Raw genomic sequence first — 55,851 nt, forward strand, 5'->3', positions numbered from 1 at the left:
GCCCAATGCCGGCCGGGGTGCGGCTGGAGGTTGAGCGGCCCGAACTCATCCATGCAGAAGATGACTTCGGGCTCGCCTTCCTCGGGTATGACCTCGCCGTCGGCGATCGCGTAGAGGTGTTCGACGCGGGCCTTCTTGGCCGCGTAGTCGGGGTCGCGGGAGGTCTTCCAGGTCTTTATGCGTTGAAACGAGACGCCCTCCTCGCGGAGCAGGATGCGAAGGCCCTCGTGGCTGATGTCGTCGACCACCCCCTCGGCGACCAGGAAGTCGGCCAGCTTGGCCAGGCTCCAGGTCGAGAACGGCAGGCCGTGCTCGGCCGGCTTCGACTTGGCGATCTTCTTGATCTCCCGGCGTTCCGGGAGGGTGAAGGTCTTCGGCCGGCCGCCCTTGTACTTGGGGTAAAGCGAGTCGAAGCCGTCCGCGTTGAAGTTGTGGAGCACGTCGCGAACCCGGTCGTCGCTGGTGAACGTCACCTCGGCGATCTTCGCAACCGGCATGCCCTGCGCGGATAACAACACCATCTGAGCCCGCCGCCAGGTCACCACCGAGCCAGTGCCTCTGCGGATGATCCGCAGCAACCGCCTGCCCTCGTCGTCATCAATCTCCCGGACCCGCACACGTTCAGCCACCTGATCATTCTGGCCGTCCGATACCGCCGGGCGCAGCAACCAGGCAACACGTCACCGCAGGGCGAACGTTGCCTGATACGGCACTAGTTCGGGTCGAGGACGGCCCGGAGGGCCGGGGCGAGGCCGCGTTCGATCTCGTCCGGCGTCAGGGTGGTCACTGCGGGGAGCCGCAGGAGGTAGCGGGTGAGTCCGAGGCCGAGGAGCTGTGCGGAGACCAGGCCGGCCCGGTGTGCCGCGAGTTCCGGGCCGAGGGCGGCGGCCAGGGCGGGGGCGACCTGCGCCGCGAAGATCTCGTGCATCCGTGCCGCGGCCTGTTCGTTGGTGACCGCCGAGCGCATCAGGACCAGCAGTGCGTCGTCGGCCGGGTCGCCCTCCCAGCGTTTGAGGAAGTGCCGCACCAGGGTCTGGGGGAGCTCGTCCGCAGGGACGTCCGTGAGGTCGGGCATTCGCAGGTCGATGGCGAGTGTCGCGTCGAAGAGCTGGGCCTTGTTGCCGAAGTAGCGCATGACCATCGAGGGGTCGATGCCGGCGTCGGAGGCCACGGCCCGGATGGTGGTGCGCTCGTAGCCCTGGGCGGCGAAACGCTCGCGTGCGGCCCGCAGGATCGCGGCCTTGGTGCGGTCCGAACGCCTGTCGGTGCTGGTGATCTCGGTGCCTCGCGTCATGCCAACGACTGTAGGCCAACGTGTGTTGACTTTCCAGCGCGGGAGTGAGCATCATGCCAACAGCTGTTGGCCAACAAGTGTTGGCAAACGGTTGTTGGCTTTGTCTCCGCAGAAGGGAAACCCCGTCATGAACACCACCGCACTCCCGGGCCGCACCGAGGTCGCCATCGTCGGCGGCGGCCCGACCGGGCTCGCGCTCGCCGTCACACTCGCGTCCGCCGGCATCGACTTCGTCGTCCTGGACAAGCTGGCCGAAGGCGCGAACACCTCACGGGCCGCCGTCGTCCACGCCCGCACCCTGGAGGTCCTGGACGAGCTGGGAGCGTCCGAGGACCTGATCGCGCGAGGCGTGCAGGTCACCCGGTTCGCCGTCCGCGACGGTGCCCGGAGGCTGCTGACCGTGCCGTTCGACCAGCTGCCCACGGCGCACCCGTACACGCTGATGGTCCCGCAGTACGAGACCGAGAGCGTGCTGCTGGAGCGGCTGCGCGCGCTCGGTGGCGACGTGCACCGCCCCTACGAGGTCGCCTCCGTCGTCCAGGAAGCAGACGGTGTCACGCTCACCATGACCACCGGCGAGACGCTGCTCGCCGCGTACGCCGTCGGCGCCGACGGTATGCACAGCACCGTGCGCGAGGCCGCGGGCATCGGGTTCTCCGGCAACACCTACGCCGAGTCCTTCGTGCTCGCCGACGTCATGATGGACTGGGCCCCGGGCCCCGAGGAGGTCTCGCTCACGTTCGGCACCGCGGGACTCACCGTCGTAGCGCCGCTGCCCGGGGGGCACTACCGGGTCGTCGCCACCGTGGACGACGCGCCCGCCACACCGGATCTCGCCTTCGTCCAGCGGCTGTTGGACGAACGCGCCCCGCACCAGGCCAGGGTCACCGGCCTGGCCTGGTCGTCACGGTTCCGGGTGCACCACCGGGTCGCCGACCACTACCGTGCCGGCCGTCTGCTGCTGGCCGGCGACGCCGCCCATGTGCACAGCCCCGCCGGCGGCCAGGGGATGAACACCGGCATCCAGGACGGCTACGCCCTGGGCCGGGGCTTCGCGTCCGGGCAGCTCGACGGCTACGAGGCGCGGCGCCGGCCCGTCGCGCAGCGGGTGGTCGCCTTCACCGACCGGATGACCCGCGTCGCCACCACGCGCAACGCGATGGTCCGAGGGGCACGCAACATCGCGCTTCCCCTGCTCGGCCACACGGGCATGCCGAAGAAGCTCGCCACCGAGCTCGCCGAGCTCAACTACCGGTAGTGCAAACGTTGTTCGGGGGCCTCTCAGACGGTCGTCTCCTCGAAGGCCAGCACATGATGGCCGGTGTCCCAGAGCAGGGTCAGCAGGGCGCGTACCGACGCCTGGTCGACGTCCTCGACGATCAGTACGGTGCCGTCCGCGCCTGGTGTCGACACGTGGTCGAACCTGGTCCGGATCATGTCCAGCAAGGTGCGGGAGATCGGTCCGCGCAGCGTCAGCTCATACCGGGGAGGGGCCATGTTCACAGGGAACCCGCCGCCCGGGTGGCAGTGCACCACCCGCCGGGAGAAGCACCCGGGGTGGGGTCAGATCAAGCCGAGTTCGCGTGCCGCTGTGACGGCGTCCTGCCGGGAGGCGACGCCGAGCTTGCGGTACAGGCTCTTGTTGTACGCCTTGACCGTATTGATGGACAGGAACATGGCCGCCCCGATCTCCCGCTGGGTCGCCGACCCCTGCAGTGCCCGCAGGATCGACAACTCGCGGTCGGTCAGTTCCTCCGCGAGAGCACCGGAGCGTACGGCGGTGCGGGCGCCGACGCGGCCCAACCGCGCCTCGCTCTCCTCGAGCCGCCGCTTCGCGTAGGCGCTCACCGGCTCCTCCTCAACCACCTCGCGGGCCCGGGCCAATGCGGCGCGGGCGGCGGGCCGGTCGCCGCAGGCGAGCTCGGCGTCCGCGAGATACAGCAGGCCGAGGAACAGCGTCGTCGGCCGCGGGTGGAGTTCGGCGAGGGTGACGGCGCGGCGCAGCAGGACGGCGGCCGCCTCCATGTCGGCGTTCAGGTAACCGCGCCTGCCGGCGGCGATACGCAGCGCGGCGAGCCCCGGAGTGCTGGCCTCCCTCCCGTCGCGCTCGACGGCGTCGGCTGTCGGAACGGCCTCGCGCAGCACCCGGTCGCAGTCCTCGCCGCGGCCGGCCTCGACAAGGCTGACCGCCAGCATGCCCGCTACAGCCATCACGGTCCACAGTGGCCAGGAGTCGCGGCGGCGCTGCTGCCACACGTCGAGCAGCAGGGTCGCGGCCTCGTCGAAACGGCCGTCTCGAGCCAGCACGCCACCGAGTGTCGCAGGTACGTGTGGGTGCGCGGTGACACCGCCGGCGGTTTCCAGTTCGAGAGCCTGCCGGGCCAGGGCCACGGATTGCGCGGCCTCGGCATCCGACATTCCGAAGCCCGCGCGCACGGTGAGCACGGCACCGCGGAAGCTGTGCCAACCGGGCAGGACGGTGTCTGGGGTCCCGCCCGCCTCGCAGACGTCCAGCCAGCGGTTCACACGGTCCTGGTCGCCGCACAGCGCCGCCGCGAAGGCCAGCGAGTAGGCCAGCTCCGGACCCACCGTCCGCCTGGACAGGCGCTCGCCGAACTGCAGGTACGTCGCCGCGGTGCCACGGGGGAAGAACCAGCTCTCCGCGGTGCGCAGCATCAGCTCGGCGGCCTCTTCGTCGCGGCCGGCCCGCAATAGGTGGTGCACGGCGTCGTCGATGCGGTCCTCGTCGGCGAACCAGGCCGCGGCATGACCCAGGACCTCCCGTGGGTCCGCCGTGGCCTCGCGTCCCAGAACCTCCCGGAGCAGATGATGACACCGATACCACTGCTGCTCGTCGTCCAGGGCGGCCACGAACAGATCAGCCCTGACCAGATCGGACAGCACCTCGGCCGATCCGGTCACCTGCAGCGCGGCGTCGCACAACGGACCGGAAAGGCGTTCGAGCGGCGCGGCCCTGACGAGCAGGTCCCGATGGCGCGGCGCGAGGCCCGGCAGCACCTCGGCCGCGAAGTAGTCCAGCAGATGCCGGTCGTCGGCGTGGGCCTTCGCCGGGTCCGCGCGCAGCGCGAGAGCGGCCAGTTGCAGGCCGGCCGCCCACCCCTCGGTGCGTTCCCATACGGCTGCTGCCACCGCCTCGTCGAGGTCGTGACCCGACACCGCTGCCACCAGGGCCGCCGCCTCGTCCGGCGAGAACCGCAACTGTGCCGCCCGCAGCTCGGTCAGCTCGCCGCGGGCCCGCAGCCGTGCGATCGGGAGCGGCGGGTCGGTGCGCGAGGCGATCACGATCCGCAACGAGGCGGGCATGTATGCCACGAGGTACTCGACCGCCTCGTGGATCCGTTGATCGGCGAGCAGGTGGTAGTCATCGAGGACCAGTACGTGCGGCACCGTGGTCGCCGCCAGTTCGTTCAGCAGCATCGGCAGCGCCAGGTCGACCGGGGAGACGCCGGCCGCGTCCAGTGCCTGCAGCGGGCCCCTGCTGATCGCGTCGCCGGCGTTGTGCAGGGCGGTGAGCACGTAACTCCAGAACCGGACGGGCTCGTCGTCACTGTCGTCGAGCGAGACCCACGCGATACGGCGCTTCTCCTCGGGGTCGGCCGCCCAGCCGCTGAGCAGACTCGTCTTGCCCCAGCCGGCGGGCGCCACCACCACCGTCAGACGGGTCTCGGCCAGACGCAGCTGCCGCCGCAGGCGTTCGCGCGGGACCGCGCCGGCCCGGGCCGGCGGGATCACCTGCTTCACGGCCAGCAGTGGCCGCCTGGGTATGTCCGACGTCACGACGCTCCCGACCTGCGGCCCGGCACCGCAACCCGGCGCCGATTCTGCCAGCTCCACCACCCCGGGTACATTCCGCGGCGGGGTGATGCGCCAGCACCCTGTCCGACGCGAGTCTCCTGGCACCACCCGGGGCCGCGCGACAGGAGAGACGCAATGGCCACGAACACCGTCACAGACGAACCCCCTGAGATCGCCTTCACCCGCAGGGACGCGCTGAAACTGGCCGGCCTGGGCATCGGCTCGGTAGCCACCCTCGGTGTGGGCCTCGGCGGACTCCGGGCCGCCACCAACGGCGCCTTCAGCGCCGGATCGGGCGATCCGTACGACCTCTGGCACGACTGGACCACGATGTCCGGCATCGAGCGGGTGGTCGCCGCCGGCGTCCTCGCGTGCAACCCGCACAACACCCAGCCCTGGCGCATCCGCGTCGACGCAGACACCATCGACGTCCACTCCGACCCCAGTCGGCGGATGCCGCTCAACGACGCCAGTGGCCGCGAACACTTCGCCGGGCTCGGCTGCGCCGTGGAGAACATGGTGATCGCCGCCGGACCGGCCGGATTCACCACGAAGGTCATCCTCTTCCCGGACGGCATCGCCTCGGAGCATGTCGCCCGGATCGTTCTGCGGGACGGCGGCACCGGGCAGGACCGCGACCTCGCCGCCGCGATCCCGCACCGGCACACCAACCGCGGCCCGTACACATCCGCGCCCGTCGACCTCAGCGGGTTCACCCAGCAGAGCTCCCGCATCGACGGGGCGAGCGTGCTCTGGATCAACGACAAGGCGGCGCGTGAGCAGTTGGGCCGGCTCTACGTCGAGGCCACCGAGGCGATCACCGCCGACACCGCCCAGTCCACCGAGGCGTTCACCTGGTTCCGCAGCGCGCGCAGCAGCATCGACCAGCACCGCGACGGGCTCACCCTCGACGGTCAGGGAGTCGGCGCGCTGACCCTGTTCGCCGCGAAACTCCTGCCTGCGCAGTCCCGCAAGGACGGCGACGCCTACTGGGTCAAGGCCACCCGCGAGGTGCACACCGCGACCGCAGCCGCCTACGGCGTCATCGTCGTCGACGACGTCACCGACCGCACCGCGCAGGTCAACGGCGGACGGCTGCTGGCCCGGATGCACCTCACCGCGACCGCCCTCGGCCTCGGCCTGCACCACATGAACCAGATCACCGAACGCATCGACCGCGACACCACGGCCGGCAACCGGGACGTCTTCTCCGCCCGCTGGGCCGCTCTGCTCGGCCGCCCCGCCTCGACCGGCCTGCTGTCCTTCCGCGTCGGCCACCCTGAGCGCACACCGGGCCTCAGCCCGCGCCGCAGCCTCGAAGACGTCGTGACCAGCTGACCCCGGCGGGAGCGGCCGACGCCGAGCGCCGCCCGTCCACCAGTTTCGCCCAGTCCACCAGTCTCGTTCACAGGAGGTTCCCCCATGCCCGCCCCCGTTCCGCACCAGGCCACAGGGCCGGTGCGCGCAGTGCGCACCGGCCCCGTTCTGGCCGTGACCTGCCTGGCCCTGGCGACCGTCGTATCGGCGATGGCATCGCTGAGCGTGGCATTGCCCGACATCGCCCAGGAGACACACGCCAACCAGACCCAGCTGTCGTGGATCATCGACTCCTACAGTCTGATCTTCGCATCGTTCCTGCTGCTCGCAGCGACCCTCGGCGACCGCTTCGGCCGTCGCAGGGCATTGCTCGGCGGTATCGGACTGTTCGCGGGAGTGTCGCTCGCCGCGACCTTCACGACCGAGCCGGACGTCCTGATCGCCCTGCGCGCGGTGCTCGGCGTGGCAGCCGCATTCGTCATGCCCGCCACGCTGTCCACGATCACCAGCACGTTCCCCCGCACCCAGCAGGCGCGTGCCATCAGCATCTGGGCGGCCGTCGCGGGCGCCAGCGCCGCGCTGGGGCTGTTCGCCTCCGGCGCGCTGCTCGAGGTGTGGTCGTGGCGCTCGGTGTTCTGGCTGAACACCGTGATGGCCGGGGTGGCGTTCATCGGCACCCAGGTCTTCGTGCCGGAGTCCGCGCAGCCGGGCAGGCAGCGTGTGGACGTGACCGGAGCGGCTCTCACCGTGGCGGGGCTGGGAGCGCTGGTCTACTCGGTCATCGAGGCGCCCGAGCATGGTTGGGGCAGCACGCGCACCCTGACCGGCATAGCCCTCGGGCTCGCCGTCCTGGTCGCGTTCGTCGTCTGGGAACTGAGGCACCCGCACCCCCTGCTCGACCCGCGGCTGTTCCGCCACAAGGCGTTCGCGGCCGGATCGATCTCCACCACGCTGCAGTTCTTCGCCTTCTTCGGGTTCATCTTCGTCACCATGCAGTACCTCCAGCTGGTGCGCGGTGACAGCGCCCTGATGGCCGCGGTGAGCGTGCTGCCGATGTCCGCGGCGATGATCCCCAGTGCACGCCTCAGCCCGCGCCTGGTTGCCCGGCGAGGCGCTCGCGGCCCATGGACCTTCGGCCTTCTCCTGGTCACCACCGGTCTGGTCGTGCTGGCCCAGCTCGACGCCGGCAGTTCGTACTGGCTGGTCGCCGGCGGGCTCGTGCCGCTCGGTGCGGGCATGGGCCTGGCCACGACGCCGGCCACCGCGGCGATCACCGATGCCCTGCCGCCCCGTCTGCAGAACGTGGGATCCGCCGTGAACGACCTGTCCCGTGAACTCGGCGGCGCCCTGGGCATCGCCGTCCTCGGCAGCCTCATGAGTGCCCAGTACCGAGACGAGCTCGACACCAGCGGGCTCCCCGCACCGATCGCGCACGCGGCACGCTCCTCCCTCGCCGCCGCCAACCACATAGGCCACGCCACGGGCAATCCCGCACTGATCGACCGGGCCCGCGACGCCTTCGCCTCCGGTATGCACCTCGCACTCCTCAGCGGCGCCGCAACCACCGTCCTGGCCGCCGCCGTCGTCACCCTCCTACTGCGCCGGACCGGCAAGCCCGGCACGGTCGCCCTGGAGACGCAGACCGACGGCACGGACCGGGAAACGGCCGCTCCGGCGACGGCGTAGCACCAACCGACTGCCGGACAGATCCACCACGACGGGCGGCGCGAGGGGCCACGATTCGTCCCGCGCGCCGCACCAGGAAGGGAACCGACATGACTCCGTTGCGCACACAGACGGTGCACCAACCCGGCCCCGAGCGGTTGCCGAAGCCACTGGAAGCCCTCACCCGGGCCTTCGCTCTCCTCGGCACACGCGGCACCGGGCTCATCATCACGGCCCTCGCCAAGGGCCCGGCCGACCCCCACCTCATTCACGAGCGCGTCCCCGGCCTCAGCGACGGCCTGCTCACCCGACGCCTCCGTGAGATGACGGCCCTCGGCCTGGTGGCCCGAACCGCCCACCCGGGCACACCCACGAGCACCGTCTACACGCTCGCCTCCCACGGCAAGGCGCTCCTCATACCTCTGACCGCACTGACCGTGTGGGCGGAGGACCACCTCCCTACGAAGGCATCCCAGGGAACGCGGTCCCCGCGCGCGACCGGGCGGGGGCGGACCGGAGTTCCACCGACCCGGTACACCACCGAGGCGGTGGCTCAAGTGGTCGCAGGACGGTCAGGGATGACAGCGCCTGGTCGTAGGCGCCGGGGTGCACGCACCCCGGCGAGCTGACGAATCGTCGACGGTGACACCCCCGTTACGACTGTCGTTTCCCCATCCATATCCACAGAATCGGATTACAGAAAATGAGCGCGCACGAAAACGTGGACCTGGGTCATACGGTGGCCGGCTGGACAGGAACAACCGTCGCAGTGGTCGGCTTCTGCGTCGCAGGTCTCGGAGTCATCGCGGTTTCGGCGGCGTTGGTGATCTCCGGCGTCGCAGTGATCGCCCTGGCCGCCGTCATCACCTGGCTTCTCCACCTGGCGGGCTGGGGGAAGCCCAGCGGCCCCCGCCCAGCCGACCAGTGGGACTGGCGGGTGAAAGACCTTGGCGCCCGGCAGGGGCACCCGGACTGCCTGGGGTGCCGCATGGCCGGAAGGCGAGTCGAGGCGGTGGCGAAGGCCGCAGAGCCGACGCCCCCCGCGGCCACCCTGCCGTCGCCGCGCCAGAACCAGCACAGCTCGGGCATCTCGCCAGCAGGGGCTGCGCAAGAGGGCCGGCCGCTTCTCTAGCGGCTGCGCCGCCAACTGCCCGTCGGGAAGCGTCTTTGGAACAGAAAGCAGGAGGACAGGCCTGCAATGGCTGCTGAAAACAAACCTGAGGGCGTACATGCCCGCGAGGACAGTGTGGCGGCCCGGGACGGCCTCGCGGCCAACCGGGCCCTCTGGAAAGACCTCGCCGAATTCCACGGAACTGACCCTGGAGACCGGTCGTACGACGTGCAGGCATTCCTCGCCGGCGGGCAGACGCTGCGCGGGATCGAGCGAGAACTTGCGGGCGACGTGGCAGGCAAGGACCTACTCCACCTGCAGTGCCACTTCGGTATGGACACCCTGAACTGGGCGCGCCTGGGTGCACGCGTCACCGGTGTGGACTTCTCCTCCAAGGCGATCGCACGCGCCCGGACCTTGGCGGAGCGGGCCGGTCTGGTCGCGGAGTTCGTGGAAGCGGACACCCAGCGTCTCCCCGACGCTCTGGCGGGCAGGTTCGACCTGGTCGTCGCCACCTACGGGGTCCTCTCGTGGATCGGAGACCTCGGCGCCTGGATGGGCGGTGCGGCGACAGCGCTGCGGCCGGGCGGCCGACTGGTTGTCGTGGACCTTCACCCCGTCTTCCAGACGGTGCTCACGTTCGACCCCTTCGTGGCCGACTGGCCCTACGGTGGCGGCACACCGCAGCATGACGCGATGACGGGCACGTACGCCCACGTCGAAGCTCCCGCCGAGCCGAAGAAGTCCTCCCAATACCCGTATTCGGTCGGCGAGATCGTGACGGCGGCCGCTTCGGCGGGCCTGGTCGTGGAGCGCCTCGGCGAGCACACGGAAACCGAGACCGACGGGCGTCACATCCTCCCGCAGGGCCCGGACGGCCTGTATCGGTTCCCGTTCAGCGACACCTACCTGCTCATCCTGTACTCGCTCAGCGCAGCTCTCCCGCCCGCACCCGACGGACACCCGGGGGACCCCGCCTGTGCGGTCGGGCACGGTGCTGCGTGGCAGACGCCTCGTGATGACAGCAAGTCGTGACAGACCGGAGTGTCCGAAACATGTACTACCTGCACGTCGATGTCTTCAGTTCACAGCCCTACAGCGGCAACAGCCTGGCGGTGTTTCCCGACTCCGGGGGGCTCAGCGGGGAGCAGATGACGCGCATCACCCGGGAGATGCGCCATTTCGAATCGGTATTCCTCGCCCCCGACCCCGCCCATAAGCGGACCTGGGGCGCGCGCGTCTTCGACCTCGCCGAGGAACTCGACTTCGCAGGACACCCCCTCATCGGGGCAGCCTGTGTCCTGCACGCTCTCCACGGCGTCGGCGAGAACGAGAGCTGGCACCTGAAGCTGAAAGCCCGAACGGTCGACGTCACCACCCGACGCCGCTCAGCGGGCCGCTACACCGCCGTTCTCGACCAGGGCCCCGCCACATTCCTCGGCCGCCCCACCATCCCCGAGCTGGCCACCTGGTTTTCCCTGGACGCCGACGACCTGGACCCGGAACTGCCTCCAGAAGTGCTCTCCACAGGACTTCGGTACCTCATCGTCCCTGTGCACGGCGACGCACTGGAACGCGCCCGGATCGCCCAAGACCTCGACGCCCCCCTCGCTGCTGTCGGTGCACAGTTCGCCTACCTACTCGACGCCGCCGCGCTGGAGGGTCGCCATTGGAATAACGACGGCAACCTGGAGGATGTGGCCACCGGCTCCGGCGCCGGCTGTGCCGCCGCCTACTTGCGCCGACACAGCCGGATCGGCGACGGAGAGACCGTCACCCTGCACCAGGGACGCCTCACCGGCCGTGCCAGCCAGATGGCGATCAGCGCACACGGCGAAGGGCAGAGCATCCGCTCGGTCACGGTGGGCGGCGAGGTGGCGTTCGTCGCTGAAGGGCACCTCAAGGAACTGCCCGCATGAGCCCCTCTGCATTGCCCCACATCGGCCCCGACGTCATCCGCGCCGCAGGCGAACGTGGCGACGGTGCGTTTCGTCCGGCCCGTGTCGAGCCGCTCGACCTGCCGTCTGGCGTGCTCCAGCCCCGCGTTGACCGACTTGGCGGCCTCGACCATGATCCGTCCGGCCTCGGTCGGCGTGACCCCGCGGGTGCTGCGCGCCACGACCTTGCTGCCGAGGCTCCCTTCCAGCGCCGCCACCTGAACCGCCCCTCGAGGAGGGCGGGGTGCAACGCCACCGGGGTGAGCAGCGTCATCGCCTCGCCCCTCTCCACCAGCCCGGCCTGCACCACGACGTCCACGTGGCGGACGAGGTGCCCCTCGTCGGCGGTGCTCCCCGTAGTGCGGTGCGTGCGGAGTGCGGTGCAGCCGCGTGTGAGCGGTGGACCGGGGCCGACAGGAGGGGGCCGTGCGAACGAGAGTCCTGGCGGATGTTCCGACAGGGCTCTCAGGTGGAGAGCGCCTCACCAGATGCGACGCCTGCCGTCAGGGCGGGTGAGGTGTTCCCGTTGACTTGGCAGTCGGTTCGGTCACGGTGGATCGGTATGTGTCGGTCGCTCAGCGGCAGGCCTGTTCCGCCGAGGCGGGCGGCGACGATTTCGGCGGCGATGGACAGGGCGGTCTCCTCGGGTGTGCGGGCGCCGAGGTCGAGGCCGATGGGTGAGTGAAGGCGGGTCAGTTCGGCTTCGGTGAGGCCGATGTCGCGGAGTCTGCGGTCGCGGTCCTCGTGGGTGCGGCGGGAGCCCATCGCGCCGATGTAGGCGGCCGGCAGTCGCAGGGCCGTCTCCAGCAGAGGCACGTCGAACTTGGCGTCGTGGGTGAGGACGCACACCACCGTGCGCTCGTCGGTCCGGGTGCGGTGCAAGTAGCGGTGTGGCCAGTCGACCACGATGTCGTCGGCCTCGGGGAAGCGTGTCCGGGTGGCGAAGACGGGTCGGGCGTCGCACACGGTGACGTGGTAGCCGAGGAACTTGCCCACGCGTACCAGGGCCGCAGCGAAGTCGATGGCGCCGAAGACCAGCATGCGGGGCGGCGGGACGCTTGATTCGACGAACACGGTCAGGTCGGGATCGCAGTGGGTTCCGTCCTGCGCGATGTCGAAGGTGCCCGTGCGACCGGCATCAAGCAGAGAGCGGGTTTCGTCGACGACGGCGTGGTCCAGCTCGGGACGTCCGCCGAGTCCGCCGTCGTAGGATCCGTCGTGACGGACCGTCAGCGCCCGCCCGAGGAGCCCAACCGGGCCGCGGATTACGCGGGTGAGCGCCGTCGCCTCGCCCCGGGCGGTGGCCGAGAGCGCCGTCTGGAATGTCTTCCTGTCCGGTCCGTAGGCGGGCACCGGGGTGACCAGAATGTCCAGGACACCGCCGCAGGTGAGCCCGACGGCGAAGGCGTCCTCGTCGCTGTAGCCGAACCGCTCGCGCACCGTCTCACCGTCGGCGAGCGCCTGGGCGCACAGGTCGTACACGGCGCCTTCCACGCAGCCGCCGGAGACCGAGCCGATGGCCGTTCCGTCGGCGTCTACGGCAAGCGCGGCGCCCGGCCCGCGCGGCGCGCTGCCGCTGACGGCCACGACGGTGGCCACGGCGAACTCGCGTCCTTCCTCGAGCCACCGGGTCAGCTCGTCCGCGATGTCCAGCATGGTCTTTCTTTCTTGTGGTGGTCGGATGGGGCGGATCTGCCATGAGGCGGCTCAGTCACTCGTCACGCCGCAGGCGCCCGAACGGGCCCGGCGCGACGAGGGCTTGCGACCGCCGTCGCTTCAGAGCAGTTTGTCCAGCGTGATCGGCAGGTCCCGCACCCGCTTGCCGGTCGCGTGATAGACGGCGTTCGCTACAGCCGCACCGACACCCACGATGCCCACCTCGCCCGCGCCGAGGATGCCGAGGGGCGTGTTCGGATCTGGGTGGTCGAGGAAGGACACGTCGATCGGCGGGACGTCGGCGTGCACGGGGACGTGGTACTCGGCCAGGCTCGGGTTCATGATCCGTCCGTTGCGCGGGTCGACGAGGGTCTCCTCGGCCATCGCCAGGCCCAAGCCCATCACGATGCCGCCGCGGACCTGGCTGGCCGCCGTCTTCGCGTTGATCACCCTGCCGATGTCGAACACGCCGACCCACCGCGACACCCGCGTCTCGCCGGTCTCCGCATCGACCTTCACCTCGCAGAACTGCACACCGGAGGCAGCCTTGATCAACCGCTGGGCCCCGAGCAGGAAGCCCGGCAGGAACCGTGCCCGACCGGCGATCCGGCCGAGCCGCGTCTCGGATCCGATGACGGCTTCGACGTGCGGCACGTTCGCGCGCCGGAGTATCTCCTCGTTGCTGTCGCCGCCGGTCTTGCGGGCCATGGACTTCAGCGTCTGCTTCAGCTCCTCGCACGCCTGCATCACACTGGCGGCGGTGCTCGCGGTCTGGACAGAGGAAGCGGCGGCCGGCCCCATCGGCAGATCGGAATCGCCGTACTCCACGCGGACGGCGTCGAACGGCACACCCAGCGCGTCGGCCGTGATCTGGGCCTGGGCCGTGGCCGCGCCCATGCCCATCTCCTGGAAAGCGCAGCGCACCAGTACGCTGCCGTCGGCCGACAGACGGACCGTGACGTTGACCGGCATGGTCAATGCCGGGTGATAAGCCGTGGCCATGCCCGTCCCGACCAGCCACCGCCCCTCGCGTGCCGAGCGCGGTTCGGGGTTGCGCTCCTGCCAGCCGAACAGCTCCGCGCCCAGCGCGTATAGCTCCGGCAGCCTGCGGTGGGAGAACTTCTTCTTGCCGTCGATCGGGTCGACCGCGGTGTCATTACGCAGGCGCAGCTCGATCGGGTCCATGCCCAGCTCATAGGCCAGTTCATCGATCGCGGACTCCAGCGCGAAGGTGCCGATCGCCTCGCCCGGCGCGCGCATGAAGGTGTTGGGCAGCAGGTCGAGTTGCACGTGGTCGTGTCGCGCGAGGATGTTCTCGGACGCGTAGAGGTGCTGGGACGGGGAGGTCACCTGCTCGAAATGACCGCCGATCCGGCCGGTGCGGGTGACGCTGGTGTGCAGCAGCGAGGTCAGCCTGCCGTCGCGGTCCGCTCCCAGCGCGACCCGCTGGATGGACGGGGTGCGTCCACCCACCGTGCGATAGACCGCCTCCCGCGACAGCACCAGCCGCACCGGCCTCTTCGTCGCCCGGGCCGCCAGCGCCGCGAGGATGGTGCCGGGCCAGATCGAGAACTTGCCGCCGAAGGCGCCGCCGACGAAGGGCGCCAGCACCCGTACGTTCGTTCTGGGCACGGAGAACCGCAGCGCGAGGTGCGTGCGGAACCAGTCGATCGACTGCGTCGCGTCGTGAACGGTGAGCCGGTCGCCGTCCCAGACGGCGATGGTGGAGTGCAGCTCCAGCGCGTTGTGGCTGTGCGGCGGGGTGGTGTACCGCAGGTCCAGCGACACCTGCGCGGTAGCCAGCGCCGCCTCCGCATCGCCCCTCTTTGCCCCCCGGGGGAAGAACGAGTCGTTCGGTTGCGGCTGTGCGTCGTCCTCGGACCCCACGAAGTCCAACGAGGACTTGGTGACGGTGTACTCGGCGTGCACCAGTGCGGCGGCCTCCCGAGCGGCGGCGGAGGTCTCCGCGACGACCACCGCGATCGGCTGCCCCTCCCAGTGCACCTCGTCGCTCTGCAAGTAGTTCACCGAGGTGCCGGAGAACAACATGGTGAAGTTGAAGGTTCCGGCTTTGGGCGCCGGTTTCATGGGGGGCGCGTTGAGGTGGGTGATGACGGCGATCACGCCCGGCACCGCCCTCGCCTCGTCGGTGTGCAGGGCCGTGATGCGGCCGCGGCTGATGGTGGCGTGGACGAGTACGGCGTGCGTGAGGCCGGGATAGAAGTGCTCGGCGGCGAACTTCGCCGCACCCGTCGTCTTGACGCCGCCGTCGACGCGGTCGAGCGGTTGTCCGATCGTAGTCATGCCGCCCTGCCTTCCTCAGTACGGCCCGGGTGCACGTCACGCGGAAGCCGCGCGGGTCGGGCAGGGATGGTTGTCACGCTGACTGGGCGTGAACTGGTTGCCTTTGAGCTCGACATCAGGCGGCGCTCCCCTCGGTCAACAGCTGCCTCAGGGTCGCCACGATCGTGCGCCGTGCGAGTTCGATCTTGAAAGCGTTCTCCGGCCCGCCCTCTGCGGCGGCGAGTTCTGCTTCCGCCGCCCGCCGGAAGGCTTCCTCGGTCGCTGGCTCACCGAGCAGTACCCGTTCGGCTTCGGTAGCGCGCCACGGTTTCGTGCCGACGCCGCCGAGCGCGAGGCGGACCTCGGTGACCCGGCCGTCCTCGACGGCCAGCGCGGCGGCGACGGAGACGAGGGCGAAGGCGTACGACGCGCGGTCGCGGACCTTGCGGTAGCGCGAGTGCGCCGCGACGGGCACCGGCGGCAGCTCGACAGCGGTGATCAGCTCGTCGGCGGCGAGTACCGTCTCGATGTGGGGGGTGTCGCCGGGCAGCGTGTGGAAGTCGGCGATCGGGATCCGCCGCACGCCGCGCACGCTCTCCACCTCGACGACCGCGTCGAGCATCACCAGCGCCACTGCCATGTCCGAGGGATGCGTGGAGATGCAGTGCTCGCTGGCCCCCAGCACCGCGCTGCCGCGGGAGAACCCGCCGATCGCGTCGCAACCACTGCCGGGCGCACGCTTGTTGCAGGCGGAGGTCTCGTCGTAGAAGTACATGCAGCGGGTGCGCTGCAGCAGGTTCCCGCCCACGGTCGCCATGTTCCGCAACTGGGCGGACGCCCCGAGCAGGATCGCCTGCGCCAGCACCGGATACCGGGCACGGATGACAGGGTCCGCGGCGAGACGGCTGTTGGTCACCAGTGCGCCGACGCGGATGGTGCCGTCCGGCAGTTCCTCGATCCCGGTCAGCGGCAGGCGGGTGATGTCCACGACCGTCGCCGGGTGCTCGATGCCCTCCCGCATGAGGTCGACGAGGTTCGTCCCGCCGGCGAGGAACTTCACGTCCTCGCTGTCCGCGATCGTGCGCAGCGCCGTGGCCGTGTCCGGTGCGCTGAGGTAGGAGAACGGCTTCACTTTGCGACCTCCTTGATCGCCGAGACAATGCCGTTGTAGGCGCCGCAACGGCACAGGTTGCCGCTCATCCGCTCCCGGATCTCCGCCTCGTCCAGCTCCCCACCGGTGTCGGCGAGATGCTCGGTCGCCGCACTGGGCGCGCCTTCCTTGTGCTCGGCGAGCATCCCGATCGCCGAACAGATCTGCCCCGGCGTGCAGTAGCCGCACTGGAATCCATCCGCGCGGACGAACGCCGCCTGCAACGGGTGGTCGACCCCCTCGATGGTCGTGATCTCCCGGCCCTGGTACTGCACCGCCAGCGCGAGGCAGGCGTTGATCCGCCGACCGTCGGCCAGCACCGTGCAGGCGCCGCACGCCCCCTGGTCGCAGCCCTTCTTGGTACCGGTCAGGCCCAGGTACTCACGCAGCGCGTCGAGCAGGCTCACCTGCGGCGCGACGTCCAGTCTTCGGGCGGATCCGTTGATCCGCAGCTCGATCTCCACCGTGACATTCCTCCGGTTCACCCGAGGGCTCGTTCTCTTGAGGGGGCGCCATCAGGCACAAAGGGCTGGATTAGAAGGACTCTGGCCTGCGGCCTGGAACACCGCGTTCTGCCTCGCCATGCTCGCGAATGGTGATCTTCGTTCAGGTCATGCGCTGTCGGCGGGCAGTGCCGGGTAGTCGGTGTAGCCGCGGTGGTCGCCGCCGTAGAAGGTGGCCGGATCGGGAGTGTTGTAGGGGCCGCCGGCGGCGAGGCGGGCGGGCAGGTCCGGGTTGGCCAGGAACAGCGCGCCGAAGGCGATGATGTCCGCGGTGCCGTCCTCGATGAGGGCGAGTGCGCCGGGGCCGGTGGTCTCGGGGTGGGTGAAGGGGTTGAGGATGAACGCCGTCGGCCAGTCCTTGCGCAGCCGGGTGGTCAGGTCGCGGTCCGGGCTCTCGACCAGGTGCAGGTAGGCGAGGTCCAGCCGGGCAAGAGCGGCGATCAGGGTCGTGTAGGTCTCCAGCACGTCCGCCGGGTCGCTCTCGGCGATGTCGTTGTAGGGGTTGCCGGGGGAGATGCGGAAGCCGGTCCGGTGGCCGCCGATCGTTTCCGCGACGGCTGTGGCGACCTCGATGCCGAAGCGGGCCCGGTCTGCAGGGCCGCCTCCCCAGGTGTCGGTGCGCAAATTGGTGTTGGGGGCGAGGAACTGGTGGATGAGGTAGCCATTCGCCCCGTGGATCTCCACGCCGTCGAAACCGGCGGCGATCGCGTTGCGCGCGGCGTCGACGTAGTCGGCGATCGTCCGGGCGATGCCGTCGGGGTCCAGTTCCTTGGGCGTGACGTAGTCCTGGGGGCCCTGGTAGGTGAAGACCTGGCCCGCGGCCGCGACGGGAGAGGGAGCGACGGGGATGAGTTGTTCGGGCAGCAGGCTGGGGTGGCCGATCCGGCCGGTGTGCATCAGCTGCGCGAAGATCGTGCCGCCATGGGCGTGTACGGCGTCGGTCACCTTCCGCCAGGCGTCGACCTGCTGAGCGGAGTGTAGGCCAGGAGTGTTGGTGTAGCCCTGGCCGACGACCGACGGCTGGATGCCCTCGGTGATCATCAGGCCGGCGCTCGCACGCTGGGCGTAATAGGTGGCCATCAGCTCCGTCGCCGTGGCCGCGGGAGCGTCGGCGCGGCTGCGGGTCATCGGCGCCATCGCGATGCGGTTGGCCAGCGCCTTGCCGCTCAGGTCGATCGGGTCGAACGCGGTAGTCATGGCAGCTTCCCCAAAGAAGGGTCGGGTGAGAGAGGCCGGCGACAGCCTCGCGGGGTGCCGGTTCGCGGCACTGCTTCGCAATGAAGTCTCCGGGGAGAGACTCTACACCTTTTTGAGACTGAGTCTCTAGATGAGTCGTAGCTGTAAGATTGCTCGTATGACCGACTCCGCCAGCGCCGCCCACCGCACCCCGCCGAAGCCGCCCGGTCTGCGTGACCGCATGCGGGCAACAGTCCGGGCGGAAGTCACAGAGGTAGCGCTCCGGCTCTTCGCTGATCAGGGCTTCGACCGGACGACCGCCGACCAGATCGCCGCCGAAGCGGGACTGTCGCGCGCCACCCTGTTCCGGTACTTCCGGACAAAGGAAGACATCGTGCTGGGCGGCCTGGAGGGCGATGGCCAGCAGGTCGCGGAAGCGCTCGCCGCCCGCCCCGACGAGGAGCGGCCCTGGGTGGCGCTGCGCCGGGCCTTCGATGTCCTGGTGCGGGTGAACGAGGAAGCACCCGAGCAGACGCTGAGCTTTCTGCGCATGCTGCAGGAGACGCCGTCACTGCGTGCCCGGCACTTGGAGAAGCTGTTGCAGTGGCAGGAACAGATGGTGCCGGAGATCGCCAGGCGACTGGAAGCCAGTCCTGGCCGGCCGGAGGATCCCAGGCCGACCGCGCTGGTCGCAGCCGCCCTCGCCTGCTTGGACGCGGCCGCACGAGGATGGGTGGCCTGCGAGGGCACTGTCTCCCTCGCTGTCCTGCTCGATCGGGCAATGGGCGCGCTGACGGAGTAACCGGCTGCCCGAAGCCGGCGACCGGCGCTCCCTGACCGGGGCGGCGAGCCGCAGTGGTGATGCCTCCGAGCACCACCAGGCGGCGTGCGCCGACGATGGGAATCAGCCTCTCGGACAACAGAACTCGGACGCTGATGACCGCGACCATCGGCAGGAGGGACAGTGCAGTGCGAACGGCGCTCTGGCCCAGCACCTGCTGCAGGTACAGGGAGAGGAAGAACAGCGGCGCGGTGATGACGGCGCCCATGCACAGCGTGAGGACGTTGCCCATGCGCACGTTGGCGATGCTGGCCGCTGCCCAGGCAGCCAGGCAGATCCGCGATGACCTCACGCTGTTGCAGATCTTCGACTTGATCGTCGCCATCGCCAAGATCAATGAGAACTCCGGCTACCTGCGCCCCCTCTTCGAGACCGTCCTCGACGGCCTGCACCGGCCGACGACATGACGAAGCCCGGCTCCGGCAGCGAAGTCAGGGGGTAGGACGAGAACTGTCACCCGCCCCTACGGCGGCAAGCCGGGACGGCGTTGACGTACGTCCTGTGTGGTGCGCCCTGGTCCGTCGAGAAGAGCGACGCGGAAGGTCAGTAGCCGGAACCGAGCAGGAGGGCCGGGTCACCCGGCCCTCCTCTCACGCCGTGCGTGAGGCGTGGTGCCGCAAGGTTCAGGGCCACCCTGGACAGCCCGGCCGGGTCAGCACTTCCACGTCTCCCACTTCAGCTCGCCCTTGAGGGAGCCGTCCGACCAGGCGACCGGGGTGTCGATACGGAAGCCGTCGGAACCCTGGCCGGGGTAGTACCAGTAGTAGTGGCCGTCGACGCGCTTGCCGTAGTCGGTTCCCTGATGATTACGCGTGTTCAAGCGTCAGAGGAGGCGTCTGTTGAGCACGTGGCACGTGGTGCGAGTACCGGATCCGGGCCGGTGGGGAAGCCTGCCGGCGAGCGGGGCCCTGGGGATACATGACCTTCCGGAGGCGGTGGCCCGGATCGGGTTGCGGCCGGGGGATCCGGTGTTCGTGAGGCCGGATGGCATGGTCGATGCGGACCTGCTGAATTTCGTTCGGTCCAAGGAATTCCGGAGTCTGGAGCGGGAATCGAAGCGGAATTACGCCACGGACACTCGGCTTCTGCTGGAGTTCCTTTCCTCGCGCGGGGTGCCATGGCAGGAGGCGACTGAGCAGGATCTGGCTGACTACCGGGACTGGCGATGTCGGGCGCCTGAGAATCCGCGCCGTATCAGCGGGACGAAGTGGAACCGGGAGGCGGCGGCGTTCACCAAGCTGTTCCGGTGGGCGGGAGTGCACCCGCTGCCGGTGGACGTCTCGCGGAGAGAGGACCGGGCTGCGGACTCAGTGAGTGCGCGGGTGTCGTGGCTGACGCCGCGGACGTGGGGGCTGTGGTCGGACATCGGGCTGCGTGGCCATACCCGTTTTGGAGTGCCGGGGCCGGGCTGGGAGTCGCGGACGGAGATGCGGAACACCGGCTTCGTGCAGCTGCTGCTCAGCTCGGGCCTGCGTCGGCAGGAGGGCGGATCGCTGTTGACGTTCGAGGTGCCTGTCCAGCGGCTGCGGCACGGCCGGTACTGCCACGGCCGCGTGGCTGCAGCGGTGACCAGGTCAAAGAACAGCCGGGTCTTCTACGCCTCGGTGGACGCGGTCGGCCAGGTCGAGGCGTATGTGGAGTCGGAACGTGCTTGGGCAGTGCAGCGGGCCCAGGCAGAGGGCCGCTACGACCGGCTACCGGCGGTGCGGCTGGTCACGAGGGTGACGCGCGGGCTGAAACCGATGGTGGAGTGGGTCGATCAGGATGGCGCCCTCGGTGGTCAGGAGTTGGGTCGTCTGGGGTGGCGTGAACGGCAGTGGCTGTTCCTGGAGGGGCCGGACGGGCCGGAGCCGGCGTGGTTGTGGCTGACCGAGGAGGGCCTGCCCATGGGCCCGGACCGGTGGAACGGGGTGTTCAGGCTCGCGAACCTGCGCTGCGAGGAAGTCCTGCTCACGCTGGAGGAGCGGGAGATCAAGCGGCGGTTCCGGCTGGCGGAGGTAGGCGGCAAGAGTCCGTACGCGACACCGCATTCCGCCCGCCACTCGTTCGCCCTTTACATGCTCATCGTGTTGAACCAGTTGATGGAGACCCGCTTCGGGCTCACTGCGGCACAGCGGCGGGACTTCGCGTTGCTGTTCGGTGACCCGTGGTGGCTGGTCAAGACGCTGCTCGGTCATGCGGATGTCGAGACGACGAAGCGGCACTACCTCGCGCCCGTGGCGCATCTGCAGCTGGAGTCGATCCTGGCCGCGGCGGCGGACGGCCAGGAACAGCAGGTCGAGGACCTGGACAGCGCCTTCGCGAGGCTTGCCAGGCAGACGGCCGGCATCCAGGACATCGACGGGCTCGTCGGGGCGGTCTCGTGACCGGCCGGGGACGCAAGGCCGTCCTGCCCCCGGCAGGTCACCGCACCGAACCCGCCCTGGCCGCGGACGGGCTGGTGGTGACCGTGGTCAACACGGCGGGCATCAAGAAGGAGTACGACTTCGCCGCGCTTGCGGTCGCGGAGCCGATGCAGCGTTCGCTCGCCGCGGTGTTCGCTGCCCAGGCCAAGAGGTGGAACAGCCACTACAGCGCGCAGACCTACTGGTCGAGAGTCGGATCGTTCGCAGGGTTCCTCTCCGAACTGGAGGATCCGCCGGAGGATTTCGATGGCCTGACCGCGGCCGTCCTCAAGCGCTGGCGGGCGCGGCATATCGGCACCAACCACGGGAAGATGCTGCTGCTGGCGATGCGCACGCTGCTGCAGCGGGATGTGAGGCTGGCCAGCGGGCCGGCTGCTGAGGAACTGGCCCGTCGGATTCCGGCGCCGGCGCCGAGCAAGCAGTCGTACGAGGACGCCGAGCGGGAACAGGTGCGGCTTGCTGCTCAGAGGCAGTTCCGGGCCGCGGTGCTGCGGATCGCGCAGAACACGCTCCTGCTGGAGCGCTGGCGAGCCGGTTGCCTGGTGGAAGGCAGCCGGGAATGGAAGCTCGGACGAATCCTCGATCACCTCGCACACACCGGTGACGTCCCGCGCACGATCCTGCCCGGCGGCAGCACCGGTGTGACGAACGCGGGCCTGCTGGGCGGCACCCACAAGTTGCAGACCTGGGGCCGTCTCTTCCTGACGCGCATGGAGATCACCGCGCTCGCCGTCCTGATGACCGACCAGTTCGCCTGGAACCTGTCCGTCTACGACCGTATGCCGGCCCCGACGGCGTCCCCGTCGGCCGGGGAGACGACCTCGGTGACCTACCAGGTCCAGGTCGAAAAGCGCAGATCGAACAGAGGCGGCAGCGGCTGGTGGCTGTCCACGGAGAACATCACCGACTCCGGCGCCGGCTCTCCTGGCCGGCTCATCACCCAGGCACTGCAAACCACTGCTGCCGCCCGCTCACTGGCCGCCCGGCTGGCGCCCGGCACCGACCTGCTGATGGCTTCACGCACAGCCCGCCCGGCAATGCCACGCCATCGCGACACCAACCGTCCCGGGCAAATAGGTCCCCTGTCGTTCGGTGTCTCTGGGAGCGACGCGCGTGATTGGGCCCGCAGTCACCAACTGGGCGGATCGCCCTTCCAGCGGACCCGCCGGACCACGGTGACCCGCGAGGGCCGACCCATGCAGCACTCCCAGGGCACCCATGAGAGCGTCTACGTGCTGCCCGACCTGCGCGTTCAGCGCGCCTCCCGGGACATCTTCGAGGCTGGCGCGCACGAGGCACTGCAGCAGGCCACCGCCGTGGTCTTCGCCGGACGCATCACGGCCGAGCCGGATCCGGACCATCAGGAGACCGCCACGGCGGACTGCGCGGACGACACGACCAGTCCATGGCCTGCTCGGGACGGCGGCTGCGCAGCGGACTTCCTGCTCTGCCTGGCCTGCCGCAATGCCCACATCCACCCCGGCCACCACCCGCGTCTGGCTCACCTGCACCAGCAGCTGCAGGGCCTGCGATCCGCCTTGGACGACCGCATCTGGCACGAGCGCTGGACCGGCCACCTGCTGAGACTCGAAGACCTGCGCGACAAAGTCGGCCCGACGGCCTGGAACGCCGCCCTCGCCCGCGTCGACAGCAACGACCGCGCCCTCGTCCACCTCCTGGTGAAGGGAAACCTCGCCCCGTGACCTCCGCCGCCGTCGAGAACGATCCGCACATATTGCCCATGCCCGCGCCGGACAGCCCCGTGGTGCTGCCCCGCTGGATCAGCACGGACAACACGCACCCCAACTCCCGCTACGAGGACGACGCCTGGTCGCTGGCACCGCTCATCGACAACCCCAGCACCGTCCTGCCCAAGATCTGGTGGAAGAACTGCCCGGCGGTCATGCTCTCGGAAATGAAGCTGGCGGCCTGGACCATGATCAACGGCCAGCACCGTCCCACCACCCTCATCGGCAGAGGGGCCGGAGCCCGGCCCCGGGGATCCGCCGTGGCCATGCGGACCACATGCAGCGAGTGGATGCGGCTCGCACGCTGGCTGCACCAACGTCACCGATCGAGCCTTGCCGCCTGCACCGAGCACGACTGGCGGGCCTATCTCACCGAGCGCCTGGGCGACGCGATGTCCCGCAGCCGCGCGGAGTCACTCAGCTCCAACCTGACAGACCTCTGGGCATTCGACCAGCTCAGCGCCCGCCCCACAGGCATCACCCGGCCACCCTGGGACACCGAGGGCATCGACGGCTTCCTCCCCCAGGAGAAGGCCGGCAGCGGCGAGAACCTCACCGAACCCCTGGACCCACAGGTCCTGGGCCCTCTGCTCGTCTGGTCCATACGGCTCGTCGACGACTTCGCCGACGACATCCTCGCGGCCTGGGCCGAGAGACAGCGTCTGAACACCGCGGCCACCACCACGAAGTCCACTCCCGCGGGGCTGGCCACGCTCAAGGAGTTCCTGCTGTCACGCACCCAGGCCGCTCTCCCCCTGCCGGCCATGGATATCCACGGTCAGACGCGCCTGGCCTCCACCTATGTCGCCGGACTGACCGGCGCCAATCGCAACCAGGTCAACTTCCTCTGCAAACGGCACGGCCTGTCGGACCTGACCGCGAAACGTCCAGGGCCATGCCCACTGAACGTGCCGGTGACCGGCAAGATCAACGGCTCACCCTGGCGCGATCACCTGGACTACAACGAAGCCGCCGAACTGATGCGGCACCTGGCCATCGCTGCCGTGATCATCTGCCTCTATCTGACCGGCATGCGGCCGCAGGAAGTACAGGGCCTGAGATCCGGATGCTGCCCCGATCCCGCCCCCGGCACGGACGGTGTCCCTGGCCGGCACCTGATCCACAGCCGCCACTACAAAACCGTGACCGACGACGACGGCAACCACGTCTCCGCCGGCGAAGTACGCGAAGTCCCCTGGGTCGCCATCGCGCCCGTCGTCCGCGCCATCCGAGTCCTGGAACGGATGGTCCCGGAAGGAGAGCTCCTCCTCAGCTCCGCACACCACGACTTCCCCTGGTTCCACGGCTTCCACGGCGTGTTGAAGAACAGCTCGCTGAACAGGCGCATCCGGGAGTTCACGACCTGGGCGAACCATGAGGCGGACAGGCACGGACTGCCAGAGCAGACCATCGCCGAGGACCCGCACGGCGCGATCAGCACGAGCCGGTTCAGACGGAGCCTGGCCTGGCACATCGCCCGACGCCCCGGCGGACTGATCGCGCTCGCCATTCAGTACGGGCACATGCGCACGATCCTGGACGCCCGCACGTCCAGCGGCTACGGCTCCCGCAGCCGCCACGGAATCCATGGCGTCCTCGACATCGAAACCGCGCTGGCGGCAGCCGACACCGCCTCCCGGCTCCAAGACCGCGTCGCAGCCGGCGAGAAGATCTCCGGTCCTGCCGCCGGACGGGCCCTGTCCGCCGCAGCTCAGACACCCCGCTTCGAGGGCCGCACCACCACCAGGAACTTCGCGCGCAAGGCCACCGCCTTCCTCGCCCGCGACGGCATCGTGCTCTATGACAACCCCGACGCGTTCCTCATCTGCGCGTTCAAGCGTGACAACGCACTCTGCGAACCCGACCCAGGCGCCACCGCCCCGCGGCAGTACGACTGCCGGCCCGGTTGCGGCAACACCGTTCGCACCGACACCCACGCACGCAACCTGCGGCAACGAGCCACCGAACTCGACAGACTCGCCACCCGAGCGCCAGGACCGATCGCCAAGCGCTTGATGGCGAACGCCGCCCAGCTCAGGGCCACAGCCGACACACACGACACCACGGCCGAATCCCTCGAGGCACTGGCATGACCCAACACCACCAGGACGAGCGCACCCGCATCCGCGCGGCCATGGACAGGCTCCTCGCCGAGCAAGCCACCGCCTCCAACGGCGGCCTCACCATCGTCGCCCTGGCCGCTGAAGCCGGCGTCCACCGCATGGCCCTCATCAAGCGGCACGCTGACCTGAAGAACGAGTTCTACGAACGAATCCGCAGCAAAACCAGAGGAGTCCCGGAAACCGAGAAACGACTCCGGGAAACCGTCACCAAACTCAAGAAGACCATCGCGAACCAGAAGGCCGAGATCGAAGACCTCCGCCAACAGGTCACGAACCTCACCCTCGCGAGCGCCGTTCTGATTCACCAGACGGACACCCCACAAGAGCCTCCCACCCCACCCCCCGGCAACGTCGTCCAGCTCCGTCCACCCAACACCTGACCCACTCAACCAGGAGGGGCCGCGCCAGTCGTTCGCGACGACGCGGCCCCTCCTCGTTCCCAAGCTCCGACGGCGGCTGCCGAGCTGAACAGAAGAACTTGACAGGGAAAGTGCACCTCGATCCAGCCCTGCGAGTGCCGGATGAGCGGACGGAACGAGTAACCGCCCTTGTATCCGGGGCGGACGGTGCTGGTGACGGTCTGCGTGTTGGTGCGGGTGTCCCCGAGGGTCCAGGTCTCGGAGGTCTCCGTGCTGGCCTTCATGCCCAGCTCGATCGTGTCGCTGAATCCCGCGCTGACCTCGACGCTCGTGGACTGCTGGTACGAGTACGAGGTGTTCGTCGCGTAGGCGCTGGCGATCTGGAACGTGGCGTTGTCGGTGCCCGAGCAGTTCGAGAACACGTTGCTCGACTCGTGCCAGTCGCCGTACGAGGTCCAGGCGTTGATCTCATGGTACTGGCACAGGTCGGCGTTGCCCTGGTTGCAGTCAGAGAGTACGTCGGGCTTGTCGTCACCCCAGCCGGGGCTGGAGTTCGCGCTGGCCGTACCTGCGGACGCGAAGAGCATCAGGGCGGCGGCAGGCGCCAGCAGGGCCGCTCGGGCGCGGCACCGCTTTAACACCTTCATCAAGGTCTCCTCGTGGGGGGATGTAGGGGTCGGATGTGGCTGATGTGCCTCAAGTATCTAAACCTACCGAGGAGTTGACCGTCAGGCCGTTCCGCCGCACCGATCCGTCATTCGCCTTCACGCGGACTGTGAGTGTGCTGCCACGGGGCGGCCAGAAGCCAGGACCTTGACGTGCCTTGCCGATGAACGCTGGTCCATGGCGTTCTCCCTCGGTACCGCCGCGGGTGTCGTCACGCTCGGCGGAGTGGCCATCCTGATATACCGGCGGCGTACAGTCGGCCCCGTCTTCTCCGCCACCACGAAGAACGACAAGGCGATGTACGTCTCGCCCCCCGCGACCATCGTCCTCGGCCTGTCCGCGACCGTCATCGCCAACCTCGTCGGCGGCCCCGAAGGCGCCCTCGGCTGAAGATTCCCCGTGATCTCGGAGACGGTTCTGTCACGCGGCGAGGGAATCAGTGGCCTTCACACACCTCGTCGGCGTCCGGTTCGCCCCACCCTCAGATGCGGGCGAAGACGATGATCACCACTCCGAAGCAGGAATCCGGCAACTGAGCGCTGCTCGCGTGCGACGGCGGGGCCGCACGCCACGCAGGCCAGGCCAACTGCCCGGCCTGCGTGACCAGTTCCTGCCGGTCTTGCCGGGCCAGCCTCGCGCAGAGAGGTACCACGCAGTCCGATCCGCCGGACACCGAGTTCGGCCAGGGAGAGATCGTTGGCCAGGCTGGCCGGCAGCGAGTGCGGCTCGGGTCTTCAACTGCATTGCTCTTCCTCCGTGTTGGTTTGCGGCTGACGGACAGTGGGGGCGGCGCTGATAGAGCCGGCTCCGTCCGGTTTGCACAACAGAGATTCCTCGCCGATCCGCATCCGAGCCAGTGCCGCCGAACGGCTGCGGGATCCGTGGGACGGCGCACGGGTTGACCTGCTGGGACATCCGGCCTGATGCGGCATCGGTGGAACGTCCGCCCCTTGCGTGTATGTCCGAAAGGCAAAGGCGCGGCGCTTGGGAGGTACTACGGAGCCCGCACGCGGTGTACCAACAGGGCAAGGGGCCGAAGGCGCGGGGGATTTCTGATGCATACGGGGGGCGCCGGCCCCGGTCACCGCAGGCCACGCAGCCTGACTGCGCCCAGCCCAACCGCGAACCGGACAAGTCCAGACCCCACCCTGTCGCCAGGCTCACGAGAGGCTTGCCCAAGACGGGTGCTGCAGCAGGTTATTTCTGTCGCAGTGATGCGGCGGCGGTGATGAGTGCGGTGACGTGGTCGCGGTGGTCGTCGTCCCGGCGGGCGATGAGGATCCGGCTCGGTCCCGCGTCGGGGACGGGGATGCATACGATGCCCGAGGGCACGGGCGTGATGAGCGAGCGGGGCAGGACGGCGACGACGCGGCCGATCCGGACCAGAGCGGTGAGTTCACTGACAGAGGCAATCTCGGGACCGCTCCCGCCGCCGGGGACGCCCGGCCACCGCGGGAAGACCTCATCACTGAGGTCGCCCAGGGCGACAGTGTCGCGCCCCGCGAGCCGGTGTTCTCCGGGGAGGACGGCCACCCGGTCCTCGACGTGGAGGGTCTCGGTGGCCAGCCCGCCAAGGTCATCGAACGGGGCGTAGAGCAGGCCCGCGTCGGCGCGCCCGTCGCGCAGATGATCGGTGCGGTCAACGGCGCCGCTGAAGAGGATGTCGACCCGTCGTGCGCCGGGCTGCTCCGCGTAGGCGGCGAGGATTCCGGAGAGCAGGTTCGCGTCTCCTCCGGGTTTGATCACGAACCTGAGCGGTGCGTCGTCGGCGGCGCGCTGAGCGTTCTGCACGGCGACCGTCATCGCGTTCAGCGCAAGCCGTCCGTGCTCCAGCAGGGCCGCGCCCGCGGATGTCAGCGCGACGCTGCGGCTGGTGCGGTCGAAGAGAGTGACGCGCAGCCGGGACTCGACGCGCTTAATGGTTTTCGACAGGGCGGGCTGCGCGACGGCGAGCCTGTCGGCGGCGCGGCCGAAGTGCAGTTCCTCGGCGACGGCGACGAAGTACCGCAGCTCCCTGACCTCCAACAGATCCATTCCTTCAGGTTATCGAATACCTGCGGAAGAGGTCTTGGACGCGGCCGGGTATCCGGTGGTCATATGGAGTCATGATCCACCACACCATGTTCGTTCAGTTCACCGAACCGATTCCTGACGCGGACCTGAACCAGTACTTCGCGGACCTCGAAAAGGCTGCGAAGGGTACCGGCGTGCTCCAGACGTTCGCCGCACAGCGCCACATCCCGGTCCCCGGCGAGGAGCAGATCCCGGCGTTCATCGCCACCGCCGTCGTCCAGCTCGGCGCCGCCGACGTGGAGGCGCTGGGGACCCTGTTCGCCGCGCCGGAGGTCGGCGAGGTCTTCGACACCTGGCGCACCCGCTACCCGTTCAAGGCGGCGTGGGCGAATCACGAGACGCTGGCGTGAGCGACTTCACCGGCAAGGTCGGCCTGGTCACCGAGGCCGGCAGCGGGATCGAACGCGCCATCGCGTCCGGTCTCGCCCGCCGCGGCGCGGCGGTGGCGGTCCTCGACCTGGACGAGGCCGCGGCGCACGAGATCACCGGGGTAGGCGGGCGTGCGATCGCCATCCGGGTCGACATCGCCGACGAGACTCCGTCCGGTCGACGATCGGCCGGACCGTCGCCGAGTTCGGGCGGCTGGACCTGGCGGTCAACAACGCCGGCGTCCCGTCGAGCGGCCGACAGCTGACCGGGATGCCGGCATTGGAGTGGGAACGCGCCCTCCTTTCCGTTCAGCTGTCGAGCGTCCGCTCCGGCCCATCATGTTGTGCCCGCGTGGCTTGCAGATCGGCCGCCGCTTCCCGCAACAGCGGCAGGAACGCGGCGATGGCCGGGCTGTAGCGGGAACCCGCCCGGACCACGACGGTGGTCCGGCGCACCGGCTCGCGACCTAGCAGGGCAATACGTACCACGGGGTGATCCGGACGGTCGGGTGTCAGGTCGGGGACGAGTGCGACGCCCCACCCAGCGGCAACCAAGGCGAGGACAGCCTGCATGTCGGCGATGTCGGACACCACGTCCGGGACGAAGCCGGCCTCCGCGCAGAGCTGCAGCGCCAGCTGCCCGATGGCGGACGCGCGGTTCAAGAGCCAGGGCAGCCTCGCGAAGTCCGTGAGCGGCCGGGCGGAGGCACCGGTGGCGAGCGGGTGATCGGGGACGAGGGCGAGCCTGACCTGGTCGGTGAGCAGGCCCTCCTCATGCAGGCTCTCATGGAGGGGCTCGGGCACCTGGGTGTAGCGGGCGGCGAGCGCGGCGTCCAGTTCCCCGAGCCTGACCTGCTCGCGCCCCTCAGCAGCGGAAACCCCGTGCAAGGTGATGCGCAACCGAGGATGCCGAGTACGCAGCCGGATCGCAGCCGGCACCAGCAGTGCCGGGCCCTCATGAAGGGGGACGCCCAGGCGCAGTTCGCCGGTCACTATGCCTTCCTCGGCGCGTAGCTCCGCTTCGGCCGCCTCCAGCTGGCCCACGATGCGTTCGGCGTGCCGGACCAGCAGACGCCCCTCGGCGGTGAGGACGGCCCGCCTACCGGTGCGGTTCAGCAGCGGCCGGCCCACCTCCGCTTCCAGCGCGGTCAGCTGCTGTGAGACCGCGGAGCGGGTCAGGTGCTGGGCCTGCGCGGCGGCGGCGATGGAGCCGCGGGCCGCGACCTCTCGGAGCAGGATCAGCTTCCGTACATCCAGCACCGTCAACTCCGCTTACGCTCACCGTCGGAAACCATCACTACAGTTTACGGTTGGTGGGTCCTACGGACGGCTTAAATGAAGGGCAAGAAGCCCTTCCATCCCTCCGAGGAAACACCCATGACCAGCCTGCTCCACATTGACTCCAGTCCGCGCTTCACGTCGGTCTCCCGCGAGATTTCCGCGGAGTTCGCCCGCACCTGGCGCAAGAACAACCCGGAGTCCGCGTACGTCTACCGCGACCTCGCGGCTGAACCGGTCCCGCACATCGACGACGCCCAGATCGCGGTGATGCACCGGCTGGAGAGCGAGGGCGTACGCGACCTAGCGGCGGCCCGAAATGCCGCGCGGCCAGGCGCAGAGGCGGACAGCTGGGCCGTGGCATGGCCCCTGGTGGAGGAGCTCCTGGCCGCGGACACGATCGTGCTGGGAGTCCCCATGTACAACTTCTCGGTGCCATCAACCTTCAAGGCATGGTTCGACCGCGTCCTGATCGCGCCGCTGATCGCCGACCCGCAGACCGGCGTCGGCCCGCTGACCGGGAAGAAGGTGGTCGTCGCCTCGGCCCGCGGCGGCGCATACGGGCCAAACACCCCGCGTCACGACTCCGACCACCAGGAGCGCTACCTGCGCGCCGCGCTCGGAATGATCGGTCTGGCCGAGGACATCACCTTCCTGCACGCCGAGATGACCAAGTCCGCGCACGTCCCGCGACTCGCCCAATTCAAGGACATCGCAGTGGCCTCGTACCGGGCGGCCCTGGACGGGGCACGCACACACGCCGACCGCTGCTGACCCATATGACTACGCGCGGCGCCACGGTCTGTAGTACTTCACCGCACAGGGCCTGGACCGCGGTCTTCGTATCCTCCTGGCACTCCAGGACACCCCTGGTGCCGCGTTCCGGGCGTCCGACGTCCTGCCTCTGCGAGACCTTCATCCGTCGGCCCAAGACCTCCACCAGTGTTCCCGCCAGGACTCAGAGCGCGGACGCGGGCAAGAAGATCGTGGGCCGCAAGCGGAGCATCGTCACGGACACGCTCGGCCTCCTCTTTGCAGTGTTGGTCACCGCGGCCAGCGTCCAGGACTCCGTGGCCGGCACCCACCTGCTCGACCAGGTGGCCGCCGACCGTCCCGGCATCCACAAGGCGTGTGGGTCGACGGCGGCTACCGCACTCGGAATCGCTGATCACCTGGGCTGCGATCACACTCATGACCAGGCGCATCACCCGCCGGACCTCCCGCAGGAGGAGACAGCCGGCCTCCCGCGAAGCCGAGCGAGACTGATCGTTGCGAAGGTGGTGGTGGCCACCTTCGCCCACAGGTCGACGCAGGTGTGCAACTACTGGCGACCAGGGTAATTACCAGGCGTTTGGGTCTGACTTTCACGGACGATGGCCTTGGCGGTATTGGAAACCGCCTTTATTCCGAAATAGGCCGTCGTCAACGTGCTCACGGCCGTGAAGGCGGCACTAAGGAGTCTCCGACCGGCGCGTCGAGCTGGCCCCCGGTTCATCGCCGCTACCCGCTCGCCGAGGCTGCCGCGGCGCACGTCGTCGCGGCGAGCAGAGATAGCTTTGGCCGGGTGATCCTGGAGGTCGGGCAGTAGGCCGGCGTGAGCGCAGGCCGCGTTTTCGCGCGGACGTTCGTGTACGGCGCGCTAGGGCAGCGCGCCGTACACGAATGCGTCCGAGAGAATACTCAGCCGGCGGCGTTCAACTGTTCCCGTTCGATCCGGTTGCGCAAGGTTCCGATGCCCTCGACCTCGGCCACCATCTCGTCCCCGGGCTGCAGATAGCGGGAGTTCTTGTCGCCGGCGCCTACACCAGCGGGGGTTCCCGTCGCGATGACGTCACCCGGCAGAAGCTGGACGATCCGGCTGAGAAACGCGATCTGCGCCTTCAGGTCGAAGATCATCTCGGCTGTCGTGGAGTTCTGCTTGACGAGGCCGTTGACCATCAGTGTCATCTTGAGGTCGCCAGGGTTGGCGCAGAACTTCGACGGCACGAGCCATGGCCCCATCGGGCAGGTAGTGGCCCAACCCTTCTGAGTGAACCAGTCGAACGCCATCGGCGGCTCGGGAGCTGGCTCGCGCTTGAACCGGTCGCGTACGGACACGTCGTTGATCACTGTGTAGCCGGCCACGCAGTCGAGGGCGTGCTGCTCGGGCAGGTTGCGCGCCGAGGTGCCGATGACCGCGGCGAGCTCCACTTCCCAGTCCAGGCGCTCGATGCCGTGCGGCAGCGCGACGGCGCTGTCCGGACCCACGACGGTTGAGGTCGGCTTGAGGAAGAAGAACGGGCCGTGGAGCGGGCGCGCGATCGGGGCGTCGCGGGCAAGCCCGCGCATCTCGCGGGCGTGATCGGCATAGTTGGCGCCGCACATGTAGAGGTTGCGGGGCTCCGGAAGCGGGGCTGTGAGTTGCACGTCCCGCACCGGAACGCCCCGGCCCAGGCGGCCCGCCCCGACGGCGGACTCGATCTGTCCCGTCCATCCTGGCCAGTCGTCCAGCACCGTCCGCATCGAGGGACCGCCGGGAAGTTCGTACACGGTGTCGTCGTAGACGACGGCCGCCTCGGGGCCGCCTCCAGATTCAATGCTGGCCAGCACGTAGCGGGGGATCGTCATGGGGTGCCTCCAAGGGGAACAACCACGGGGAGAGCGAACACGGCGAGGGAAAGTCTATAGAGTCCAGTGGAAGGCGCCTTCGGTGGGGGAGTCGGGCCGCCGGCGGCGAGGACCGCCGAGAGGACGGCGCGCGCGTGCCCTCGCAGCTCGTCCGGCGTGCCTGCCGGCCCGGCCGCCTGCGGAAGCCAGGTCCATCGAGTAACTCTTGGCGCAGAAAGCGCTGTGGCCGATCTCCGGCAGGGTGGTCGTGGCGTGCGGGGACGGCCACCCTCGGCTCCTCGCCGGGTGCGCCGTCACGGTCGGGCGGGGGGGTCGGATGCAGCATCGAAGTCTCCTCCCCGTTCTCGTCTTGCGTACGTAATCGATGGCCGAACTCTATGGACTTTGGCTTCTAAGACTATATGATCCGCCTCACGTACTACGAGGAGGTGGACGTGAGCGCTGCACCCGGGAAGGGAACCGCGGGTTACGCGGCCAAGTCATTCCATGTGCTGATCGTCGGCGGCGGCATCGGAGGGCTCTGCCTGGCGCAGGGTCTGCGCAAAAGCGGCGTCAGCTGCGCCGTCTACGAGAGCGCGCCGGAGGTCGTGCGCAGCGGCTATCGCCTGCACATGAACAGCGACGGCGGCCGGGCCCTGCAACAGTGTCTGCCCGAGCCCTTGTATGAGCTGTACGCGCAGACCTCGACGGCCACCCCGCGGCGAGCGCTCATGGTTCACTTCGACCGCCTGGGCAACGAAGTGGGCACGCGCCCTCACCTGGATCCGCCCAACGACCCCGTTCGCCCCCACACAGCGGTCAACCGGCGCACTTTGCGGCAGATCATGATGGTCGGCCTGAAGGACGTTCTGCATCTCGGCCGCACCGCTACCGGGTTCACGGCCGATGGCGACGGCGTGCGACTGTTGTTCGCAGACGGTTCGTCCGCGACCGGGGATGTCCTCGTCGCCGCGGACGGCATCAACTCCGTCATCCGACGACAGCTTCTGCCTGGCGTGCCGGTTGTGGACAGCGGGCTCCGCGGCCTCTATGCGCTCGCGCCCTTGACCGACGAAATGGTGGCGACCTTGCCTGCCGGTCTCTTTGACGGGTTCGCCATGATCTCCGACCCGAAGGGAACCCTGCTGGTCTGCGGCGCGTACCGGCCCCGGCGGCCGATCGCCGAGGCGGTCGCCGATCTCGCGCCCGGCGCCGAGATCGACCCGGTCGGCCCCTATCTCATGACGGGCCTGTTTACCCCGCCCGGCAGCGATGTGTTCCCCGGGGACGCGGAGCTCTGGAGCGCGACCGCGGATGCACGGCACAACCTCATGCGGGCGGTCGTCGACGACTGGCATCCGGTCATGTCAGGGCTGGTGGAGCGGGCCGATCCGGCGACGATCATTCCGGTGACGGTACGTCACCTGGAGCAGGCCGAGCCGTGGCCGGCCTCGCGGGTCACCCTGCTGGGCGACGCCATTCACGCCATGCCGCCCGCCTACGGTACCGGTGGCAACCTCGCGTTGCGGGATGCCGCGTCCCTGGCCCGGGCCCTGACCCAGGCGGCTCGCGGACAGGTGCCGCTGCTGGAGGCGATCGGCGGGTACGAAGCGGAAATGCGCGCCGAGGTGTTCCCCATCCTCAGGGCGGCGTCCGATCCCCGGGCCAGCACCGTGCCGGAGTTCCTGCCCGACCTTCAGTGACGCGACAGCGCCCCGCGGGCGACTACCCGGACTGACTGTGTCCGAAGCGAAGCAAGAGGACTGTCCCCTTTCGAATCTGCATACCCCCGACAATGGAGTCAAGCATGTCCGTCCCTGATAGGAGCGCAGCCCCGGCTTCGGCCGGAGGGATGCGCCCAGCCACGCTCATCGCGGTTTGCGTCGGCGTGTGCCTGGCCCAGCTCGCCATCGCCATGCCCGCTACGCTCAGCGGAGCGTTGCAGCAGAACCTCCACTTGACGGGATCCCAGGTCACCTGGGTCACCGACGTCTTGCTGCTTCCGATCACGGTGCTCGAGCTGACCTTCGGCGTGCTCGGCGACCTGTTCGGCCGCAAGCGCCTGCTGACGGGCGGCGCCGCTTTGCTGGCGGCCGGCGAGTTGATCTCGGCGCTCGCCCACGATTCCGCCCCGCTGCTGGCCGGGCAGCTTCTGTCGGGCATCGCCGCGGCCGCGATCTTCCCCAGCACGCTCGCCATGGTGGCAGCCGGAACGAGCACCCTGCGAGAGCGCGCGCGCGGGATCGCGGTGTGGGGCGCGGCCATGGCCATCGGCGGCGGCCTCGCTCCTCTTCTCGGCGGGCTCACCGCGACCTACGGGTCGCTGCCGTTGTCGTTCTACTCCGTGGCGGCGCTCGCGGTGATCGGCGTGATCATCTCCCGCTTCGCCCAGGACTCGAACGCGCCGCAGGGACGCTCGCTCGACTGGGCCGGCCAGGTCACCATCGTGATCGGGCTGTCCGCGTTGCTCTACGGCGTTATCCAGGGCCCGAGCGACGGCTGGTCCTCACCTCGAGTTGTCACCGCATTCGTGACGGCAGCCGTGTTCCTGGTGCTCTTCCTGTTCGCCGGGTCCAGGGTGCGGTCGCCGTTGCTCCAGCTCAGGCTTTTCCGTAACCGCGACTTCGCGGCGGTGTCGGTCGTCGCGGTGGTCGGTATGTTCTCCTTCCTCGGCTTCGCGTACGCAACGAGCTTCCGCCTGGGTGTGATCCAGCACCTCAGCCCGATCCTGCTGGCCGTTCCGTTCCTGGCAGCCAACGGCGTCATGGTGGTGCAAGCCCCGGTCACCGCGCGCTTGCTGGAGCGAGCCAGGCCGCGCGTCGTTCTTTGCAGCGGTGCGCTTCTCATCGCCGTCGGGGCGTTCTGGATGGCGGCCCTGAGTATCACCAACCGGTCGGTGGTTGCGGTCTTGGCGCCACAGATCATCGTGGGCGTCGGCGCTGCGCTGTTGATCGCCTCGATCAGCGCGGTCGCGGTGAACAGCGTGCCGGCGCACCTTGCGGGCATGGCCAGCGGGGCGATCAGCATGCTGCGGGACCTCGGTCTCACGCTGGGACCGGCGATCGTCGGCGCGGTCGCGCTCAGCCGCGCGTCTTCGCTGTTCGGCAGGCACCTGGAGGATTCCGCTCTGCCTGCCGGGCTCAAGGCCGCCGCCGGAGCGGTCGCCCGGGCCGGCGGTCCGCTTGCCGTGAATTCGGTGCCGCCGAACAGTCCCCCCGGCCAGGCCGCTCCCATCGCCATGGCAGCGCTCGGTTCCGGCTACTCCCTCGGCTTCGCGGTGTGCGGCGTGGCGGCCGTGATCGCCGCCCTGTTCGCCGTGGTGACACTGCGCGGTGCGAGCCGGGTGGCGGGCGCGGACATCCCGTCGCCTGCCGAGACGGCGGTCGGGCCGGCCGGGCGGGAGGCGGAAGCCACCGGTTCAGTGGACATCCCGTCGCCTGCCGGTTCAGTGGACATCCCGTCGCCTGCCGAGACGCCGGCCGGGCAGGAGGCGGGAGCCACCGGTTCACGGGAAAGGGACGTGGCGAGTGAAGGTCGCTAATATTGATCACCGCGCGCACCTGGTCGAGAGCGGCCTCTGCTTCGATATCGCACAGGCGAGCGATGGCCGCTTCCCTGCTGACCCCCAGGCGGTTTTCGCCCGGTGGCAGGAAGTCTCGGACTGGGCCGCGGGAAGCAGCCTTCGCAACGGCCGGCCTTACCGGGCAAGCGAACTGCTGCCGCCCGTGCCGCGGCCGCGGCAGATCTTCGCCGTCGGTCTCAATTACCTTGAGCATGCGGCCGAAGCCAGGGTGGAGCCTCCGAGTGAGCCGATGGTCTTCACCAAGTTCGTCACCAGTCTCACCGGTCCCCGGGGCACTGTCGCGCTGCCGTCCGCCGCGGTGGACTGGGAGGTGGAGTTCGTCGTTGTCATCGGCCGGGCCGCCTGGCAGATCGAGGCCGAAGACGGCTGGAAGTACGTGGCCGGGCTCACGATCGGACAGGACCTGTCTGACCGCGCGCGCCAGTTCGCGGACTCCCAGCCGCAGTTCAGCCTGAGCAAGTCCTATCCCGGGTTCAGCCCGATCGGGCCGTATGTGGCCGACGTCCGCGAGGTTCCCGACCCGGACGACCTGGCGATCGAGTGCTCGGTCGACGGCGAGGTGATGCAGCGGGACCGGACGGCGTCGATGCTTTTCAGCGTCGGGGAGATCATGGCCAGGCTGTCGCGGATCCTCCCGCTGCTGGAGGGGGACATTATCTTCACCGGAACGCCGGCGGGGGTGGCAATCGGTCGCACGCCGCAGCGCTACCTACGTGCGGGCGACCGGCTCGCCAGCCGGATCGAGGGCCTGGGGGAGATGCTCCACGACATGACCGGTGCCGCGACCGCGGCGCGGGAACACGGCACGCAGCCGGGGAGGAACTGACCATGCTCAGTCCAGCGCTGCTCGCACAGCTGCGGCAGGCGGTCCAGCCGGATCCGGCCAGCCAGCCCCTTCCGGCACCACAGCTACGGCATCCGGGTACCCGCTCCTACAGCGACATCGAGTTCGCGGCGTGGGAGGGCTATCGGCCCCTTCTGATGGACGTGCACCTTCCCGCGGCAGCGAGCCCGGCCGGCCTTGTCGTTTACGTGCACGGGGGCGGCTGGATGAGAGGATCACGGCGGCGCTTCCCGTTCGCCGTCTCCACGTTCACCGACGCCGGCCTGGCGCTGGCGTGCATCGACTACCGGCTCAGCGCCGAGGCGATCTTCCCCGCCCAGCTGAGGGACGTCTACGCCGCCCTGAGCTGGCTGGCCGCCCGGGGCAGCGAGCTTGGCCTGGACACCTCCAGCGTGCTGCTCTGGGGTGAGTCGGCCGGGGCTCATCTCGCCGCGCTGGCCGGCCTTGGCGCTCGGGATGCTGCCGGGGAACCGCATGCCGCGGCCACGCAACCGCGGCCGGCGGTCGCGGGCGTCGTGGACTGGTTCGGGCCGGCCGACCTTCCGGCGATGTGCGACCCGGCCGACCCGCACCTGCGCGAGGCTCAGCTGATCGGCGGCCCGATCGGCGAGCGCCTGGCCGAGGCGCGCGCGGCGAGCCCGGTCAGCCACGTCGGGCCGGACGCGCCGCCGTTCCTGATCATGCACGGCACCGCGGACTCGCTGGTACCCCTCACGCAGAGCCAGGCGCTGGCCGCGGCACTGACCCGGGCAGGAGCTGAGGTCGAGCTGATCACCGTGCCCGGCGCCGAGCACGGATGGCTCGGCATGGACGACACCGCACCGCTCGTCGCGTCCGTGCGGAATTTCGCAGAAAAGCGCCTCGGCGCTTCCCGGTGCCGCACTGCGGACCGAGCAATTGAGGAGCAGGAAAAATGACAACTGTCTTTATCAACGCCAGGATCTTCGACGGCGCCGGGGGCGAGCCTTTCGCCGGGGAGGTGCGCGTGGAGGGCGACCGGGTCACACAGGTCGCCGCCGGTTCGGGCCAGGTGAACCGGGAGGGCGCCGAGGTCGTCGACGCCGCGGGAAAGACCCTGCTGCCCGGTCTCATCGAGGCGCACGCCCACCTGTCGTGGCCGTCGTCGGTGGACCGGCTGATCCCCACCATGGAACTCCCGGCGGAAGAACACCTGCTGGTCACCGCCCACAACGCCAAGACTCTGCTGGATGCCGGGTTCACCAGCGCGTACTCGGCCGGATCGCTCGGCGGCAGGTTCGAGATCGCGCTGCGCGCGGAGATCAACGGCGGCTGGCTGCCCGGTCCGCGGCTGCGCGCGTCATGTATCGAGCGCGCACCGGAAGGTGACGTCGCCGTGCCCGACGTACACGATCCGGACGACCACGGCCGCGGCCCGGAGGCGGTACGGGCATACGTCCGCAAATGGGCGGCCAACGGTGTCGATACGATCAAGTTCCTGCTGTCCAGCGACGACGCATTCGTGCCCGGCGGCTCCCATCAACTGCTGTACACCGACGAGGAGGTGAAAGCGGCCGGAGAGCAGGCCCGCGAGTCCGGGGTCTGGCTGGCCTGTCACGCGCACGCCGCCGCGTCGGTCAAGCAGGCGGTGCAGAACGGCTTCCGCGCCATCTACCACTGCACGCACGCCGACGAGGAGGCCCTGGACCTGCTCGAAGAAGCCAAGGACCGCGTCTTCGTCGCACCGGCGGTGGGAGTGGTCTACACCGGCGCTTACGAGGCAGCGCAGTTCGGCATGGACGCCACGGTCATTGCCGAGAAGGGCATGCTGGAAACGCTCGAACGGTGGAGTACGGTCATCCCCGAGATGCGGCGCCGCGGTATCCGGGTACTGCCCGGAGGCGACTACGGTTTTCCGTGGAACCCGAACGGAGCCAACGCCCGCGACCTGCAGTATTTCGTGGAACTGTACGGCTTCAGCCCCGCCGAAGCCCTGCGGGCAGCCACGATGTACGGCGGCCAGCTGATGGGCATGGGCGACGAACTCGGGCTGGTCCGCGAAGGCTACCTCGCCGACCTGCTTCTGGTGGACGGCGATCCGCTGCAGGACATCGGTATCATGCGTGACCGCGACAGGATCACGCACATCATGCAGGGCGGCCGTTTCCACAAGCGCCCTCGGCGCGAGGAACTCGAATCCCTGCTCGCCCTGGAACACCAGAGCGTTCATGCCTGAGCCTGGATCCACTGGCGAAATCCCCGATGCTGCCAGCATTAAAATGGAAAGGTGGCGGGAGTTCATGACCGCAACCACCGATGTCGCCGAGCTCCTGACCCTGCGCCCCGAGGTGCCCGGCTGGCTCGTCGACCACTACGCCTTGGTCGACGCCGGCGATCTCGAGGGGTACAGCAAGGACTTCGCCGACGACCTCACCCTGACGTTCGGTGCGCTTCCGCCGCTGCACGGCAAGGCGGCCGCGGTCCAGGCGCTGCGGGCCGCGCACGAGACGCACGCGATGCAGCACACCTTCCGCAACGTCTGGGATGCGCACGGCCACGTCATGATCCAATTCCAGGAGCGGTTCACATTCCCGGACGGCCGGGTCGAGACCGTGCCCACAATGGCGGTCATCCGGCACGACGCGCACGTCATCAGCAGTCTTCAGGTATTCATCGACCGCGCGCCGTTCGTCACCGTACCGTGAGCGGAGTCACCATGAGCGCTAGCGTCGGCCGATTCCGCCGCCTCGGTGCCAGGGGCCGTCAACGCAATAGACAGGATTGGACATGAGGGCTTTACAGAGCGAGGCGGATGACGCGGCCGAGCCGACCGCGGTGCGCCAGTCGCCATCCGGCGGCCCGGTGCATACGGGCGCAAACGTCTCGCAGGCCACCGCGGAAGTCGGGAACCGGCTACGCACGATGATCCTGCAGGGTGCGCTTGAGCCCGGCTCGGTGCTGTCTCAGGTCGCGCTGGCCCGGCAGCTGGGCGTCAGTACCACGCCCGTCCGGGAAGCGATCCGGCTACTCGAGGCCGAGGGGCTGCTGATCACCGAGCGCAATCGCCGTGCGCGTGTCCCGCCGCTCGAGATTGAGGATCTTGACGCGGTCTACAGCAGCCGGGTGCTGCTGGAATCCACGGCGGTTGCCGTGACGACCCAGCGCATGACGAGTGCGGATCATGCGGCCCTGGCGGACAACGTGGCCAGGCTGGCAGCGGCGGTCGAGAACGACGACCTGCAGGCCTGGGATGCCGCCCACGTCGAGTTCCACCGTCGGATCGTGGCACTCACGAGCCCGTCGCAGGCGCAGATGATCGCGAGCCTGATGGACCGCGCCGAGCGCTACCGGCGGGTGTCCGTGCTGTCCTCGCAGCCTCGCGAGTGGGCGTCGCGGAACACCGAGCACGAGAAGATCGCCGAAGCGATTGTGGCGCGGGATCCGGCGGCCGCAGCCGGGTGCCTGGCCCGGCACCTGGCCCGCACCGCCCTCGTGCTGACGGCCGACTTCGCGCCTGAGGCAGACGCGATCTGCACGCGGACCGCCTTGCAGATCGTCGGGTCATGGCAAGGTTCGTAACCGAGGACCACCGGACCCCTCCTGACACGGTCCTCTATAGAGTTGCCTGCAGGCGGGCGTACCTTTCTGATCCGCGAAGGTGCGCTCCGCTTGTGTGGTTTATGTCTGCTCCGGCTGGGTTCGGCGTGAGGTTGATGCGGCTTCCCGAAAATGCAGTACGGCGGCTCACCTTGTGTGTCGGTACGTCGGCGTATGACGGGGTCACCCGTCCGCGCAGTGTCCAGCCCACGCGCGCGTGTCAACGCCAGGCCTCGGTCGGCTTGGCTGAGCCTTGACACGCCCACCTGGGCCTTTGGGGCGGCAGCTGTCGGGTGGCCCGGGCACTGTGGCGGCCGCGCTCGCGTCGCGCCCTGTGAACTTCGAGCAGTCGTTCTATGCACACGAAGCGGGCCGGGACCTGCAAACGCAGGAAGCCCCGTCACCCTACGACGTCGCCAATGTGATAGTTGGAGAATCCATCGGCCTGATCCACTCCATCGACGCCGCCGCAGCGCTGGTCGATCAGATCACATCGCACGCGGCCTCGATCCTCGGACACACGACGCCCGTACGACGGCTGGCCGCGCCGGTCGCGCTCTGACACGCGTCGGGTCGGCGGTCCCACCCCCCGGGCGGCCGCTGGCACCCTGCGCGGTGAGAGACGGACCGGCGGCGCAGTGACCTCTGACGGCCGCGCGTAGCTTATGTGGACGCTGGCGGCTTGTATTGCGGCCAGCGTTCGCGCAGCCGGCGGTAGCGGGTCTGGGCCTGGCGGCGGTCGGGCATGGCCAGGGCGGCGGCGATCTGCTCCCAGGTGTGCCCGCTGTCGCGGGCGCGGTCGATGAGCTCGAGCTCTGCGAAGTCGATGTCGCGGCGAGCTTCTGACAGCAATGTAAGCCCGTCGACGGGGTCCGGCGTGGGGGTCGAGTCACTGGCGTCGCAGGTACTGAGGAGCTGCGTGAGCGCGCCGGCCGGGACGGTTGCTTGATCCCCCGTGGCGTTGCGCTGCGGGGTCCTATGCGTTGCTTCGTCATCTACGCCGACGCGATCCGGTCTCTCGTGGGTTGCCGCGAGACCGGTGTCCTCAGCGTGGGCAAGCCCTTCCTCGTCCTCATTTTGATGACTGAGCATCCGTTCGCGAATCGCCGTCGGCAGCAGCGCCGCGCAGATGCCCTCCAACTCGCCGAGCTGCTGTGTGGTGAGCGCGTCGAAGACTGCCGCGCGCACCCTCTGCGCGTGTCCGGCGGCAACGGCTTTCACCTGGGCAAATCCGGCGTCGGTGAGCACTGCGATATTGCCGCGGCCATCGTCGGCGGCCCGCTCGCGACGCACCCATCCCCGGCGCTCGAAGCCGGCCATCGCGTGCGAAAGCCTCGACTGCGAGCCGTAAGCCATAAACGCCAGCTCGCTCATGCGCATGCAGCGCCCCGGCGCCTCCGAGAGGATGGACAGCACGCCGTAGCCGAAATGCGTGAGCGCCCCCTCGCGCTGCAACTGCTCCTCGATCGCCTCCGGCACCAGGACGAGCACGGCCGCCAGCAGGCGCCAAACCCGCAACTCACGCGGACTCAACCACTGCATTTGTTCCACCTGGTCGACGATACGAGACTGCACGCCCCTCGCCCGCACGGCCAGGGCCACTTCGCGTCGACGCCGTCACGTCATCAATATTACTTGACCCTTCAAGCAGTTGGGCATAGCGTGAGCGTCACTCCTTGAAGACTCAAGGAACAAGGATTTGACGCTGCTGCGCCGTGGTGCACCGCCGTGGTGTTCGGCGCTCATCGCGACGGAGAGGATCCGGCCCCATGACCTACTTCAGCAGGCGGCAGGTGCTCGGCACAGGGGCCGCGCTCGGCGCGGCGACCCTGGGCGCGCCGTTGGCCGCCGGCCCGGCGGCGGCTGCGCAGGCCGCGACCGCAGGGCGCCCTGACATCCACGCTCGGGAGGAGACCAAATCCCTCGACCAGCTCTACGCCGACGCAAAGCGCGAAGGCGGCAAGCTGGTCATCTACGCCGGCGGCGACACCCCTGACCAGCAAGACGACACCAAGGCGGCGTTCCTGGCGCAGTTCCCTGACATCGATCTGACCATGGTCGTGGACTACAGCAAGTACCACGACGTGCGCATCGACAACCAGCTGGCCACTGGCACGCTCGTGCCGGACGTAGTGCAGCTGCAGACCCTGCAGGACTTCACCCGCTGGAAGTCCCAAGGCGTGCTCGCCCCCTACAAGCCGGCCGGCTTCTCCAAGCTCTACCACGACTTCCGAGACCCGGACGGCGCCTGGGTCGGCATCGCGGTCTACGCCTTCAGCTACATGTACGACGCCTCACTCGGCAGTACCGGCCCCGCGACACCCCGGGACCTTATCGACTCGCGCTGGAAGGGAGCCATCGCCTCCTCGTACCCGAACGACGACGACGCGGTCCTCTTCCTGTACAAGCTCTACGCGCAGGCCTACGGCTGGGACTGGGTACGCCAACTCGCCGCCCAACAAATCACCTTCGGCCGCGGCACCCCCACCCCGATCGTCGCGGTCGCGAGCAAGCAGAAGCTCGTCGGCGTCGGCGGCGCCGGCTCGCTGGCAGCTCCGATTGCGCCCGGCGTGAAGTGGGTCGTCGCGGACCGGCACCCGTTCATGGCGTGGGGACAGCGCGCAGGGATACTCAAGCGCGCCAAGCACCCCGCTGCGGCAAAGCTGTACCTGAACTGGTCGATCTCCCCCACCGTCCAGCAGGCCTCCTTCGACGGCTGGTCCGTGCGCACCGACGTCACTCCCACCGGCGGACTGCGGCCCATTTGGGAGTACCCCAACGCCCACCTCGACCAGTTCCCGCGCTTCATGGCCGACCGCGCCGAAGCCGAACGCTGGCGGCAGACCTTCAGCCTCTACTTCGGCGAGGTCCAGGGTGCCCCCACCCCTGGCTGGCTCGGCCTGCACCCCGGCCAATAATCCACGACGCCACACCGCTTCGACCGCGGCCGCCGGAGGCCCAGCACTTCGTCCGCGACGTGACCTTCGGCGAGGACGCCTGCCGCGCCCGCACCGGCAGCCTGCCCCGGGCCCTCGCCACCTTCCGCAGCCTGGCGATAGCCTCACCCACCTCGCCGGGTGGTGGAACAACGCCGCCGCCCACGACCATTACCCCGCAACCATCCCGACGACGCCATACGCGAACTCGGTCTCACCGGATGAGCACGCATCACGCCTGGGGCCAGGGGCTGACACCGAGACCGGGCTCAGCCCCTGGCAGGATCTCGTGTTGCTCGAACTCACCGATATTTCTGCGGCCGAGCCGCCTAAGAGGTAAGCGCACTGTGCGGCCTCGAGCGGGACGAGCACACCTGCTGGGTCTCCCTCAGGCGGATCGCATCCATCCTTCGCCCGTTCACGGTGTGACAGGGCGGGGCCCGCACCTCGGTGCGGGCCCCGCGGATCGGCCCACTCTCAACGGGGCCCGGCAGGGCTGCACCAAGCGCATCCTGCACGAGGGAATCGCGGCCGCCGACAGCTCCGGCACGTACTTGTAGATCGTGGTCCGCGAGACTCCGGGCAGCTTCCCGATCGAAGTGATCGTGTTCTCCGGATCGGTGGAACAGGGCCCGCGCGTGCCGCACTTGCTCCTCGGTCATTGCTGGCGGCCGGCCGACGCGCTCCCCGCGGGCCCGCAGCCGCCAGACCCTCGTGGGTGCCCTGCACGATGAGTTCCCGGATGAACTCCGCCAGTGCGGCGAACACGTGGAACACCAGGCGGCCGCCCGAGGTCGTGGTGTCCAGCGACTCGTGGAGCGACTGGAAGCCCATGCCGCGCTTCCGTAGACCGGACACGATCGAGATCAGATCTTGGATCGAGCGGCCCAGCCGGTCGAGGGAGGGAATCACCAGGGTTCGCCGGGCCGGAGGTAGTCGAGGCACTTCCACAGTTCCTCCGGGCGTGAGTAGTTGGGGTACAGGAAGTGCCGCAACTACTCACGCCCGGGGGCCGCCCGCTTGTGGAGTGTGCGGGACGTGCTGGGTCTCGCGCACAGGCGGACGAGGAGGAGGCGGCAACGAGCAGGAGTGAACGCCGGCAGCCGCCGGCCCCCTGCGCCCGCTGCGTGACCCGGATGCGGCCGGGCTCAACGAATCTCCCGCCAGGGTTTCTCTACTGGGGGATGTCGATCAGGACGCGGCCGCGGCCGCCGGCGTCGATGCGGTCGTGGGCCTGGGCGATGTCGGCGAGCGGGAAGCGGTCGCCGACGTCGACGGTGAGGGCGCCGACGGCGGCCGCGGCGGTGAGGTCGCGGGCGGCCTGGCGTTTGGCCTCGGCGGGGAAGTCGTCGCTGCCGAGCAGGCGCAGGGTGACGTTGTTGAACAGCAGGGTCCAGAACGGGATCTCGGTGCGGTCGGAGCGGGTGGCGTACGCGGCGGTGACCGCGCCGTTCGCGGCGACGGCGTCGTCCAGGTCGGCGTTGTCGGACAGGGCGACCTCGACGATCCGGTCCACGCCGTCGGGTGCGTGGGCGCGGATCGCGGCGGCCGGGTCGCCCGAGTCGAGGGCGACGGCGTGGGAGACCACCGCGGGATCGATCCGGTCCAGTTCGGTGCCGCGTCGGACGGTGCCGATGACCGTGGCCCCGCCCCAGCGGGCGAGCCGGGCGGCCAGTGAGCCGACCCCGCCGAGGACGCCGTTGACCAGCACGATTTTGCCGTCGACAGGGCCGTCGGCGAAGACGGTGCGGTGCGCGGTGATGCCGGGGATGCCCAGGCTCGCGCCGAGTTCGTCGGGCAGGTGCTCGGGCAGCGGGACGGCGAGGTCGCCGGGGACGACGGTGTACTGGGCGGCGGTACCGAAGGGGCGGTAGGACTGGGCGCCGTACACCCACACGCGTTGCCCGACGCGGTGCGCGTCGACGCCGTCGCCGACGGAGTCGACGATGCCGGCGGCGTCGCTGTGCGGGATCACCCGCGGATAGGGCATGGCCGAGCCGGTCCAGCCACGCCGCTTCTTGGTGTCTCCGGGGTTGGCGCCGGAGACGGTGACACGCACACGGACCTCACCGGGGCCGGGGGTGGGGTCGGGCAGCTCGCCGAGCTGGAGCACCTCGGCGGCCGGCCCCTGCTGGTCGTACCAGGAGGCGAGCATGTTCAGTCCTTCCGATCACGGGTGTGGGTCCGGGGGCCGGGCTGCTCGTCCGCTCCTCGGATGCCGTCGCCGTCCAGGACCTCGTGGAGCCAGGCACGCTCGGCGCGGCTGATGGCGCGGGCGGTGAGCAGCATGCCGCGCCGGTAAGGGTCACTGACCTGCTCGGCGCGGAGCGGCGTGTCGCCGTCGTAGAAGAAGCTGGCGGGGGCCTCCAGGAAGTCCAGGCGGCGGCGCAGCACGGCGTTCTGCTCGGCGCTGTCGGGCAGCAGTGAGAGGAACGCCAGGATCGTGAACCAGCGGGAGAAATCGGTGATCTCGTGCTCGGCCGGTTCCCGCAGCCGCCGCAGCATGTCCTCGCGTCCTTGCGCGGTCAGGTTCAGCACGTACCGGCCACCGCCCGCCTGGGGGGCAGGGCGCCGTTCGATCAGCCCGGCCCTCGTCAGCCGGTTGATGGCCGGGTAGAGGGTGCCGTCGCTGACCGGACGGCTGTAGCCGGTCAGGTGCGTGATGCGCCGTCGCAGTTCGTGACCGGGCAGGGGGCCTTCGGCGAGGAAGCCGAGGATCGCGAGTTCAAGCATGACCCCAGGCTCTCACATCGAAACGATGTACACATCGTTTCGATGTGGCCGCGCAAGAGGGTGCCCGCTCTGTATTGCCCGTAAGGCCATTCCGGGCGGACCGGTCACCCGCGCCGCACGACGGATGAATACGGCATTCCGCTGGGCCGCGTCCTGGCCGGTGCCAACCGCCACGACTCTCCACTGCTCGCCCCGACTCTGGATCGTCTGGAGGACCTCGGCCCGTTGCCCGACACCAGCACCGTGCACCTGGACGCCGGCTACGACTCGAACACCACCCGCTGCTCAGCGAACGCGGCCTGAACGGACGCATTGCATATAAGGGGGAGAAGGCGCCCATTCAGGCCTCGGCGCGTCGGCACGTCGAACGCACTCACGCCTGGCAGAACGCCTTTCACCGTCTCACCCGGTGCTACGAGCGTCGCGTCACCGTCATTGATGCCTTCTTCGACCTCGCCCACACAATCATCACCGTGCGCAACCTGATCCGGCGGTCAAGGAAAACTCACCTCTGGGACGAAAGCCCGAACCGGCGACCGTGATCCTTCGGCCCCGCTCCGTTCACTTCGGCAGGTCGGCGGAAAGGAAGGGAGCAAGGAGCGCGAACAATGCGTCAGGGCGGTCGAGGGGGATGATGTGGCCGCTGTCCTGGAGGTGGTGTCCGACCAGGTCATCGGCGATGGGACGGAGTTGGCGTTCGAGCCCGGTGCCGACGGGGTGAGAGCCGACGGCCATGGTGGGCATCGTCAGTCGAGCCGTCGCGACGGCGTCCTGTATCTGCTGCGCGCTGGTGGGCAGGGCCCGGTAATAGGAGAACGCGCAGCGCAGGGCCTCGCTCCCGGTGAAGGCGTGGACGAAGGCCGCACGGATGTCGTCGGGTACTCCTCGTCCGAGTGTCCCCGAGTCGAGGAACCAGTCGATGTACGGGGCCTCGTTGCCCGCCAGGACGGTCTCGGCGAGGCCCGGGACGGCGTGGAAGCCGAACCACCACGGGGAGCCGCCCGCGATGACGTGTTCTGCTCCGGGCAGGCGGCCGAGCAGTGCCTCCATCACGACCAGGCGCCGGACGAGGCCGGGGCGGCGCAGCGCGAGCAGGACGGCGGGGGCGGCGCCCGCGTCGATGCCCACCACTGCTGCCGAGGGCTCGCCGAGTGCGTCGAGTAGCCCTTCGGTGTCGGCGGCGAGGGTGCCTGCGTCGTAACCCTCGACGGCTCGTGTACTGGCACCGAACCCTCGCAGGTCCGGGGCGATGACCCGGTACTGTCCGGCCAGTCGGCCCATGATGGCGCTCCAGAGTTGCCAGGTGTGCGGAAAGCCGTGCAGCAGGAGAACCGCAGGTCCGTCCCCGGCGATTGCGACATTGAGTTGGACGCCGTTCGTCGCGATGCGGCGCAGTTGGTGTGCGGTGGTGGCAGGCATGACGACCCCTCAGTGGTTACCATTGGTGACCACAAAACGATAGGTAACCGTCCGACCGCTGCCCAGACGGCACTTTGACGGAAGGTGGTGAGCCGCAGGTGACCACCCAAGGAGCCCGGACCGCCAGTCGCGGGGTGCGCGGAGATCTGTTCGATCCTCGGTGCCCGACGCGGCAGTTGCTGGACCGCATAGGTACGAAGTGGACGTCCATGGCCGTCAAGACGCTCGCCGATGCGGCACCGGACGAGGTGCGCTTCGCGGAGCTGAGACGCCGGATGCCCGGCGTCTCGCAGAAGATGCTGTCCGTAACGCTGCGAAACCTGACCCGCGACGGGCTGGTGTCGCGCCGGGTCGAACCCACCGTGCCGCCGCGGGTCTTCTACCGACTCACCGGACTCGGGCTGTCTCTGGAAGTCGCGCTTGCGGGGCTGCGGACCTGGGCGGAGGAGCACATGACCGAGATCAACCGCGCCAACGAAGCCGCCGACCAGGAAGTCGATGGGGGATAGGCAGACCCGTTCCGTGCTCGGCACTGGTGGTACTCGATGTATCGGGCGTCGCCGCCCTGGTCACCGGCCGTGTGCGGGCCGCGGTGGCCAGCTGGGCAACGAACCGGGCCCGCGCCTGGGCATCGAGGTAGCTGAGCAGGGAGGCGGTGAACACCACCACCGGCATCTTCCCGGGAACCTGCGCGATCAGCCGTGCGGTATCCCATACGGCGTCGGCGCACACCAGTGGCAGGGGCCCGCACCGTGCCAGGTCGATCGCGGCCCGCAACGTGTGGAGTTCCGTGACATGTTCCGGCCAGTTGAACGCTTCGAGCCAGGGCCCGGCGGTGGGATCGGTGAACAGGTCGACGGGGTCCAGGTCGGCGCCGAGCCGGTAGGCAACCCGGGGCAGCCCGTCGAGCATCGCGTCCACCGGTCCACCGCCGCGTGCTGTCGTTGACAACACCACAGATGAGCCGCCCTTTGGGCGGGCTTCGTGGCCGCCCGATGCGGTAGGCGTAGGAGTCGAAGTGGAGGTTAAGCCCAGCACTGGCGCCGACCTCCAGCAAGGCAAGCGGCTCGGGCCAGTGGCGCGTGATCCTTGCCAGGCCCAGTCGCAGGGCGAAGCACCGGCGGATCTCGTTGGTCTGCGTATTGCGGTGCTTCAGCAACTCCCCGAGACGATCAGCATGTTCGACGCAGAAGCCCCGGAAAGCGGCCGGCGCCCCGTCGTCGACGGGCCGTCTGCCGCCATGGATGGGGTAGTAGGCGGCGAGCGGGTGGTCGCGCCGGTCGCGCACCAGGTGGTTGACCGACGCGAGCAACAGGCTGGGGCGACGCTGGCTGGCCGGGGCCCGCAGCAGCAGTTCGAGTAGGGCCTCGCCCTCGGTGATCGCCTCGCTGAGGCGGGTGTACAGCGGAGAGCGGCCCTCGCATTGGGTGCGAGCGAAGAACCGGAACAGTGTGCGCAGGTAGGGCAGTTCGGCGTCCAGCTCATCGGTCGCGCTCACCAGGTCCTCTCTGCAAAGTGTGGCGGAGCGGATGATCACGTGGGTGTCGAAGCCCACGAATACCGAGCGAGTCCGTGCCTGCAACGCCGTCATCCCGCATACCGTCCGTTCTCGGCCGGCTGGGGTTCGCCTCCGAGCCAGTGACCGGCGAGTGTGTCGCCGATCTGTGGCGTCACCTGGCCACCGTGCCCGATCCACGAAAGGCGCGCGGGGTGCGGTATCCGGCGTCGGCGCTGCTGGCTTGCGCGGCTGCGGTGGTGCTGGCCGGGGCACGATCGCTCGTAGCCATCGGCGAGTGGGTGGCAGACGCGCCAAGGGCATTCTGGCCAGGCTGGGCTTTCGGCCGATCCGCTGACCGGCGTCATCCGTCCGCCCCACACGGACAGGTCCGTCTGCTGCTCCTCAAAGTCGAAGCAACGCGAACGCCGCGCATCGGCACCCGACCAGGAGCAGACGGCCCGGCCGTTGGTACGGCGGGCGATCGCGGTGGATGGCAAGACGCTGCGCGCCTCGCGCACCTCTGACCGACCAGCAGTTGCGCTGCCGGCTGCGATGGACCATGCCGGCAGCGTCCTCGCCCAACGCCAGATAGCAGACAAGAGCAACGAAATCCCAGCCTTCGCCCCGCTGCTGGACTCCCTCAACCTGACCGGCACCGTGATCACCGCCGATGCCCTGCACACCCAGCGCTTCCACGGCACCTATCTCCGCGAGCGCGGTGCCCACCACCTGGCCATCGTCAAGAAGAACCACCCGGCCCTGTTCAGCCGTATCCGCGCCCTGCCCGGGCGGGAGGCTGCGCTGGACCACTGCGACCGCACCCGCGCCCACCACCGCGACGAGATCCGCCGCTTGAAGACCGCCGCGTTCTGCGGCACAGCGGCACGTGATCGCCCGCGGACCGCCGAGCCCGTCCGGTATCCCCGGGATCCGACCGGCCTGGCGTCCTACTGTTCATTCGATCAAACAGGAGTGCACAACTTCACACACATGACATGTTCATGAACTACGCTCCCCGTTTGATCGTTTCCCCGCTACCCGTGAAGATCTGGGAGGACCCGGATGATCAAGGTGGGACCGTTCCATACTCGACTGACGGCGTTAACCGCCCTGTTCGGCATCCTGATGACACTGGTCTGGGCACTTCCCCAGACCGCCACCGCCACCACCAAGGCCGCCGCCGACACCGCCTCGACGGCTTCCACCGTGCCGACGCACTCCCTGTGCGCGAGACCCGGCAAGCCCAACGAGATGGCCTGCTTCGCGGTCGCCCGCGACGATGTCCGGCAGACCGGCAAAGGCATCCAACCTCTGCTGGCTCCCGCCGGATTGGGCCCCGCCGACCTCCAGAGCGCCTACGACCTGCCGTCCGACGCGGCCGGGGCCGGGGCCACGGTGGCCATCGTCGACGCCTACGACAACCCGAACGCCGAGGCCGACCTGGCGGTCTACCGCTCCCAGTTCGGCCTGCCGCCCTGTACCACCGCCAACGGCTGCTTCCGCAAGACCGACCAGCGCGGCGGCACCGAATACCCAGAGCCCGACGCGGGCTGGGCCGGCGAGATAGCCCTCGACCTCGACATGGTCAGCGCCGCCTGCCCGCTCTGCCACATCCTGCTGGTCGAGGCCGACGAGCCGTCAATCGACGGCCTCGGCGAGGCGGAGAACACGGCGGTCGCGCTCGGCGCCATGTACGTCTCCAACAGTTGGGGCGGGAGCGAGAGCGCGATCGGTGACCTGCCCGGCGACGCCTACTACAAGCACCCGGGCGTGGCGATCACCTTCAGCACCGGCGACAACGGCTACGGCACTAGCTATCCGGCCTCACTGCCGTACGTCACGGCGGTCGGCGGTACCTCACTGAGCCGGGACAGCGGGGCCACCCGGGGCTGGAGCGAGTCCGCGTGGACCGGCGCGGGCAGCGGCTGTTCGGCCTACTACCACAAGCCGTCCTTCCAGACCGACCGGGGCTGTGCCAACCGCGGCGTCGCGGACGTATCGGCCGTGGCCGACCCGGCGACCGGCGTCAGCGTCTACAACACGTATGAGGACCGCGGTTGGGGCGTCTACGGCGGCACCAGCGCGTCCGCCCCGATCATCGCCGCCACCTATGCGCTCGCCGGAACGCCGGGCGCGAAGACCTACCCCAACGCCTACCCGTACGCCCACACCGGCGTCCGCGACGACGCGCTGAACGGCGCCCTGAACGACGTCACCACCGGCACCAACGGCACCTGCGCCACCGCCTACCTGTGCACCGCCGGCCCCGGTTGGGACGGCCCCACCGGCCTCGGCACCCCGAACGGCACTGCCGCTTTCACCACCGGCCCGTACGGCAGGCTGACCGGCAAGGTCACCGACCCCGGCACCGGCGACCCGGTCGCAGGGGTGCGGATCACGGCCGGCTCGAACGCCACGACGACCGGCGCCGACGGCACGTACGACATGACGCTCCCGGCGGGCACGTACGACGTGACGGCCGCCAAGTTCGGCTACGGCAGCACCACGTCGGCCGCCGTCGAGGTCGGCGACGGCGCGACCGCGGCCCGGGACTTCACCCTCACCGCCCAGCCCCTGGTCACCGTCAGCGGGAGGATCCGCGACGGCTCCGGGCACGGCTGGCCGCTCTCCGCGGGCATCCAGGTCACCGACGAGCCGTCCACCCGGACGTACACCGACCCGGCGACCGGCCGCTACACCCTCAGGCTGCCCGCCAACAGCACCTACACCCTCCAGGCCGACCCGGTTTACGCCGGCTACCAGGTCACGACGGCCGACCTGACGGTGGGCGCCAAGGGCGGCCGCAAGGACTTCGACATCCCGGTAGACGCCGCCGCCTGCGTGGCTCCCGGCTACAGGCAGACGTACAGCGACGCGACCGAGACCTTCGACGACACGGGAACGCCCGACGGGTGGAGCGTCACCGGCAGCGGCCACACCTGGCGCTTCGACGACCCGGCCGGGCGCGGCAACCTCACCGGCGGCGCGGGCGGCTTCGCCATCGCCGACAGCGGCTACTCCGCGGACCGGCAGAACACCTCCCTCGTCTCCCCGGTCCTCGACCTGACCGGCTACGACACGCCCGCGATCCGCTTCGACACCTTCTACAGGAAGTTCTCCGATGCCTCGAAGGCCGACGTCGACCTCAGCGTCGACGGCGGCACGACCTGGTCGACGGTCTGGCACCGCGACACCGTCTCCGCCGGCCCTGGGACGGAGACCATCGCCCTTCCGGCCGCGGCCGGGAAGTCCGCTGTCCGGGTGCGGTTCCGCTACACCGGTGACAACGCCTACTACTGGCAGGTCGACGACGTCGCCTTCGGCGGCATGACCTGCGCGCCGGTGCCGGGCGGGCTGCTGTACGGGACGGTGACGGACCGCAACACCGGTCGGCAGGTGAGCGGTGCGACGGTGAGCGGCAAGGCCGGCGCCACGGCGACCACGGCGGGCGACGGTACGTACGTACGCTTCGCGCCGCGGACGGGCCGTCAGCAGGTCGGGGTGAGCGCCGAGCACTACACCACTGCGACGAAGGAGGTGAGCGTCAAGGCCGACCACGCCACCCGCCTCGACGCGGTGCTGCGCGCCGGGCAACTGGCGATCAGCCCGGCGGTGGTCGACAAGACGGTAGGCAAGGGGAAGGCCACCACCGCCCAGGTCACCCTGCGCAACACCGGCTCGGCCCCGCTCGCCGTCAGCCTCACCGAGCGGTCCGGGGACATCCCGACGGCGACGACAGCCGACGCGGTGGCCCCGCAGTACGTCCCCGGTGACTACAGCCCCGACCGGCTGACGAAGGCGAAGGCGAAGACGAAGTCCACGGCCGCAGCCACGGATGTGACCTCCGCCGCCTCGGCCTGGACCCCCGTCGCCGACTACCCCGTCCCCGTCATGGACAACGCCGTCGCCACCGGTCCCGACGGGCGCGTCTACTCGGTCGGCGGCACCGACGGCACCTCCGTCCTGTCCGGCGGCTACGTCTACGACCCCGTCACCGCCGCCTGGACGGCGATCCCTGGCGGCCCCGCCACCCCGCGCGAGGCACCCCAGTCCGCCTTCCTGAACGGCAAGTTGTACGTCACCGGCGGCTGGACAGCGGACGGCGGCACCGCGACCACCACCGAGGTCTACGACCCGCAGCACCACACCTGGTCCACCGCCGCACCTGCGCCCGCCGGGTACGCGGCCGCGGCCTCCGCCACGCTCGACGGCAAGTGGTACCTGGTGGGCGGCTGCGGCCCGGGCTACTGCAGTGGCGCCACCGCGGTGCAGGTCTACGACCCGGCCACCGACACCTGGGCCGCCGCCACCCCCTACCCCGAGGGCGTCTCCTGGCTCGGCTGCGGCACCGTCTCGGGCACCCTGTACTGCGCGGGCGGCATCACCTCGACGGAGGGCACGCGGCACGGCTACGCGTACGACCCGGCCACCGCCGCCTGGACTCCGATCACCGACCTCCCCACCGACCTGTGGGCCTCGTCCGCCACCACTGCCGACGGCCGCTTCCTCCTCTCCGGCGGGGTCAGCGACCTCCTCGGCGCCGTCACCAGTGCCGGCTACGCCTACGATCCGGCCGCCCGCACCTGGACAGCTCTGCCCGCCGCCGCCATGCCGCTCTACCGGGCCGGCGGAGCCTGCGGGTTCTACCGGGTCGGCGGCGCGCCGAGCGTCTTCGACGCCCGTGCGAACGTCGAGCGGTTGCCGGGCCTCGACAGCTGCGTCCCGGCAGCCGACGTCCGCTGGCTCTCCGCCACGCCCGTCACCCACACTCTCGCCCCCGGCCGGAGCGTGACCGTCACCGTTCTGCTGGACGCGGGCGTGACGGCGGTGGACGTGGCCGGGGCCTACACGGCCGCGCTCGCGGTCGGCACGGACACGCCGTACACGTACCCGGTGGTGCCGGTTCGGATGACCGTGCGCTGACAGTCCGCCATCCGGCAGTCCTCCGGCCGTTCTCCGCCGCCCGTTGTGTTCTGCCCGGCAAGAGAACCGATGGCTTCCGGGCCCGGAAGGTGCCGTCGCAGACGCATCCACGCGGCTGCCGCCGCAAGGCCAACCGACCTCCTTCGGAGTCCGGTTGGCCTTGCGGTCCGAGATCAGGATGGTCACCGGGGCGGGTGAGGCGAGCGCGGTGGCTGCCGGAGTGGTCTTCTGCAGCGCCCACGTGGCACACGCTCAATCGGCCCTTCCTGGTGATCCGGTCCGTCTGAGCCGTGCGTTCCTCCCGACGGACCCGATCTTCCCCGGTGATCCGGTCCACCAGATCCGCAGGATCCTCCCGTTCCTGTCCGGATCTGGCGGTGGAAGCACTTGGCTGGGCCGAAACGTCTACTTGCCTTCGGCTTCGCGGGAGACGGGAGCCCACTCGGCCCGCTCGGTGAGGTGTTGCTGGGGAAGGATTTCTATGGGGTTCAGAGCCCGGCGACGACGCGTCGCAGTGTGCCCGGCGCGATGCGCAGCATGGCGGGCATGACTTTCGTCTGACCGGGGAATGCCATGTTCCGCCCCCGCCGTAGAGCTTTCATCGTGACCGCCGCCACCTGTGCGGGAGTCAGTTTCTTCCCCGTGGCTTCGGCGTTCATGGGCGTGTCCGTAGACGGTGGGAGGACCTCGAGGACATGGGTGTGACCCTGCGGGGCGAGTTGACGGCGCAAGCCGTCCGCAAAGCCGTGCAGGCCGGCCTTCACCGCGCCGTGGGTAGGCGCGCGAGTGGGCGAGACCAAAGCGAAGCCCGAGGTGATGAATACGATCGCGTCGGGCTCTGGCCACCGCTCGAGCACTTCACCCGTCAGGTGGATGGGGGCGGTGAGGTTCAACGCCACCTCGGCATCGAGAGTCGCATTGGGGTTCTTGCCTGCGGCATAGTCTCGTTCCTCGAACGTACCGGCGTTGTTGACCAACACGTCCAGACGCCCGAAGCGATCAGCGACTGCTTGCAGCAACGCTGCGCGGTCAGCTGCGTCCGTCACATCGGCCCGCACGGCCAGCGCATGCGGGTGTGCCTGCGCGAACCGGTCAAGCGCAGCCTGCGAACGCCCGCAGACGACGACAGACGCCCCGAGCTCCACGAAGGATTGAGCGAGGCTCAAGCCGATGCCTGAGGTTCCGCCAGTGATGAGTACGGTCTGTGACACGATGTCACCCCTCCGTATAGCGTACTGATTGGTACGAAATACGTTAGCACATCCGTACCGATCGGTATCGAAGGGGTAGGATGAAGAAATGACCTCGACGACACCGGTCCCTCCTGGCAGGCCTCGCGCGTTCGACATCGACGAGGCGCTCGATCGTGCAGTCCTGGTGTTCTGGTCAAAGGGCTACGAGGGCGCCAGCCTTGACGACCTCACCGAAGCGATGGGTATCAGCCGCCCCAGCCTGTACAGGGCGTTCGGCAGCAAAGAAGACCTCTTCTACAAGGCGCTGGAGCGCTACACCGAGGGCTTGACCGCCTACTTCGCCCGAGCTCTGGCAGAGCCCACAAGTGCAGCAGTGGCCACTGCCGTGCTCCACGGGACGGTCGAGGCGGCAACCATGCCGGGATTCCCCACGGGCTGTCTTGGCGTGCAGGGTGCGTTGGCCACCGGGGATGACAGCCGCCCGGTCCGAGACGCACTCATCGCATGGCGTGAGGACGGGATAGCCCACTTGACGCGCCGGTTTCAACAGGCGGTGGACGCCGGTGACCTTCCGCCGTCCACAGATCCTCATCTTCTCGCGCTCTACCTGAGAACAGTCGCCAATGGGCTTGCCGTCCAGGCCGCGAGTGGTAGTTCCCGCCCTGAGCTGCTACAAGTCGCGAACCTCGCGCTGGGCAGCTGGCCAAAGCCGTAGTCAGCCAGTCAGGGTTCCCACCGCTGGTGATAGAGACCCACCAGCGCGGTGGCGGGGTAACGGCGGGCGTCGGTCAGGGTCGTGACCAGTCGATAAG

General features: G+C 69.4%; 52 protein-coding genes and 4 pseudogenes (1 of these 56 only partly in view). 33 read left to right on the forward strand and 23 right to left on the reverse strand.

What is annotated here, in order from left to right; translation table 11 throughout:
• On the reverse strand, positions 1-629 hold a 629-nt coding region (locus tag ABZZ74_RS29875; RefSeq protein WP_356770124.1), incomplete at its 3' end, for a helix-turn-helix domain-containing protein.
• Between the two features lie 83 nt (positions 630-712).
• Positions 713-1,294, reverse strand: coding sequence for a TetR family transcriptional regulator (locus ABZZ74_RS29880; RefSeq protein ID WP_356770126.1), 582 nt, complete (start codon positions 1,292-1,294; stop codon positions 713-715).
• Positions 1,295-1,421: 127 nt separating this feature from the next.
• Here ABZZ74_RS29880 and ABZZ74_RS29885 point away from each other — a divergent pair, with 127 nt between their 5' ends.
• Entirely contained in the window at positions 1,422-2,552 is a 1,131-nt protein-coding gene (locus tag ABZZ74_RS29885; protein ID WP_356770128.1) for an FAD-dependent monooxygenase, read from the forward strand.
• 23 nt (positions 2,553-2,575) lie between these two features.
• On the opposite strand, the gene ABZZ74_RS29890 is transcribed toward ABZZ74_RS29885, so the two are convergent.
• Both ABZZ74_RS29890 and ABZZ74_RS29895 read right to left on the reverse strand, forming a co-directional pair.
• Positions 2,576-2,791: a hypothetical protein gene (locus ABZZ74_RS29890; protein WP_356770130.1), complete on the reverse strand. Its 216-nt coding sequence runs from the start codon at positions 2,789-2,791 to the stop codon at positions 2,576-2,578.
• A 66-nt stretch (positions 2,792-2,857) separates the two neighbouring features.
• Positions 2,858-5,092 carry a LuxR C-terminal-related transcriptional regulator gene (locus tag ABZZ74_RS29895; RefSeq protein ID WP_356770132.1) on the reverse strand — a complete coding sequence of 745 codons (2,235 nt, stop codon included), beginning with the start codon at positions 5,090-5,092 and terminating at the stop codon, positions 2,858-2,860.
• Between the two features lie 153 nt (positions 5,093-5,245).
• Here ABZZ74_RS29895 and ABZZ74_RS29900 point away from each other — a divergent pair, with 153 nt between their 5' ends.
• The 6 genes from ABZZ74_RS29900 (at position 5,246) to ABZZ74_RS29925 (ending at position 11,122) form a co-directional block, all read left to right on the forward strand.
• Positions 5,246-6,448 carry a hypothetical protein gene (locus tag ABZZ74_RS29900; RefSeq protein WP_356770134.1) on the forward strand — a complete coding sequence of 401 codons (1,203 nt, stop codon included), beginning with the start codon at positions 5,246-5,248 and terminating at the stop codon, positions 6,446-6,448.
• Positions 6,449-6,532: 84 nt separating this feature from the next.
• A complete protein-coding gene (locus tag ABZZ74_RS29905) occupies positions 6,533-8,113 on the forward strand; it encodes an MFS transporter (RefSeq protein ID WP_356770136.1) in 1,581 nt (526 codons plus the stop codon).
• Positions 8,114-8,202: 89 nt separating this feature from the next.
• Positions 8,203-8,721: a helix-turn-helix domain-containing protein gene (locus ABZZ74_RS29910; protein WP_356770138.1), complete on the forward strand. Its 519-nt coding sequence runs from the start codon at positions 8,203-8,205 to the stop codon at positions 8,719-8,721.
• Between the two features lie 74 nt (positions 8,722-8,795).
• Positions 8,796-9,224 (forward strand): HGxxPAAW family protein, encoded by a 429-nt coding sequence (locus ABZZ74_RS29915; RefSeq protein ID WP_356770140.1) that lies wholly within the window; start codon positions 8,796-8,798, stop codon positions 9,222-9,224.
• Between the two features lie 66 nt (positions 9,225-9,290).
• Complete coding sequence (locus tag ABZZ74_RS29920; RefSeq protein ID WP_356770144.1) at positions 9,291-10,238, forward strand: class I SAM-dependent methyltransferase; 948 nt, start codon at positions 9,291-9,293, stop codon at positions 10,236-10,238.
• Positions 10,239-10,258: 20 nt separating this feature from the next.
• A complete protein-coding gene (locus ABZZ74_RS29925; RefSeq protein WP_356770146.1) occupies positions 10,259-11,122 on the forward strand; it encodes a PhzF family phenazine biosynthesis protein in 864 nt (287 codons plus the stop codon).
• Positions 11,123-11,605: 483 nt separating this feature from the next.
• Here the strand turns inward: ABZZ74_RS29925 and ABZZ74_RS29930 are convergent, their stop codons facing one another.
• The 5 genes from ABZZ74_RS29930 to ABZZ74_RS29950 form a co-directional block, all read right to left on the reverse strand.
• Positions 11,606-12,796, reverse strand: coding sequence for an XdhC family protein (locus ABZZ74_RS29930; RefSeq protein ID WP_356770148.1), 1,191 nt, complete (start codon positions 12,794-12,796; stop codon positions 11,606-11,608).
• A gap of 120 nt (positions 12,797-12,916) precedes the next feature.
• Positions 12,917-15,100 carry a xanthine dehydrogenase family protein molybdopterin-binding subunit gene (locus ABZZ74_RS29935; RefSeq protein WP_356770150.1) on the reverse strand — a complete coding sequence of 728 codons (2,184 nt, stop codon included), beginning with the start codon at positions 15,098-15,100 and terminating at the stop codon, positions 12,917-12,919.
• A gap of 115 nt (positions 15,101-15,215) precedes the next feature.
• The gene (locus ABZZ74_RS29940) at positions 15,216-16,211 is read right to left on the reverse strand and encodes a xanthine dehydrogenase family protein subunit M (RefSeq protein WP_356770152.1); all 996 of its coding nucleotides are present in this window, start codon (positions 16,209-16,211) and stop codon (positions 15,216-15,218) included.
• Complete coding sequence (locus tag ABZZ74_RS29945) at positions 16,208-16,693, reverse strand: 2Fe-2S iron-sulfur cluster-binding protein (protein ID WP_356770154.1); 486 nt, start codon at positions 16,691-16,693, stop codon at positions 16,208-16,210. The genes ABZZ74_RS29940 and ABZZ74_RS29945 overlap by 4 nt, the downstream gene beginning before the upstream one ends.
• A gap of 147 nt (positions 16,694-16,840) precedes the next feature.
• Positions 16,841-17,929 (reverse strand): alkene reductase, encoded by a 1,089-nt coding sequence (locus ABZZ74_RS29950; protein ID WP_356770156.1) that lies wholly within the window; start codon positions 17,927-17,929, stop codon positions 16,841-16,843.
• 157 nt (positions 17,930-18,086) lie between these two features.
• On the opposite strand from ABZZ74_RS29950, the gene ABZZ74_RS29955 reads away from it, so the two are divergent.
• Together ABZZ74_RS29955 and ABZZ74_RS29960 are read left to right on the forward strand one after the other, a co-directional pair.
• Positions 18,087-18,710, forward strand: a complete 624-nt coding sequence (locus ABZZ74_RS29955) for a TetR family transcriptional regulator (protein ID WP_356770158.1) — start codon at positions 18,087-18,089, stop codon at positions 18,708-18,710.
• Between the two features lie 269 nt (positions 18,711-18,979).
• The gene (locus ABZZ74_RS29960; protein WP_356770160.1) at positions 18,980-19,156 is read left to right on the forward strand and encodes a hypothetical protein; all 177 of its coding nucleotides are present in this window, start codon (positions 18,980-18,982) and stop codon (positions 19,154-19,156) included.
• Positions 19,157-19,401: 245 nt separating this feature from the next.
• On the opposite strand, the gene ABZZ74_RS29965 is transcribed toward ABZZ74_RS29960, so the two are convergent.
• Complete coding sequence (locus tag ABZZ74_RS29965; RefSeq protein WP_356770162.1) at positions 19,402-19,569, reverse strand: hypothetical protein; 168 nt, start codon at positions 19,567-19,569, stop codon at positions 19,402-19,404.
• Positions 19,570-19,588: 19 nt separating this feature from the next.
• Here ABZZ74_RS29965 and ABZZ74_RS29970 point away from each other — a divergent pair, with 19 nt between their 5' ends.
• From ABZZ74_RS29970 to ABZZ74_RS29985, 4 genes are read left to right on the forward strand one after another with little or no spacing between them, the layout of a single operon-like run.
• The gene (locus ABZZ74_RS29970) at positions 19,589-21,115 is read left to right on the forward strand and encodes a site-specific integrase (protein WP_356770344.1); all 1,527 of its coding nucleotides are present in this window, start codon (positions 19,589-19,591) and stop codon (positions 21,113-21,115) included.
• Complete coding sequence (locus tag ABZZ74_RS29975; protein ID WP_356770164.1) at positions 21,112-22,857, forward strand: hypothetical protein; 1,746 nt, start codon at positions 21,112-21,114, stop codon at positions 22,855-22,857. Before ABZZ74_RS29970 ends, ABZZ74_RS29975 begins: the two co-directional genes overlap by 4 nt.
• Positions 22,854-24,995 (forward strand): integrase, encoded by a 2,142-nt coding sequence (locus ABZZ74_RS29980; RefSeq protein ID WP_356770166.1) that lies wholly within the window; start codon positions 22,854-22,856, stop codon positions 24,993-24,995. The genes ABZZ74_RS29975 and ABZZ74_RS29980 overlap by 4 nt, the downstream gene beginning before the upstream one ends.
• Positions 24,992-25,405, forward strand: coding sequence for a hypothetical protein (locus ABZZ74_RS29985; protein WP_356770168.1), 414 nt, complete (start codon positions 24,992-24,994; stop codon positions 25,403-25,405). The genes ABZZ74_RS29980 and ABZZ74_RS29985 overlap by 4 nt, the downstream gene beginning before the upstream one ends.
• Before the next feature lie 5 nt (positions 25,406-25,410).
• Here the strand turns inward: ABZZ74_RS29985 and ABZZ74_RS29990 are convergent, their stop codons facing one another.
• Entirely contained in the window at positions 25,411-26,031 is a 621-nt protein-coding gene (locus ABZZ74_RS29990; RefSeq protein ID WP_356770170.1) for a hypothetical protein, read from the reverse strand.
• Between the two features lie 202 nt (positions 26,032-26,233).
• Here ABZZ74_RS29990 and ABZZ74_RS29995 point away from each other — a divergent pair.
• Positions 26,234-26,416, forward strand: a pseudogene (locus tag ABZZ74_RS29995) (respiratory nitrate reductase subunit gamma); the annotation flags it as partial.
• A gap of 831 nt (positions 26,417-27,247) precedes the next feature.
• On the opposite strand, the gene ABZZ74_RS30000 reads toward ABZZ74_RS29995, so the two are convergent.
• On the reverse strand, positions 27,248-28,084 hold the full coding sequence (locus ABZZ74_RS30000; protein WP_356770172.1) for a LysR family transcriptional regulator: 837 nt from the start codon (positions 28,082-28,084) through the stop codon (positions 27,248-27,250).
• 71 nt (positions 28,085-28,155) lie between these two features.
• Between ABZZ74_RS30000 and ABZZ74_RS30005 the strand changes: the two genes are divergently transcribed.
• Positions 28,156-28,473: a hypothetical protein gene (locus tag ABZZ74_RS30005; RefSeq protein ID WP_356770174.1), complete on the forward strand. Its 318-nt coding sequence runs from the start codon at positions 28,156-28,158 to the stop codon at positions 28,471-28,473.
• Positions 28,470-28,757 (forward strand): SDR family NAD(P)-dependent oxidoreductase, encoded by a 288-nt coding sequence (locus tag ABZZ74_RS30010; protein ID WP_356770176.1) that lies wholly within the window; start codon positions 28,470-28,472, stop codon positions 28,755-28,757. The genes ABZZ74_RS30005 and ABZZ74_RS30010 overlap by 4 nt, the downstream gene beginning before the upstream one ends.
• A 43-nt stretch (positions 28,758-28,800) precedes the next feature.
• On the opposite strand, the gene ABZZ74_RS30015 is transcribed toward ABZZ74_RS30010, so the two are convergent.
• A complete protein-coding gene (locus tag ABZZ74_RS30015; protein ID WP_356770178.1) occupies positions 28,801-29,751 on the reverse strand; it encodes a LysR substrate-binding domain-containing protein in 951 nt (316 codons plus the stop codon).
• Between the two features lie 117 nt (positions 29,752-29,868).
• On the opposite strand from ABZZ74_RS30015, the gene ABZZ74_RS30020 reads away from it, so the two are divergent.
• Together ABZZ74_RS30020 and ABZZ74_RS30025 are read left to right on the forward strand one after the other, a co-directional pair.
• Positions 29,869-30,543, forward strand: coding sequence for an NAD(P)H-dependent oxidoreductase (locus ABZZ74_RS30020; RefSeq protein ID WP_356770180.1), 675 nt, complete (start codon positions 29,869-29,871; stop codon positions 30,541-30,543).
• Between the two features lie 194 nt (positions 30,544-30,737).
• A pseudogene (locus ABZZ74_RS30025) lies at positions 30,738-30,836 on the forward strand (IS5/IS1182 family transposase); the annotation flags it as partial.
• 613 nt (positions 30,837-31,449) lie between these two features.
• Here ABZZ74_RS30025 and ABZZ74_RS30030 read toward each other — a convergent pair.
• Positions 31,450-32,376, reverse strand: a complete 927-nt coding sequence (locus ABZZ74_RS30030) for a fumarylacetoacetate hydrolase family protein (protein ID WP_356770182.1) — start codon at positions 32,374-32,376, stop codon at positions 31,450-31,452.
• 434 nt (positions 32,377-32,810) lie between these two features.
• Between ABZZ74_RS30030 and ABZZ74_RS30035 the strand changes: the two genes are divergently transcribed.
• The 8 genes from ABZZ74_RS30035 (at position 32,811) to ABZZ74_RS30070 (ending at position 40,899) form a co-directional block, all read left to right on the forward strand.
• The gene (locus ABZZ74_RS30035) at positions 32,811-34,058 is read left to right on the forward strand and encodes an NAD(P)/FAD-dependent oxidoreductase (RefSeq protein ID WP_356770184.1); all 1,248 of its coding nucleotides are present in this window, start codon (positions 32,811-32,813) and stop codon (positions 34,056-34,058) included.
• A gap of 149 nt (positions 34,059-34,207) precedes the next feature.
• Positions 34,208-35,896 (forward strand): MFS transporter, encoded by a 1,689-nt coding sequence (locus ABZZ74_RS30040; protein ID WP_356770186.1) that lies wholly within the window; start codon positions 34,208-34,210, stop codon positions 35,894-35,896.
• On the forward strand, positions 35,883-36,764 hold the full coding sequence (locus ABZZ74_RS30045; RefSeq protein WP_356770188.1) for a fumarylacetoacetate hydrolase family protein: 882 nt from the start codon (positions 35,883-35,885) through the stop codon (positions 36,762-36,764). Before ABZZ74_RS30040 ends, ABZZ74_RS30045 begins: the two co-directional genes overlap by 14 nt.
• 2 nt (positions 36,765-36,766) lie before the next feature.
• On the forward strand, positions 36,767-37,699 hold the full coding sequence (locus ABZZ74_RS30050; protein ID WP_356770190.1) for an alpha/beta hydrolase: 933 nt from the start codon (positions 36,767-36,769) through the stop codon (positions 37,697-37,699).
• Complete coding sequence (locus ABZZ74_RS30055) at positions 37,696-38,976, forward strand: amidohydrolase family protein (RefSeq protein WP_356770192.1); 1,281 nt, start codon at positions 37,696-37,698, stop codon at positions 38,974-38,976. Before ABZZ74_RS30050 ends, ABZZ74_RS30055 begins: the two co-directional genes overlap by 4 nt.
• A gap of 64 nt (positions 38,977-39,040) precedes the next feature.
• Positions 39,041-39,445 carry a nuclear transport factor 2 family protein gene (locus tag ABZZ74_RS30060; protein WP_356770194.1) on the forward strand — a complete coding sequence of 135 codons (405 nt, stop codon included), beginning with the start codon at positions 39,041-39,043 and terminating at the stop codon, positions 39,443-39,445.
• An 82-nt stretch (positions 39,446-39,527) separates the two neighbouring features.
• Positions 39,528-40,319, forward strand: coding sequence for a GntR family transcriptional regulator (locus tag ABZZ74_RS30065; protein WP_356770196.1), 792 nt, complete (start codon positions 39,528-39,530; stop codon positions 40,317-40,319).
• Positions 40,320-40,671: 352 nt separating this feature from the next.
• A complete protein-coding gene (locus tag ABZZ74_RS30070) occupies positions 40,672-40,899 on the forward strand; it encodes a hypothetical protein (RefSeq protein WP_356770198.1) in 228 nt (75 codons plus the stop codon).
• A gap of 101 nt (positions 40,900-41,000) precedes the next feature.
• On the opposite strand, the gene ABZZ74_RS30075 is transcribed toward ABZZ74_RS30070, so the two are convergent.
• Entirely contained in the window at positions 41,001-41,912 is a 912-nt protein-coding gene (locus ABZZ74_RS30075) for a MarR family transcriptional regulator (protein WP_356770200.1), read from the reverse strand.
• A gap of 194 nt (positions 41,913-42,106) precedes the next feature.
• Here ABZZ74_RS30075 and ABZZ74_RS30080 point away from each other — a divergent pair, with 194 nt between their 5' ends.
• Positions 42,107-43,255 (forward strand): ABC transporter substrate-binding protein, encoded by a 1,149-nt coding sequence (locus ABZZ74_RS30080; RefSeq protein ID WP_356770202.1) that lies wholly within the window; start codon positions 42,107-42,109, stop codon positions 43,253-43,255.
• A 495-nt stretch (positions 43,256-43,750) separates the two neighbouring features.
• On the opposite strand, the gene ABZZ74_RS30085 is transcribed toward ABZZ74_RS30080, so the two are convergent.
• The 3 genes from ABZZ74_RS30085 to ABZZ74_RS30095 form a co-directional block, all read right to left on the reverse strand.
• On the reverse strand, positions 43,751-44,224 hold the full coding sequence (locus ABZZ74_RS30085) for a recombinase family protein (RefSeq protein WP_356770204.1): 474 nt from the start codon (positions 44,222-44,224) through the stop codon (positions 43,751-43,753).
• A gap of 223 nt (positions 44,225-44,447) precedes the next feature.
• Entirely contained in the window at positions 44,448-45,428 is a 981-nt protein-coding gene (locus ABZZ74_RS30090) for an NADPH:quinone reductase (RefSeq protein ID WP_356770206.1), read from the reverse strand.
• 2 nt (positions 45,429-45,430) lie between these two features.
• Positions 45,431-46,006, reverse strand: a complete 576-nt coding sequence (locus tag ABZZ74_RS30095; protein ID WP_356770208.1) for a PadR family transcriptional regulator — start codon at positions 46,004-46,006, stop codon at positions 45,431-45,433.
• Positions 46,007-46,126: 120 nt separating this feature from the next.
• Here ABZZ74_RS30095 and ABZZ74_RS30100 point away from each other — a divergent pair.
• A pseudogene (locus tag ABZZ74_RS30100) lies at positions 46,127-46,548 on the forward strand (transposase); the annotation flags it as partial.
• A 19-nt stretch (positions 46,549-46,567) separates the two neighbouring features.
• On the opposite strand, the gene ABZZ74_RS30105 reads toward ABZZ74_RS30100, so the two are convergent.
• Positions 46,568-47,425 carry an alpha/beta hydrolase gene (locus tag ABZZ74_RS30105; RefSeq protein WP_356770210.1) on the reverse strand — a complete coding sequence of 286 codons (858 nt, stop codon included), beginning with the start codon at positions 47,423-47,425 and terminating at the stop codon, positions 46,568-46,570.
• 98 nt (positions 47,426-47,523) lie between these two features.
• Here ABZZ74_RS30105 and ABZZ74_RS30110 point away from each other — a divergent pair, with 98 nt between their 5' ends.
• A complete protein-coding gene (locus ABZZ74_RS30110) occupies positions 47,524-47,934 on the forward strand; it encodes a helix-turn-helix domain-containing protein (RefSeq protein ID WP_356770212.1) in 411 nt (136 codons plus the stop codon).
• Here ABZZ74_RS30110 and ABZZ74_RS30115 read toward each other — a convergent pair.
• A complete protein-coding gene (locus ABZZ74_RS30115; protein WP_356770214.1) occupies positions 47,888-48,463 on the reverse strand; it encodes a DUF2332 family protein in 576 nt (191 codons plus the stop codon). The two genes, ABZZ74_RS30110 and ABZZ74_RS30115, sit on opposite strands and share 47 nt — an antisense overlap.
• Before the next feature lie 10 nt (positions 48,464-48,473).
• A pseudogene (locus ABZZ74_RS30120) lies at positions 48,474-49,244 on the reverse strand (DUF2332 family protein); the annotation flags it as partial.
• Between ABZZ74_RS30120 and ABZZ74_RS30125 the strand changes: the two are divergent.
• The 3 genes from ABZZ74_RS30125 to ABZZ74_RS30135 are packed head-to-tail and all read left to right on the forward strand — an operon-like array spanning position 49,136 to position 53,846.
• A complete protein-coding gene (locus ABZZ74_RS30125; protein WP_356770346.1) occupies positions 49,136-49,447 on the forward strand; it encodes a hypothetical protein in 312 nt (103 codons plus the stop codon). The pseudogene ABZZ74_RS30120 and the gene ABZZ74_RS30125 sit on opposite strands and share 109 nt — an antisense overlap.
• Entirely contained in the window at positions 49,410-49,928 is a 519-nt protein-coding gene (locus tag ABZZ74_RS30130) for an ISAs1 family transposase (protein ID WP_356770216.1), read from the forward strand. The genes ABZZ74_RS30125 and ABZZ74_RS30130 overlap by 38 nt, the downstream gene beginning before the upstream one ends.
• A 57-nt stretch (positions 49,929-49,985) precedes the next feature.
• Positions 49,986-53,846 (forward strand): carboxypeptidase regulatory-like domain-containing protein, encoded by a 3,861-nt coding sequence (locus ABZZ74_RS30135; RefSeq protein WP_356770218.1) that lies wholly within the window; start codon positions 49,986-49,988, stop codon positions 53,844-53,846.
• Between the two features lie 488 nt (positions 53,847-54,334).
• Here ABZZ74_RS30135 and ABZZ74_RS30140 read toward each other — a convergent pair whose 3' ends face one another.
• Positions 54,335-55,057, reverse strand: a complete 723-nt coding sequence (locus tag ABZZ74_RS30140; protein ID WP_356770220.1) for an SDR family NAD(P)-dependent oxidoreductase — start codon at positions 55,055-55,057, stop codon at positions 54,335-54,337.
• 88 nt (positions 55,058-55,145) lie between these two features.
• On the opposite strand from ABZZ74_RS30140, the gene ABZZ74_RS30145 reads away from it, so the two are divergent.
• Positions 55,146-55,754 (forward strand): TetR/AcrR family transcriptional regulator, encoded by a 609-nt coding sequence (locus ABZZ74_RS30145; RefSeq protein ID WP_356770222.1) that lies wholly within the window; start codon positions 55,146-55,148, stop codon positions 55,752-55,754.
• 8 nt (positions 55,755-55,762) lie between these two features.
• Here ABZZ74_RS30145 and ABZZ74_RS30150 read toward each other — a convergent pair whose 3' ends face one another.
• Positions 55,763-55,851, reverse strand: partial view of a transposase gene (locus ABZZ74_RS30150; RefSeq protein ID WP_356770348.1) — the 3' end only. It continues 376 nt past the right edge of the window; 89 of the gene's 465 nt are visible here — the last part of the coding sequence; its start codon lies beyond the right edge, outside the window; the stop codon is at positions 55,763-55,765.

This window comes from Streptomyces sp. NPDC006476 (assembly GCF_040612015.1).
Taxonomy (GTDB): domain Bacteria; phylum Actinomycetota; class Actinomycetes; order Streptomycetales; family Streptomycetaceae; genus Streptomyces; species Streptomyces griseorubiginosus_B.

What these genes read in the sequence shown, in the direction of transcription:
- ABZZ74_RS30040 (WP_356770186.1), top strand. Translation starts at nt 34,208, where the DNA reads ATGCGCCCAGCCACGCTCATCGCGGTTTGCGTCGGCGTGTGCCTGGCC.
- ABZZ74_RS30145 (WP_356770222.1), top strand. Translation starts at nt 55,146, where the DNA reads ATGACCTCGACGACACCGGTCCCTCCTGGCAGGCCTCGCGCGTTCGAC.
- ABZZ74_RS30135 (WP_356770218.1), top strand. Translation starts at nt 49,986, where the DNA reads ATGATCAAGGTGGGACCGTTCCATACTCGACTGACGGCGTTAACCGCC.
- ABZZ74_RS29910 (WP_356770138.1), top strand. Translation starts at nt 8,203, where the DNA reads ATGACTCCGTTGCGCACACAGACGGTGCACCAACCCGGCCCCGAGCGG.
- ABZZ74_RS30095 (WP_356770208.1), bottom strand. Translation starts at nt 46,006, where the DNA reads ATGCTTGAACTCGCGATCCTCGGCTTCCTCGCCGAAGGCCCCCTGCCC.
- ABZZ74_RS30055 (WP_356770192.1), top strand. Translation starts at nt 37,696, where the DNA reads ATGACAACTGTCTTTATCAACGCCAGGATCTTCGACGGCGCCGGGGGC.
- ABZZ74_RS29905 (WP_356770136.1), top strand. Translation starts at nt 6,533, where the DNA reads ATGCCCGCCCCCGTTCCGCACCAGGCCACAGGGCCGGTGCGCGCAGTG.
- ABZZ74_RS29885 (WP_356770128.1), top strand. Translation starts at nt 1,422, where the DNA reads ATGAACACCACCGCACTCCCGGGCCGCACCGAGGTCGCCATCGTCGGC.
- ABZZ74_RS30065 (WP_356770196.1), top strand. Translation starts at nt 39,528, where the DNA reads ATGAGGGCTTTACAGAGCGAGGCGGATGACGCGGCCGAGCCGACCGCG.
- ABZZ74_RS29985 (WP_356770168.1), top strand. Translation starts at nt 24,992, where the DNA reads ATGACCCAACACCACCAGGACGAGCGCACCCGCATCCGCGCGGCCATG.
- ABZZ74_RS30105 (WP_356770210.1), bottom strand. Translation starts at nt 47,425, where the DNA reads ATGCCTGCCACCACCGCACACCAACTGCGCCGCATCGCGACGAACGGC.
- ABZZ74_RS29955 (WP_356770158.1), top strand. Translation starts at nt 18,087, where the DNA reads ATGACCGACTCCGCCAGCGCCGCCCACCGCACCCCGCCGAAGCCGCCC.
- ABZZ74_RS29930 (WP_356770148.1), bottom strand. Translation starts at nt 12,796, where the DNA reads ATGCTGGACATCGCGGACGAGCTGACCCGGTGGCTCGAGGAAGGACGC.
- ABZZ74_RS30090 (WP_356770206.1), bottom strand. Translation starts at nt 45,428, where the DNA reads ATGCTCGCCTCCTGGTACGACCAGCAGGGGCCGGCCGCCGAGGTGCTC.
- ABZZ74_RS29900 (WP_356770134.1), top strand. Translation starts at nt 5,246, where the DNA reads ATGGCCACGAACACCGTCACAGACGAACCCCCTGAGATCGCCTTCACC.
- ABZZ74_RS29915 (WP_356770140.1), top strand. Translation starts at nt 8,796, where the DNA reads ATGAGCGCGCACGAAAACGTGGACCTGGGTCATACGGTGGCCGGCTGG.
- ABZZ74_RS30020 (WP_356770180.1), top strand. Translation starts at nt 29,869, where the DNA reads ATGACCAGCCTGCTCCACATTGACTCCAGTCCGCGCTTCACGTCGGTC.
- ABZZ74_RS30005 (WP_356770174.1), top strand. Translation starts at nt 28,156, where the DNA reads ATGATCCACCACACCATGTTCGTTCAGTTCACCGAACCGATTCCTGAC.
- ABZZ74_RS29935 (WP_356770150.1), bottom strand. Translation starts at nt 15,100, where the DNA reads ATGACTACGATCGGACAACCGCTCGACCGCGTCGACGGCGGCGTCAAG.
- ABZZ74_RS29960 (WP_356770160.1), top strand. Translation starts at nt 18,980, where the DNA reads ATGCGCACGTTGGCGATGCTGGCCGCTGCCCAGGCAGCCAGGCAGATC.
- ABZZ74_RS29880 (WP_356770126.1), bottom strand. Translation starts at nt 1,294, where the DNA reads ATGACGCGAGGCACCGAGATCACCAGCACCGACAGGCGTTCGGACCGC.
- ABZZ74_RS30080 (WP_356770202.1), top strand. Translation starts at nt 42,107, where the DNA reads ATGACCTACTTCAGCAGGCGGCAGGTGCTCGGCACAGGGGCCGCGCTC.
- ABZZ74_RS29990 (WP_356770170.1), bottom strand. Translation starts at nt 26,031, where the DNA reads ATGAAGGTGTTAAAGCGGTGCCGCGCCCGAGCGGCCCTGCTGGCGCCT.
- ABZZ74_RS30030 (WP_356770182.1), bottom strand. Translation starts at nt 32,376, where the DNA reads ATGACGATCCCCCGCTACGTGCTGGCCAGCATTGAATCTGGAGGCGGC.
- ABZZ74_RS30060 (WP_356770194.1), top strand. Translation starts at nt 39,041, where the DNA reads ATGACCGCAACCACCGATGTCGCCGAGCTCCTGACCCTGCGCCCCGAG.
- ABZZ74_RS29925 (WP_356770146.1), top strand. Translation starts at nt 10,259, where the DNA reads ATGTACTACCTGCACGTCGATGTCTTCAGTTCACAGCCCTACAGCGGC.
- ABZZ74_RS29920 (WP_356770144.1), top strand. Translation starts at nt 9,291, where the DNA reads ATGGCTGCTGAAAACAAACCTGAGGGCGTACATGCCCGCGAGGACAGT.
- ABZZ74_RS30000 (WP_356770172.1), bottom strand. Translation starts at nt 28,084, where the DNA reads ATGGATCTGTTGGAGGTCAGGGAGCTGCGGTACTTCGTCGCCGTCGCC.
- ABZZ74_RS30050 (WP_356770190.1), top strand. Translation starts at nt 36,767, where the DNA reads ATGCTCAGTCCAGCGCTGCTCGCACAGCTGCGGCAGGCGGTCCAGCCG.
- ABZZ74_RS29890 (WP_356770130.1), bottom strand. Translation starts at nt 2,791, where the DNA reads ATGGCCCCTCCCCGGTATGAGCTGACGCTGCGCGGACCGATCTCCCGC.
- ABZZ74_RS29950 (WP_356770156.1), bottom strand. Translation starts at nt 17,929, where the DNA reads ATGACTACCGCGTTCGACCCGATCGACCTGAGCGGCAAGGCGCTGGCC.